Source organism: Paenibacillus doosanensis, assembly GCF_025060755.1.
GTDB lineage: Bacteria > Bacillota > Bacilli > Paenibacillales > NBRC-103111 > Paenibacillus_S > Paenibacillus_S doosanensis.
On record NZ_JANYUY010000060.1, the window covers coordinates 1 to 46,521 of the forward strand.

At 57.5% G+C, this 46,521-nt stretch carries 28 protein-coding genes and 1 pseudogene; 26 read left to right on the plus strand and 3 right to left on the minus strand.

Annotation, left to right across the window (positions count from 1 at the left end; genetic code table 11):
• Positions 1–219 precede the first annotated feature (219 nt).
• From N0M98_RS28845 to N0M98_RS28965, 25 genes and pseudogenes are all read left to right on the plus strand, one after another.
• Positions 220–1,356: a glycoside hydrolase family 88 protein gene (locus N0M98_RS28845; protein WP_259619917.1), complete on the plus strand. Its 1,137-nt coding sequence runs from the start codon at positions 220–222 to the stop codon at positions 1,354–1,356.
• 16 nt (positions 1,357–1,372) lie between these two features.
• Positions 1,373–3,448 carry a heparinase II/III domain-containing protein gene (locus tag N0M98_RS28850; RefSeq protein WP_259619918.1) on the plus strand — a complete coding sequence of 692 codons (2,076 nt, stop codon included), beginning with the start codon at positions 1,373–1,375 and terminating at the stop codon, positions 3,446–3,448.
• Between the two features lie 223 nt (positions 3,449–3,671).
• Positions 3,672–4,982, plus strand: coding sequence for an ABC transporter substrate-binding protein (locus tag N0M98_RS28855; RefSeq protein WP_249865781.1), 1,311 nt, complete (start codon positions 3,672–3,674; stop codon positions 4,980–4,982).
• 48 nt (positions 4,983–5,030) lie between these two features.
• Positions 5,031–7,340, plus strand: a complete 2,310-nt coding sequence (hepB, locus tag N0M98_RS28860; protein ID WP_259619919.1) for a heparin/heparin-sulfate lyase HepB — start codon at positions 5,031–5,033, stop codon at positions 7,338–7,340.
• Positions 7,337–9,232, plus strand: a complete 1,896-nt coding sequence (locus N0M98_RS28865) for a heparinase II/III domain-containing protein (RefSeq protein ID WP_259619920.1) — start codon at positions 7,337–7,339, stop codon at positions 9,230–9,232. The genes hepB and N0M98_RS28865 overlap by 4 nt, the downstream gene beginning before the upstream one ends.
• Positions 9,233–9,321: 89 nt before the next feature.
• Positions 9,322–10,833, plus strand: coding sequence for a DUF3604 domain-containing protein (locus N0M98_RS28870; protein WP_259619921.1), 1,512 nt, complete (start codon positions 9,322–9,324; stop codon positions 10,831–10,833).
• Between the two features lie 39 nt (positions 10,834–10,872).
• Positions 10,873–11,535 carry a sulfatase-like hydrolase/transferase gene (locus N0M98_RS28875; RefSeq protein WP_259619922.1) on the plus strand — a complete coding sequence of 221 codons (663 nt, stop codon included), beginning with the start codon at positions 10,873–10,875 and terminating at the stop codon, positions 11,533–11,535.
• On the plus strand, positions 11,514–12,275 hold the full coding sequence (locus N0M98_RS28880) for a sulfatase/phosphatase domain-containing protein (protein WP_259619923.1): 762 nt from the start codon (positions 11,514–11,516) through the stop codon (positions 12,273–12,275). Before N0M98_RS28875 ends, N0M98_RS28880 begins: the two co-directional genes overlap by 22 nt.
• Positions 12,276–12,380: 105 nt before the next feature.
• Positions 12,381–13,697, plus strand: a complete 1,317-nt coding sequence (locus N0M98_RS28885) for an ABC transporter substrate-binding protein (RefSeq protein WP_259619924.1) — start codon at positions 12,381–12,383, stop codon at positions 13,695–13,697.
• 96 nt (positions 13,698–13,793) lie between these two features.
• Entirely contained in the window at positions 13,794–15,116 is a 1,323-nt protein-coding gene (locus N0M98_RS28890; RefSeq protein WP_259619925.1) for a Gfo/Idh/MocA family protein, read from the plus strand.
• Positions 15,117–15,137: 21 nt separating this feature from the next.
• The gene (locus N0M98_RS28895; protein WP_249865774.1) at positions 15,138–16,469 is read left to right on the plus strand and encodes an ABC transporter substrate-binding protein; all 1,332 of its coding nucleotides are present in this window, start codon (positions 15,138–15,140) and stop codon (positions 16,467–16,469) included.
• 836 nt (positions 16,470–17,305) lie between these two features.
• Positions 17,306–23,809 carry a chondroitinase-B domain-containing protein gene (locus N0M98_RS28900; RefSeq protein ID WP_259619926.1) on the plus strand — a complete coding sequence of 2,168 codons (6,504 nt, stop codon included), beginning with the start codon at positions 17,306–17,308 and terminating at the stop codon, positions 23,807–23,809.
• A gap of 310 nt (positions 23,810–24,119) precedes the next feature.
• Positions 24,120–25,862, plus strand: coding sequence for an ABC transporter substrate-binding protein (locus N0M98_RS28905; RefSeq protein WP_259619927.1), 1,743 nt, complete (start codon positions 24,120–24,122; stop codon positions 25,860–25,862).
• A gap of 51 nt (positions 25,863–25,913) precedes the next feature.
• On the plus strand, positions 25,914–26,870 hold the full coding sequence (locus tag N0M98_RS28910; RefSeq protein ID WP_249865770.1) for an ABC transporter permease: 957 nt from the start codon (positions 25,914–25,916) through the stop codon (positions 26,868–26,870).
• A 13-nt stretch (positions 26,871–26,883) separates the two neighbouring features.
• Positions 26,884–27,831 (plus strand): oligopeptide ABC transporter permease, encoded by a 948-nt coding sequence (gene opp4C / locus N0M98_RS28915; protein WP_259619928.1) that lies wholly within the window; start codon positions 26,884–26,886, stop codon positions 27,829–27,831.
• 9 nt (positions 27,832–27,840) lie between these two features.
• On the plus strand, positions 27,841–28,848 hold the full coding sequence (locus tag N0M98_RS28920; protein WP_259619939.1) for an ABC transporter ATP-binding protein: 1,008 nt from the start codon (positions 27,841–27,843) through the stop codon (positions 28,846–28,848).
• Entirely contained in the window at positions 28,823–29,794 is a 972-nt protein-coding gene (locus N0M98_RS28925) for an ABC transporter ATP-binding protein (RefSeq protein WP_310944675.1), read from the plus strand. Before N0M98_RS28920 ends, N0M98_RS28925 begins: the two co-directional genes overlap by 26 nt.
• Before the next feature lie 371 nt (positions 29,795–30,165).
• The gene (locus N0M98_RS28930; RefSeq protein ID WP_259619930.1) at positions 30,166–30,666 is read left to right on the plus strand and encodes a hypothetical protein; all 501 of its coding nucleotides are present in this window, start codon (positions 30,166–30,168) and stop codon (positions 30,664–30,666) included.
• 98 nt (positions 30,667–30,764) lie between these two features.
• Positions 30,765–31,319 carry an OsmC family protein gene (locus N0M98_RS28935; RefSeq protein ID WP_259619931.1) on the plus strand — a complete coding sequence of 185 codons (555 nt, stop codon included), beginning with the start codon at positions 30,765–30,767 and terminating at the stop codon, positions 31,317–31,319.
• A 495-nt stretch (positions 31,320–31,814) separates the two neighbouring features.
• A pseudogene (locus tag N0M98_RS28940) lies at positions 31,815–33,362 on the plus strand (DUF4127 family protein).
• A gap of 167 nt (positions 33,363–33,529) precedes the next feature.
• Positions 33,530–35,773 (plus strand): glycosyl hydrolase family 95 catalytic domain-containing protein, encoded by a 2,244-nt coding sequence (locus N0M98_RS28945; RefSeq protein ID WP_259619932.1) that lies wholly within the window; start codon positions 33,530–33,532, stop codon positions 35,771–35,773.
• Between the two features lie 488 nt (positions 35,774–36,261).
• Positions 36,262–38,628 (plus strand): RNA polymerase recycling motor HelD, encoded by a 2,367-nt coding sequence (gene helD, locus N0M98_RS28950; protein ID WP_375295561.1) that lies wholly within the window; start codon positions 36,262–36,264, stop codon positions 38,626–38,628.
• 150 nt (positions 38,629–38,778) lie between these two features.
• Complete coding sequence (locus N0M98_RS28955) at positions 38,779–40,095, plus strand: deoxyguanosinetriphosphate triphosphohydrolase family protein (RefSeq protein ID WP_259619933.1); 1,317 nt, start codon at positions 38,779–38,781, stop codon at positions 40,093–40,095.
• Between the two features lie 133 nt (positions 40,096–40,228).
• The gene (locus N0M98_RS28960) at positions 40,229–40,420 is read left to right on the plus strand and encodes a hypothetical protein (protein WP_259619934.1); all 192 of its coding nucleotides are present in this window, start codon (positions 40,229–40,231) and stop codon (positions 40,418–40,420) included.
• A 107-nt stretch (positions 40,421–40,527) separates the two neighbouring features.
• Positions 40,528–41,265 (plus strand): AAA family ATPase, encoded by a 738-nt coding sequence (locus tag N0M98_RS28965; protein WP_259619935.1) that lies wholly within the window; start codon positions 40,528–40,530, stop codon positions 41,263–41,265.
• Positions 41,266–41,366: 101 nt separating this feature from the next.
• Here N0M98_RS28965 and N0M98_RS28970 read toward each other — a convergent pair whose 3' ends face one another.
• Positions 41,367–42,425: an acyltransferase family protein gene (locus N0M98_RS28970; RefSeq protein ID WP_259619936.1), complete on the minus strand. Its 1,059-nt coding sequence runs from the start codon at positions 42,423–42,425 to the stop codon at positions 41,367–41,369.
• 179 nt (positions 42,426–42,604) lie between these two features.
• Here N0M98_RS28970 and N0M98_RS28975 point away from each other — a divergent pair, with 179 nt between their 5' ends.
• Positions 42,605–42,934, plus strand: coding sequence for a hypothetical protein (locus tag N0M98_RS28975; RefSeq protein ID WP_249865759.1), 330 nt, complete (start codon positions 42,605–42,607; stop codon positions 42,932–42,934).
• An 87-nt stretch (positions 42,935–43,021) separates the two neighbouring features.
• Here the strand turns inward: N0M98_RS28975 and N0M98_RS28980 are convergent, their stop codons facing one another.
• Positions 43,022–43,423 (minus strand): collagen-like protein, encoded by a 402-nt coding sequence (locus tag N0M98_RS28980; RefSeq protein ID WP_259619937.1) that lies wholly within the window; start codon positions 43,421–43,423, stop codon positions 43,022–43,024.
• Positions 43,424–44,141: 718 nt separating this feature from the next.
• A complete protein-coding gene (locus N0M98_RS28985) occupies positions 44,142–45,854 on the minus strand; it encodes a proline--tRNA ligase (protein ID WP_259619938.1) in 1,713 nt (570 codons plus the stop codon).
• Between the last annotated feature and the right edge of the window lie 667 nt (positions 45,855–46,521).

Consider the following 46,521-nt stretch of genomic DNA (forward strand, 5'->3'; position numbering starts at 1 on the left):
TGGGGAACAAGCGCCTCCATCTCGACCATTTGAAATAGTCGAGGTTGGGTGCCTTGGCGTTTGGAAACTAGCATAAGTTTTGGCCTCATTTCTCATCGATCAGTTCCATTTATTTTACCATTTCTATCGTGTCATGACTGTACAATGCCACTTTTTCACCACCCTTTTAAGAATCGCCGGAAAAACATAAGAAATACATAAACAAGGAGAAGAGAGCACATGCCGGAGACGACGAATGAAATGTGGATTGACGATGCGTGGGAGAAGCTGGTTGCCAAGGTAGGGCAAACGAGCCGTACGATCGGCGCGGGCTTTCCCCATGTAGCCAAAGACGGGAAATACGATTGCACCGAGCCGAACGGATGGACCTCGGGCTTCTGGCCGGGACTGCTGTGGCTCATTTACCGGGATACCGGCAATGAGGAGCTGAAGCGGATCGCCGAGGAATGCGAGCGGAAGATGGACGTATGCATTGAAGAATATGCCCGCCTGCATCACGACGTCGGCTTTATGTGGAGCCTGACCTCGGTAGCCAATTACAAGCTGACGGGCAGCGCCGAATCGAAGCTGCGCGCGCTGAAGGTCGCCGCTTGGCTGGCGAGCCGGTTTAATCTGCGGGGCGGCTTCATCCGCGCCTGGAACCAAAGCAACTGGGACAGCAAGGACGGCAATACCGGCTGGGCGATCATCGATTGCACGATGAATCTCAGCCTCTTGTTCTGGGCCTCGGAGCAAATTCAGGACCCACGGTTCAAGCATATTGCGGTGGAGCACGCCAATACGGTGCTCCGCGAATTTATCCGCGAGGACGGCTCCTGCTACCACATCGTGAACTTCGATCCGGAGACCGGCGAACGCGTCGGAGCGCTCGGAGGTCAGGGCTTCGCTCCCGAATCGGCTTGGGCGCGCGGCACCGCATGGGCATTGTACGGCTTGGCTCTCTGCTACAGCTATACGAAGGACGACGCCTACTTGCAGGGGAGCAAAAAGGTCGCCCACTTCTTCCTGGCTAACCTGCCGGAAGACTTGGTGCCGTATTGGGATTTCCGGCTGACGGTCCAGGAGGGAGCTCCGCGAGACTCTTCAGCGGCAGCCATTGCCGCAAGCGGCCTGCTGCTGCTGGCCGACCTGCTGCCTGCGGAGGAAGGACGGCTCTACGGGACGGCGGCCCGGCGCATCCTGAAATCGCTGGCCGATCATTACGCGATCTGGGATTTGAGCGACGAAGCGATTTTGCCGCATGGCACGGGCCATTTCCCGGCGAACAAAAACATCGATGTCGGCTTGATCTACGGCGACTACTACTTCGCCGAGGCGCTGGCCAAGCTGCGCGGACAAACCGAGCTGTTCTGGTAGAAGGGGAGAGCGGGCTATGCGGATTCCCAAGCCATGGAGCCGTCTCATTGCCCTTACGCTGCTTGTGTGCATAGCGGCGGTCGCACCGGCCTGTTCGGACGAGGCCGCTCAGAGCGCCAAGCCGCCTACGGAACAGAGCGCTTCGCCGTCCAAGCCGGATAGCGCGGAGGCGGCGAAGACGCTGAAGGGCTCGGAACCGAGCCCCGCCGATTTCAAGCCGTACGCCGGCGCGCCCCCTAGCGCGATGCAGATTATAGCCGATCTTCGGCAGCACAATCCGCAGCAGCAGCATCCGAGATTGTTCGCGACGGCGGATACGTTCATCCGGCTGCAGGAAGGCGTGAAGAGCGACCCTCTGCTGCGCAAATGGTACGGCGACCTGCGGAAGGCCGCCGACAAAACGCTGACGAAGCCGGTCGGCGCTTACGAAACTCCGGACGGCCGGCGAATGCTGTCCGCCAGAGACGCGAGGCCGGTCATTGAGCAGAACGCGATGATGTTTCGGCTCAGCGGCGACGACAAATATGCGAAGCGGGCTATCGAGGAGATGATGGCGCTGGCCGCTTTTCCCGATTGGAACGATAAGAAGGAGTTTCTTAATACCGCCGAAATAACGGCGGGCATGGGAATCGGCTACGATTGGCTCTACGAGCGATTGACGCAAGAGCAGCGGGACACTATCCGTCAGGCGATGGTCGACAAAGGGCTGCAAAAGGCGCTCGACGCCCATAACAACAAGGCATGGTGGAGCGTCAGAACCGATCCGGTGAACAACTGGAGCGCCGTCTGCAACGGCGGCATCATCGTCGGGGCGCTCGCGATCGGCGATGAAGAGCCGGTGCAAGCGCTCGCCGGGGACATTATCGCCAGATCCCTGCAATCGGTGCAGAACATTATTTTAAGCCATTGGGAGCCCGACGGCGGATGGAGCGAAGGCCCCGGATACTGGCGTTACATGATGGAATATACGGTAAGTTATATGGCGGCGCTGCAAAGCTCGCTCGGTACGACCTACGGTCATGCCGAGACGCCCGGACTGCATAAGACCGCCTATTTTCCGATCTATACGACCGGCCCGCAGGGCACGTTCAACTTCGCCGACAGCGACAGCGGCAAGATGAAGATTCCGGAGCTGTTCTGGCTGGCCAAGGCGACGAACGATCCCATGCTGGCGGAACGAAGAATCGCCATGATGGAGGACGCCAAGCAGAACGGCGGCGTATACGATCTGCTCTGGTACGATCCGCAGTTCCGCGAAGCGGGTGCGACGCTGCCTGCGGATCAATATTACCGCGACGCCGAGGTCGTCACGATGCGCAGCAAGTGGGACGATCCGGCGGCCGCTTTCGTCGGCTTCAAGGCGGGCACGGCAATTGCGAGCCATTCCCATTCGGATACGGGGGAATTCGTGTTCCATGCGGACGGCATCCAGTGGGCGATAGATCCGGGCAAGGAGGATTACAATCTCAAGGGCTACTTCGAATACGACAAAGAGCGGTACACCTATTACCGACTGAAGCCGGAAGGTCATAACACGCTGGTGATCAATCCGGATAAGCAGTTTCAGCAAATCCCGACGGCGATGAGCCGGATCGCCGCCTACGATTCCAAACCGCAGGGAGCTTATGCCATTGCCGACATGCAGCCGGCTTATGCGCGCAATGCCGACACTGCGAAGCGAGGCGTCATGTTTGCGGACCGCAAACGACTGATCGTCGAGGATGAGATCGAGAACAAGGCGCCGTCCACCGTTTGGTGGTTTATGCATACGAAGGCGTCCGTCCAGATCGCGGAAGACGGCCGTTCGGCTCTGCTCAGCCAGAACGGCAAACGGCTCAGCGTCCGCATGGTGTTCCCGCCCGGAGATGAACCGGCCGGCGCGGTCTTCCAGGTGATGGATGCCAAGCCGCTGCCCGAGTCGGACAATCCGAAGGGGCAGACGCCGAACAACGGCATCCGCAAGCTGGCCGTCAAGCTGGACGGCGTAACCGCCATGCGTATGGCCGTTGAGCTGACGCCGCTGGCCGCAGGAGAGTCAGTTCCCGCCGAGCCGGGGCGCTATGTCCCGCTTGCCGAATGGTCGCTGCGTTAACCGGAAGGCTGCACTAGAAGAAGTGTCCCGGTTTGCGGCCCTTAAGCGGCGAAGGACGGAACGGGCGCGGCAATCCGAAGCCCTGCCCTGCTCCCGTTCTGGACGCCTGCCGGGACGATAAGGCGAAATCGATTGTCGCGTGCATTCATTTATTAGGAAACGGGAAGCTTTCTTAACCGACAGCCGTATGCTTCAAAAAAAGCGTAAATAGGGGGTCTTTCTGGTGAAGAAGAATGTATTGATACCGTGCTTGCTCTGTTTGGCGGCGGCTTTATCCGGATGCAGCAGCGATAAGGCGGGCGAAGCGCCCAAGCCGGCCGAGACGAACGAGAAAATCAATCTGGTCGTATACAGCTACAGCTCGGGCATTCAGGATTCGGAATTTCAGAAATTTTTCGTCGAGCCGGTGCAAAAAAAATACCCGAATATTACTATGCAGCTCGTTTCACGCAATGGAGACAAGGATACGCCCGAGCAGATCATTGCGTCCGGCAATTTGCCCGATTTGATACTGACCAGCAACGTTTACATCGGTATGTTCAACAAGCTGGGGCTCGGCATGGATTTGAACGGACTGGCGAAGAAAAACAACCTCGATCTGGGCAAGTTCGATCCGGTCGGCATGGATGCGATCAAACAATTCGGCGACAACGGGGAAATATACGCTCTCCCGTTCTCAATGAACTACGGCTTGATGATTTACAACAAAGATATTTTCGATAAATTCGGGGTGGAATACCCGCAGGACGGCATGACCTGGGATCAGGCGATCGAGCTAGCCAAGAAGCTGACGCGCAAGGAAGACGGAGTACAGTATATCGGTATCGATCCGGACTACCCGGAAAACCTCACCAGACAGTATTCGCTCCCGTATGTGGACGAAAAGGAAGAGAAGCCGCTCATTAATACGGCGGGTTACAAGACCGCTTTTTCCAAGCTGAAAGCGATGTACGAAATTCCCGGCTTTATCGGCGAGAAAAATAAATTTATGTACACCTCGAACGGCTTTTTCAAGGATCGCATTCTAGCCATGTATCCGGTGTGGGGAGACGGCGTCGTCGGCACGATCGAAGATATGGCGCAGCAGGGCAAACCGCTGAACTGGGACATGGTCACGTATCCGAGCTTCGAAGACCGTCCCGGCATAGGCAAGCCCGTCGACCTGCATCTGATGATGCTGTCTCCGCAGAGCAAGCATCAGGAGGAAGCCTTCAAGGTGATGTCCACTCTGGTGTCGGATGACGCGCAGATTGCGATGAACAAGACCGGGCGCATGACTTCCTTGAACAACGATGAGGTGAAGAAGACCTACGCTTCCGAGCTGAAAGGCTTCCAGGGCAAAAATGTGCAGGCCGTGTTCAAGCTGAAGCAGGCCGCTATCGTGAAGCCGACCGACTACGATCTGCCGTTCAAGCAGCTGATCCGCGAAGGGGCGAAGGATATGGCGCAAAACAATAAGGATGTCAATACCGTGCTCAGGGAAGTTCAGGAAAAGGCCGAAAAAGCGATGACGGAGATTAAAAACGCCAAATGACGGCAGATGAAGCCGAAGTTCATGATTGAAAAATAGGAGGCGCTAGCGATGTATCCAAAACCGCCGCATAAGCCGCCGCAGGAACATCCCCGTTTGCTGCTGCGCAGCCGGGATATGCCGGGTCTTAGAGAGAAGCGGACGAAGCCGGAAATGAAGCAGGTATGGGAGCGGCTCATGTATTTCAGCCAAGTTGACATCCGGGAAGCCGCATCGGGCGATACGCCCGAAGACGTTTATTTGATCGAAGCCAACGCCCTTATGTATGTGCTAGACGATGACCGGGAAGCCGGACAGCGGGCAAAGGAGCTCGCGCTCTCTTGCATTACGAAATCATTTAACCCGAATTTCCAGGATATTTCCCGGGCTATCGGCAGGCTGATGCTGGCTGCGGCCGTCGTGTACGACTGGTGCAGAGAGCTGCTGAGCGACGAGGATCGGCAGTTTATGATCGTCCACTTCAAACGGCTGGCGCATATGCTCGAATGCGGGTTTCCGCCGAAGAAGGAAGGCTCGATCGTCGGCCATACGAGCGAATGGATGCTGATGCGCGATCTGATCGGCACCGGCATCGCGATCTATGACGAAGATCCGGAGCTGTACGATGTGGCGGCGGGCCGCTTCTATGCCGAGATGGTGCCGGCGCGCAATTTCTTCTATCCTTCCGGCTGGCATCATCAGGGCGACAATTACGGCGCTTACCGTTATCAGGCCGAGCTGTACGCGACGTGGATTTTGGACCGGATGGGCGCGGGCAATCCGTACGACCCTTCGCAGGAGGAAGTCGGCTATCAATGGATTTACACCCGCAGGCCGGACGGCAAGCTGCTGCGCGACGGGGACAGCGACAATCCGCTGTATGCGGAGCATCAATACATCAAGCTGTTTCCGCTCGTTTATCTGATGGCCGGCAGCTACTACGGCAATCCGTACTTTATCGATCAGCAGTTCCGCGAATTCGAGACGATTCCGGATATGTACGTGTTTCACGCCTTCTTGTTCTACAATCCCGACGTCGGCCCGAAATCGGTGAAGGAGCTTCCGCTGACCCGCTATTTCGGCTCGCCGGCGGGCATTATGATCGCCCGGACCGGCTGGGACGAGGGGATGGACCGCGCTTCGTCCGCCGTCGTGGCCGAAATGCGCATCGGGGAGTACCAGTACAACAACCATCAGCATCTGGACGCGGGGGCGTTCCAGCTGTACTACAAAGGCTACTTAGCCATAGATTCGGGCATTTACAAAGGCTCGTCGGGCAAATATCATTCACCGCATAACAAATATTATTTTAAGCGGTCGATCGCTCATAATACGGTGCTCGTTTACGATCCGGATGAGCTGAAGCAGTATCCTTACGTTAAGGACGGCGGCCTGGTCTGGCCGAATGTTAACGACGGGGGCCAGCGTTGGCCGAACGAAGGGCGTCCGCCGCTTACGCTGGACGATCTGCTGAACAAGGATTTCAAGCGGGGCGAAGCGCTGGCTCATGCCTGCGGACCCGATCCGGTGCAGCCGGATTACTCCTATCTCAAAGGCGACATTACGGCGGCCTATTCCGCCAAGATGAAGCAGTTCCAGCGCTCCTTCCTGTTTCTGAATTTCAAGGATGCGGATCATCCGGCGGCGCTCATCGTCTTCGACCGCGTCGTGTCGGCGAACGCCGAGTTCAAAAAGTATTGGCTGCTGCACAGCGTGGAGGAGCCCCAAGTGAGCGGCTCGCGCACCGTCGTCTCCCGCAGCGAAGACGGCTACAACGGCCAGTTGATCAACGATACGCTGCTGCCGGAGCCGGACAATGTGGACATCGTTCCCGTCGGCGGGCCGGGCAAGGAGTTCTGGGTGTTCGGCACCAACTACGTCAACGATTTCCCGAGCACGAAGGAGCAGGGGGCATGGCGCATTGAAGCGAGCCCGCGCACGCCGTCCGAGCAGGATTTGTTCTTGAACGTGATGCAGGTGAAAGATATCGGCGGGCCGGCTCCTTTGGCGACCGCGAAGGTCGAGACGGAGCAGCTTGTCGGGGCGGCGATCGGGAATTGGACGGTCTATTTCAGCAAAAGCGGTCTTCGGCTAAGCGAAGAGCTGATCATCCCGATGCCGGAGGACCGCTGCGTAGCGGCAAGCTCGGGCGGGGCTGCGGATGATGCCGGAGCAACCGGCGGCCGTGAGTGCCTGATCGCCGATTTGGCGCCCGGGACGTGGACCGTCGAGATAGCGGGCTGTCCCGCCGCCAGGCACGAGGTTGCGGAAGAAGCCGGAGTGCTTCATCTGCCGGGAGCATCAGCAGCCATGCGTCTTATTCCGCCGCCAGCCGGGCGGAGCACGGTTAAGAACAATGGAGAGGATGAAGCTGAGGCATGATCAAGCTTAGCGAGTTGTTCGGCGCAGAGGAGCTTGGAGCGATACTGTTATCCCGCGACAGCTGCCGCCCATATCCCGATGCGGAGCAACGGGACGAATGGGAGAAGCTCCCGCCGGAGCTGCGCCGATCGGTCATTGCCGAGGGAGAGCGCTATCTCGGCTGCGCCTGGCCGGCGCTTACGGCGACGATGTATAGAGAATTTCTGCAAAACGGCAACCGCACGCGTTATGACGGACCGTATCATCTGCGCAGACGCGCGGTGACCAGTCTCGCATTAGCGGAATGCGTGGAGAACGAGGGACGGTTTATGAACGACCTGATCGACGGCATCTGGCTGATCAGCGAAGAGTCGAACTGGGTCATCTCCGCGCACAACCGGATGTTTCAGGGGCGTTATCCCGACTTGCCCGATGCGGCCGCCCAGCCGGGCATCGATCTGTTCGCGGCCGAGACCGGCAACTTGTTCGCCTGGCTGCATTACTTGCTCCGGCCGGCGTTCGACCGGGTCAATCCGCTGATCGGCGAGCGGCTGCTCATGGAGCTGCGCCGCCGCATTCTCGATCCTTACCTGCAGCGGGACGACTGCTGGTGGATGGGGCTTACGGAGCGGGAGAAGCGGCTGAACAACTGGACGCCGTGGTGCACCTCGAACTGCCTGAGCGCCTTCCTGCTTGCCGAGGAGGACGGAGAAAGACGGCTTCAAGCGGTGCGGAAGGCGCTTGCGGGTCTCGATCGGTACCTCTCGATGCATCCGGCCGACGGCGGCTGCGATGAAGGGCCCGGGTACTGGAATAAGGCCGGAGGCTCGCTATTTGACTGTCTGGAGCTGCTGTATATGGCTACTGGAGGGCAATTCAACGTATATGATGAGCCGCTCATTCAAAATATCGGGCGCTACATCTATAAGGTTCATATTCATGACCGCTATTATCTTAATTTTGCCGACGGCCCGCACCGGATCACGGTGGAGGAAGATGTCGTGTACCGCTTCGGGAAGCGGATCGGCGACGACAATATGATGGCGCTGGGGACGGCCGTTCACCAGATGCTGCGCACCGACGGATGGAAGAACATGAAGTTTTTGTCGTTCCTGCGCGTGCTGCCGGCGCTGTTCCACTACGATGTCATCGAGAACGACCGACGTCCGCTGACCTACCGGCGCGATATGTGGATGGACGGAATTCAAGTGATGGCCGCTCGGGAGACGGACTCCCCGGATCGCGGTCTGTATGCCGCCATGAAGGGCGGACACAATCAGGAAAGCCACAATCATAACGATGTCGGGCATTTCGTCGTCTATGCCGACGGCTTGCCGGTATTGATCGATGTCGGGGTCGAGGAGTATACCGCCAAGACGTTCAGCTCCGAACGCTACGACATATGGACGATGCAATCCGGCTACCACAGCTTGCCGACGCTGAACGGATCGATGCAGCGGGACGGCCGCGAATACCGGGCGTCGTCCGCGCATTACGAGGCTTCCGCGGAAGGCTCGCAGCTGACGCTGGACATCGCTTCCGCTTACCCGCCGGAAGCGGGCGTCGTTTCCTGGCGGCGCCGCTGCCGGTTGGAGCGGATGCCGCAGCCGCTGGTCGAGCTTGAGGAGCGTTACGCATTCGCCGATTCCGCTGCCTGCCGGTTCACGCTCCACTTCATGACCTGCTGCTTGCCGGACGCGGATAATGCCGGCGTCATGGCCTTCTACCGCGATGGACGCAAAGCGCTCGTGATGGAATACGACGCCGGCGCGTTTACGGCATCTGCGGAGGCGATCGCGCTGGAGGACAAGAAGCTGCGCAATTCCTGGGGAGAGAAGCTGTACCGGATCGTTCTCACCCCTGTGAGGCAGGAGCGGGAAGGCGGGCATATCATCCGATTCCGTCAGCCTTAGAATTCGGGCGGTCGGCAAGCCGGAGACGTTCTGCGCCGGGCGCCGTCTCCATTTTACTTCCACCATACAAATAGGAGAGGATCATACTTATGCCATTATATTGGGGAGATTTGCACAATCATTGCGGAATCAGCTACGGCTTCGGAGGCTTGGAGAATGCGCTGCGTGCGGCCCGGGGGCAGCTGGATTTCGTCGCTATCATCGGCCACGCATCGTGGTACGACATGCCGGCCCGCACCGAGGGGCTGGAATATTTGGTCGATTTTCACAAGGAAGGCTTCGCCAAGCTGAAGGGCCATTGGGACCAAGTAAGGGAAACGGTGAAGAGCTTTAACGTGCCGGGGGAATTCGTAACGTTCCAAGGCTACGAAGCGCATTCGAGCCAGTACGGGGACCATCATTTCGTGTCGCCTGACGATGATCTGCCTTTGGGCGAGGGAGAGTCGCCGGCCGCCATCGTCCGGAAGCTGGCGCCGCGCCGGGTTATCGCCGTACCGCATCATGTCGGCTATACGCCTGGCTATCGCGGCGGCAACTGGGACAGCTTCGATCCGGCGATCAGTCCGATTGTCGAAGTGTATTCGAAGCATGGCAGCGGCATGTCGGACCAAGGCTTATATCCATATTATCATGACATGGGGCCGCGCGATTCGCGCAGCAGCGTGTACGAGGCTTTGCGGCGCAAGCACCGCTTCGGGTTTGTCGGCTCGACCGACCATCATGCCGGCTATCCGGGTTCCTACGGGGACGGGCGGCTGGCGGTGATGGCCGACGAGAAGACGCGGGAATCGATCTGGGAAGCCATTTTGGCGCGCAGAACGTATGCGGTTACCGGGGATAAAATCGCCTGCCGCTTTACGATGAACGGTCTGCCGATGGGCAGCGAGGCTAAAGCAATCGAGCGGCGGTTCGAGCTTGATGTGACGGCCTGCGACCAGATCGATAAAATCGTCGTCTACAAAAATTTGCGCCCTTGGCAAATCGTAAACGGCGAATCGCTTCTGCTCAGCGGATCGAGCCGGTCCCGCGAAGCCGGAGCCGGAGTCTATAAAGTCAGAGTGGAAATGGGCTGGGGCGACAGCAAAAACGGCTTTTTCTGGAACGGGGCCGCCGATGTCGGCGGGGGCAGACTGCTCTCCGTAGAGACCTGCTTCCGCGGCCGCAGCGTGCTGGCTCCAACGCCGGAGATGAAGGACGATCCTTCGATGAATGCGATCGGCAACGAGCTGATCCGCCAAACGGACACTTCCGTAGAGTGGAGCTGCACGACCTTTAAAAACCCGACGACGATGCATTCCCATACGGCTGCGCTCATTTTGGAGATCGAGGGCAGCGAAGCGTCGCAGGTGCGCGTACAGTTAAACGGCGTCGAGCTTACGGCGACGATAGGCGAACTGCTCGCAGGCAACCGGACGAAGCATTTGAAGCCTTACAATTCCGAAGCGATGGTGCTTCAGCGGGCCGTGCCGCAGCATGCTTATACGGTAAAAGAAGCGTGGACGGATACGGAGGCCGAATCGGAATGCGACGTATATCATGTCGAGATTAGGCAAATGAACGGCCAATGCGCCTTTATCTCGCCGATCTACGCTTTATCTTAATTTGAAATCCATCTGCGAAAAATCAAGGAGGATGCGAACGTGAGCCGACCGAACATCTTATTTATCATGAGCGATGACCATGCCGCTCATGCGATGAGCTGCTACGGCAGCCGAATCAATCAAACGCCGAATTTGGACCGGATCGCCGAAGGGGGGATGCGATTTGACAACTGCTTTTGCACCAACTCGATCTGCGCTCCGAGCCGGGCGACGATTTTGACCGGACTGTACAATCACTTGAACGGAGTTCAGACGCTCGGAGATAAGCTTGACGGACGTCAGCAGACCGTATCCAAGCTGCTGCAGCAAGGCGGCTACCAGACCGCGATTATCGGCAAGTGGCATCTGGGCCACGGCAGCGACAGCGATCCTACGGGGTTCGATTACTGGAACGTGCTGCCCGGCCAAGGGGATTACCATCAGCCGACCTTTATCGAGATGGGGACGGAAAAGCAGTATGAAGGCTATGTAACCGATATTATTACGGACCGGTCCATCGCTTGGATTACGGAGCGCGATAAGGATCGCCCGTTCTTCCTGATGTGCCATCACAAAGCTCCGCATCGCCCGTGGCTGCCGGATGAGAACACGCTCATCTGTACGAGGACATCGACATTCCGGAGCCGCCGACGTTCGACGACGATTACAGCAACCGCGCCGCCGCAGCCGAAGCGGCGATCATGCGGATCGAGCGCGACCTGAAGAAGCGCGACTTGAAGATCGATCCGCCGGAGGGTTTGACCGGGAAGGAGCTCAAGAGCTGGAAGTATCAGCGCTACATCAAAGATTATTTACGCTGCGTGGCCTCGATCGACGATAATGTGGGACGGCTGCTGGATACGCTGGATGCGGAAGGCATCGCCGACGATACGATCGTCATTTATACGTCCGATCAAGGCTTTTTCCTGGGCGACCACGGCTGGTTCGACAAGCGCTTCATGTACGAAGAGTCGCTGCGCATGCCGTTCATCGTCCGCTACCCGCGCGAAATTCAGCCGGGCTCGGTTCAGGATGCGATGGCGCTGAATACCGACTTCGCTCCGACGTTTCTAGATTATGCGGGGCTGCAGGCGCCGGAGCCGATGCAGGGCGTCAGCTTGCGCCCGCTTATGCAAGGGAGTGTGCCGGAGGGCTGGCGCACCTCGATGTACTACCGGTACTGGATGCATCTTGGCGAGCACGGCGTATACGCCCATTACGGTCTGCGCACGCATGAATATAAATTGATCTACTACTATGCCGACGCGCTGGGCGCTACCGACGCCGTCGACGATCCGAAGCCGCCGGAATGGGAATTGTTCGACCTGCGCAGCGACAGCCATGAAATGAACAACGTATACGCCGATCCGGCCTATGCCGATACGGTGAAACAGCTGACGGAGGAGCTGCACCGGCTGCAGCTTGAGGTCAAAGATACGCCTTATACGGCCGGCGTCCGGTAGTATAAGGCGCTGAACGCGGCCGCTCGTCTTGGAATGACTTCGATCAACGTTTTTCTCAACTTGCGTTTTACAGAAATTGGATGATGCCAATGGGGAGGGGAAAGCATGAGAAGAAAAGCAGGGGCGGCCGTACTGTCCGCCGTCATCGCCGCCACGATGATATCGGCATGCAGCAAGCAGGAGGCGGCCAACAACGCGCCGGCCGGCGAAGAGCAGCACGAGCCGGTGACGCTCAAATTTTATACCGGCGACAAGGATTATGAACAGAAGTTCCGCACCGAGGTAGAGGCGAAGGTGAAGGAGAAATACCCTTACATTTCGTTCGAGTTCCAGGGGGCCGATCAGGGCAAGGAGATTCAGGATTTGGTGCTTGCCGGCGACAGCCCGGACATTTATTACCAGGGCATTTCCGCGCTCAATGAGAAGCTGGTCAAGTTTAATCTTCAATATGACTTGACGGATCTGATCAAGCAATCGAATTTCGACCTGGATCGGATCGATCCGGCCTATCTCGATATTATCAAGAACGCTTCGGCCAGCTACGGCGCCGGGCTGTATGGGCTTCCCGTCAATACGTTTACGCCTGTGCTCTATTACAATAAGGACATATTCGATAAATTCGGGATTGCTTATCCGAAGGACGGAATGACCTGGGACGATGCGTACGCGCTCGCCGAGAAGCTGACCCGTTACGAGGACGGCGTGCAGTATCGCGGCATGACGATGAATTTCATTTATTTGCTGGATAATAACCAGCTCGGAGCGCCTTACTTGCATCTGTCCGAGGATCGGTCCGACGTCAATACCGACGCCTGGAAATCGATCTTTACGACGTTAACCCGGTTTTACCGGTTTCCGATGAACGCGCCGATGGACGAGCGCAGCCGGGTGAAGGAGGTAGCCAGCTTCGTCAAAGACCGCGTATCCGCGATGCATGCGGATGTGACGGCGGCGGCCGAGAGCTTCCCGGACGATTTCACCAATTGGGATATGGTATCTCTGCCTACGATGAAGGAAGCTCCGGGCACGAACGCGCAGATTAACCCGCGCTTCTATTACTTGATCAGCGCCAGCAAGCATAAGGAGGAAGCGTTCAAGGTGCTGCAATTCGTGCTGTCCGACGAGATGCAGATGCAGGCCAGCAAATCGGGCAAGGCGACGGTGCTGAAAAATCCGGCGATTCAGCAGGCGTTCGGCCAAGAATTCTCCATGCTGAAGGGCAAGCATACGGAAGCGCTGTACGTCAATAAGCCGGTCAAAGCCCAGCCGGCCCGGGATTCGAAGCTGGTCACCGTTCCGGTAACGACTCCGCTGAACAAAGAATTCAATAACGTGCTTACCGGTAAAAAAGACGTGAACACCGCGCTGCGCGATCTGGAAGAAACGCTGAACAAGGCGATTTTGGCCGAACAGAAAAAATAAGCGCGCTTAAAAGCATGATAAACAAGCGACCGCAGGACACGACGAAATCACGATCCTTTTAAACGCTGCTTACATACGACTGGAGGCGACACCGAATTGAACGATACCGTCAAAGGCAATCCGAACGATCAGACGAAGGCGGGCTCGGAGCGGCCCGTTACCGCCGTCATCGTAGGCGCGGGGCACCGGAGCTTAATCTATGCTTCCTATGCCCGGCGTCATCCCGGCAGCTTCCGTATTACGGGTGTGGTCGATCCCGATCCGGAACGGAGACAGCGGACGGCCGAGGCGTTTCGGCTGCCTCCGGAAGCCTGTTTTGAATCTGTCGGGCAGCTGACGGCCGGTCCCCGGATAGCCGACGCGGCAATCAACGGGACGATGGACCGTCTGCATGTGGAGACGACGCTGCCGCTGCTCGCCGCAGGATATGACGTGCTGCTGGAGAAGCCTATAGCGACGACGGAGGAGCAGCTGCGCGAGCTTTACGTCAAGGCGCAGGAATGCGGGCGAATCGTTATGATCTGCCATGTATTGAGGTATGCGCCGTTTTACAGGGAAATCCGCAAGCGGATAGCGGCGGGCGACATCGGCGAAATCGTCAACATCCAAACCGCCGAACACGTCAGCTATCATCATATGGCCGCCTCTTACATCCGAGGCAAGTGGAATTCCCAAGAGAAATGCCAGTCTTCCATGCTGATGGCCAAATGCTGTCATGATCTTGATATTCTTACATGGATGACCGGCGGACTCAGGCCGCTCAGAGTCGGCAGCTTCGGCAGCCTGATGCAGTTCAAAGCGGAGCGCGCGCCCGAGGGCTCGGGAGAGCGGTGTCTGGCCGATTGCCGGATTGAAGCGGATTGCGCCTATTCCGCCCGCAAGCATTATATCGAGCAGAAGCGGTGGGGGTTTTACGTATGGGAGAACCAGCATCTCGGCGTCAAGTTGACCGAGGAAGAAAAGCTGGAATCGCTTCGCACTACGAATCCGTACGGCCGCTGCGTGTGGCGCTGCGATAACGACGTCGTCGATCATCAATCCGTCATGGTGGAGTTCGAGAACGGCAGCACGGCGACGCATAATATGATCGGCGCGACATCGCGTCCATGCCGGACGATCCATATCATCGGCACGCGCGGGGAAATCCAGGGGGTGCTGGAGGACGGCAGCTTCGTCGTCAGACATCCCGACCCGCGGGCAGGGCATCAGTATTCCGAGGAAAAAGTGACCGTCGACGTGACGGGCGACAGCCATGGAGGCGGGGATTTGCTGCTGGTGGAAGATTTCGTCCGCGTCCTGAGAGGGGAGCGGGCGTCGATATCGTCTACGCGGCTCGAACAGTCCATTTACGGACACGAAATCGGATTTGCGGCCGAGCGCTCCCGCACGGGGCACGCAACTGTGGAACTGGCCTATTAAAACAAATAAAGGGGTATATCAATGAAATCGTGGGTTCAAATGTCAGGAAAAATCATTATTGCTTCCACGCTGGCGGGGAGCTTGCTCGCCGGATGCAGCGGAGGCAAACAGGAAGGAGAAGGAGCAGGAGAATCGGGGAAACAAGAGCCTGTCGAGCTTGTCTTCTATCAGACCGGCAACGCGGACTGGACGGAAGACGATTTTATGAACAATTACGGCAATTACATCAAGCAGAAGTTTCCGAATATTACGCCGAAATTCGTGCCGGTGCCGGCTTCCAAAAACATGGACGGCTTGATTACCGGCGGCCAGCAGTTCGATATCCTTATTTTCTCGATCGGCCACACGCATCTGAATTTGATCCGCAATGAATTTCAGTACGACATCTCGGACTTAATTAAAAAGAAGAACGTCGATCTAAGTCGTTTCGAGCCGTTCACGATCGAGCAGCAGAAGGAAATTGCCGGCGGAGGCATTTACGGTTTGCCGCTGTCCAACACTTCTCCGGTTCTGATGTATAACAAGGACATTTTCGACAAATTCGGAGTGCCGTATCCGAAAGACGGCATGACGTGGGATGAGGTCTACGATCTTGCCAAGCAGCTGACGCGCAGCGATAACGGCACGCAGTATTACGGGTTCCTGGCGTCGCCGGAGCATATTTTGAAAACGAATCAGTTTTCGGCGCCGTTCGTCGATCCGAAAACGTTCAAGCCGATGTTCGACGATCCGAAGATGATGACTTTTCTGGATAACTTGAAGCGGTTCTACGAATTGATTCCGACGACCGACGGCAAGCCGCTGGAAGGGGGCTTCTTCGCTTCCACCGCGCAGTCGAGAATGTTCTCCAAGGATAAGACGCTGGCGATGTGGTCGCATTTCTCGAACTCGGCGGTCAATTTCCCCGACGATCTGAACTGGGATTACGCTTCGCTGCCGTATTTCAAAGAGCTGGGCCAGGTAGGGCCGCAGGCGTATCCGGGCTATATATATATCAGCAAGACGAGCAAGCATAAGGACGAGGCGATGGATGTCATTCAGGCTTTGACTTCGGATGAGTTCCAGACGATCCGTTCCAAGATGGGAATCGAGACGGCGCTCAAAAATCCGGAGATTAAGAAAACGTTCGCTCAGGATTTGCCGAAATACAAAGGCAAAAACATTCAAGCGATCTTCCCGCAGCAGTACGCCGCTCCGGCCCCGCTGACCGAATACAACGATTTGGCCTGGAAACGGCTTAACGAAGCGTTCGGCGATATCGGAAGAGGCAAGAAGGACATCGTGACCGCGGTCAGAGATTCGTCGGAGCTGCTTGCCAAAGATATTCAGGCCGAGCAAACGAAAAAGAAGTAAGGCGGAGCCGGACTAGAAGCACGGTGAATAATTCCGAAACATATGGCCTAGGGGCCGCATAGCAAGGGGAAAGGCGTCTGTCCGCGAGGGACGGACGCCTTTTTGCCGATAGTTGTATCTGGCGTTTGCGCCGGCGATTGCACAATCCCTTCGCATGTACTGATCGGGGGAACCTGTCACTTGACCCGATCGCCAGGGGCGTTGCTATTGCTGCGGGCAGTGTTGCTTGCTTGCCGTTTTGCCGCAGCGGGAAGGATCAAGCAGCGTTATGGCTTCTACAGTTTCCTGGCCGTGATTAAATTCGGGCTAAAACGACGATCTTTTTATGCTTTTTGTGGAAAATGAAGAGGGAAATTTTCGATTTTAATGACGAACTTGCGTTTTTGATGATATTCACACCGCCGATTGCGGCTGTATAATGGCTACGGTGCGTGGCGAGACTGCACGGCGCTCTGCCGCTCAGGCCGGCGGAACAAGCGCGGTCAGCACGCCTTATCCGCAAGCGAGAGCAATCTTGAGGGTATCTGAGATTTATTATGCGGATATCTATTATAACGACAAGAGTTTGGAGGCGAATAAGAGTTGAAGGATCGACATGAGAAAAACTTTCACAACAACGTCAGCAATGTCGGCAGAAATCGCGATTAATGTCGTATTTGGCAGCAGGCGTTCGCACGGAATTTCTTTGCATTGGTGCGGCCTCGGACCTAACGTCAGGACGCCCCGCAAACGTACCGTCTGATACGGCTTGATCTTAACGGCTTCGCGCTTCTTGCGCCGGCCCCGCTTTGAAAGCTTCGATCGAAGCTTAATTCTAATGAATCCGAGGTGACTTTATGCGTAGTAAACGGCCAAACTCTTATGTTAGCATGCTGCTTATCGCGGCTCTGACGGTCTGTTCGTTTCCACATTATGTATCCGCTTCCAACCAGCCGGTGACGCTGTCGACGGGGTTTGAGCCTCCCGATTTTGAAGTCAATAATACGATTACGAGCAGCAACACGATAGGAGGATGGACGGGCAATGCGGCGACCCCGTGGACCGTTGTTGCCGACGGAACCAACGGCAACGCGATTCAGAGCGATCCGGGGGCCAATAGTCTCTACGTTGCCAATAAAACGAAGTCTTTCCTGGCCGACAGCGCTTTCTCCGGGCAAGTGAAAGACTTGGCTGCCGACGGCGGCGCGCATCCCGGCCTGATTCGGTATAAGGACAGCAAAAACTTTTATGCGCTTGGCTTAAGCGGGGGCAGCCTCGAATGGCGAGGCAAAGTGAACAACACGTCGGTCTCGATGCCGGGCTCCGTCTCCCTCGGAGGAGCTTGCGCCGGCGGCAGTTCGGCCACCTACTGTACGCTGAACCTTGTAGTGAGCGGAGCCGCGATGTATGGCTCGGCCAAGGAAGGGCCGGCGCTCATCGCCAAGGTCAGCGACGACATGGCGATGTCGGCCGTTCCGTACATCGGGTTTGTGACGCAGAAGGGTGTCGCGAGCTTCGATAACCCGTACGCCACCGATACGCCGCTCGGCGCGCCGGGGGAACTGACCGGCACTTCCGTTGGAACGACGGTCGATCTGTCTTGGTCGGAGGTCACCGGCGCCGACAGTTATGTGATTCGGCGATCGACGACTGTTTCTGGACCGTATCTGTATGCCGGCAAGTCTGGCGCCGCGGCTTTTACGGACATCGGGGTGACGAATCCCCAGACGTACTATTACATGGTGAGTCCGGTCTCGGTAACGCCGCAGGGTTCGTCGGCGGAAGGGATTCCGGCTTTTGTCTCCGTCGGCGCGACAGGTTTGACAGGGGCGTCCGGCGATAACAAGATCGATCTGAGCTGGAGCGGCTTCGCATCGGCGGCAAGCTACACGATCTGGCGCAGCTTGTCCAGCGACAGCGGGTATACGCAGCTCGGCACCGTCGCGGGCGGCACGACGGCTTACAGCGATGCGACGGCTGTGAACGGCACGACTTATTACTACCGAGTGCAGGCGGTGACCGCAGATACGGGCGCGACGCCGAGCTTGACGATCAACAATGCCGCGCCTTTGACGGCGACGGCGGGCGTCACGGCGCCGAATGCCCCGACCGGACTGACCGCAGCTGTGGTCGGCTCGGAAATTGCGCTGAGCTGGTCTCCGGTAAGCGGCGCGAAAAGCTACAGCATATGGCGCAGCACGACAAGCGGCAGCGGCTATGTGCGCATCGGCACGACGGCGGATGGATCGACGACGAGCTATTCGGACACCGGCATCGCGAACGGCACGTACTACTACGTGGTGCAGGCGGTGAACACGGGAGGCTCCAGCGCTAACTCTGCGGAAGCGAGCGCGACGCTGAACGCGACGCCGCTTGCCGCTCCGACCGGCGTCACAGCGACCGCTACGGGCGACGCGACGATTGCGTTGTCCTGGCAGCCGGTAAGCGGCGCGACCGGCTATGTTGTGCTGCGCAGCATGCGAAGCGGCGGCGGCTTTACGCCAATCGGCACGATTGAAGATGGCGGTGCGAACGGTTATGTGGACAGCGGCGTGGAGAACGGCACCTGGTACTACACGGTGCAAGCCGTGAATCCGGCAGGAACCGGCAGCAGCTCTGCGGAAGCGAGCGCGACGCTGACGGCGCCGGACGCGCCGACCGGCGTTACGGCCAATGCCGACGCAGGCACGCAAGTGGCGCTGCAATGGAATGCCGTGAGCGGCGCAACGGGCTACAAGGTACTGCGCAGCACGAAGAACGGCAGCGAATACACGACGGTCGGCACGACCGACAGCAGCGCGACCAGCTTCGCGGATAAGCATATCGCAAGCGGCACGACCTATTATTACGTCGTTCAGGCGACGAATGACGGAGGCTCCAGCGCGAATTCGCAGCAGGCGAGCGCAACGCCGGTATACACGATAAGCAGCGGCACGATCGTGAACGTCTCGACGGCGGAGCAATTGGATGCCGCGCTGGCGGCCGCTCAGGCGGGGACGACGATTGTACTGGCGGACGGAATTTATACGAAAACCGGTCCGTTTGAATTGAAAGGCAAGGTCGGCACGCTGACGTCGCCCATTACGATCAAGGCGGCTCATACCGGCCGCGCTATCATTAGCGGCGCCGCCTATATGAAGGTATCGACCTCGTCCGCGTACGTCAACGTACAGGGGCTGCGGTTCACGAACACGGATAATGTCTCCTTGCTTCTGGACAGCTCGAACAGCATCCGGGTAACGGAGTGTTCCTTCGAACAAATCGAAAATCCGAACAATGCGAGCGCGAACATTCCGTATATGCAAATTCGCGGCGCGAACAGCGACTATATTCAGGTCGACCACAACGTATTCGCGAACAAGACGCAGCAAGGCCAAGGCATGAGCATCGACGGCAACGGCAGCTCGATCATGTCTCAGTATCTCACGATCGAATACAATTTGTTCCGCAACTTCGGCCCGCGCATCGATAACGGCATGGAGTCGATCCGGCTCGGCCTCTCCGGCGTATCGATGCTGAGCGGCTATGCGGTCGTGCAGTACAACGAGTTTGACAACTGCGACGGCGATCCCGAGAGCATTTCGGTTAAGACCAGCAACAACACGATTCGCTATAATACGTTCCGCAACTCCCAATCGCAGCTGACGCTTCGCCATGGCAACGGGACGGAAGTGTACGGGAACTATTTTATCGGCGACGGGGTGAAGCAAGGGGTTGGCGGCATCCGAGTATACGGCGCCGATCATAAAATATATAACAATTACTTCCAGGGGCTTGCCGTGGAAGGCATCCTGATTGACAACGGCGATGTCGATCACGGGCCGGCGATTTCGACCTATAAGGCGTATTCCGGCGATTTCTCCAAGCATTGGCCGGTGTACCGGGCGCAAATCGTGAACAACACGATTGTGAACAGCGCCTACGGCATTACAGTCGGACACCCGTCGTACAGCGTCAATCCGAAATACTTCAAAGAGCCGGTCGACACGATCGTGGCTAACAATCTGGTGCAAAATACGACAAACGAGGCTTTCCCCGAGACGATTGCGAGCAATACGGTGTATCGGGACAACATCGGATTCACGGCGCAGCCTGGCAGCAATCCGGCCCGGACGAGCGCGGAAATCCGGAATGTCGACCCGCAGCTTGCCTTGCAGGCCGACGGCTTGTACCGGCTGCAAGCCGGCAGCGCGGCGATCGATGCGGCGACCCATGCGTATCCGTATGTGCGCGATGACATGGACGGACAGCCGCGGAGCGCAGCGCCGGATATTGGCGCCGACGAGTATTCGACTGCGGCGGTGCAAAGACAGCCGGTTTCGTACGCAGGTTATCCGATCTCGCTCGACGCAGCCGCGATTACGCTACAGATAGAAGCGGAGAAATATTCGTTCAAGCAAGGCGATCTGTCTACGGTCGCTTGCTCCGCTTGTTCCGGGGGGCTGTCTGTACAGGCGGGCGGCACGGCAGGGACGACGGCTGCGAGCCTGATGTACCGGCTTGATGCGGCGAGCGACGGAACGTTTTACGTTCATCTGCTTGGAAGCGGCGCAGCCGGCCCGTCTACGGTTCTCGTGTCCGTTGACGGCGGCCCGGATGAGGCGGTAAGCATGGCAGCCGGAGCAATGGGCTGGAGCAGCACGTCCGCTTCATTCACGCTGGGTGAGGGGATCCACGATCTGGTGCTGAAGCCGCAGCAGGGCGGCATTCAGCTTGACAAGCTGGCGCTGTCCAAGAGCAGCAAGCCGCCGATTGAGGCATCGCTGCCGAAAGCGTCGGACATTCGGGTCAACGGCATCTCGCTGCCTGATTTTGCTCCGGGAAAATATAGCTACACGGTGCAATTGCCGGTCGGCACGCAGCGGGTGCCGATCGTGACGGCTGCGAGCGCGGGTGCGGTGCAGGTAACGCAGTCGCCGACGCTGTTCGGCACGGCTGTCGTGCATGTGACAGATCTGGACGATCCTTATCTGGCCACCGATTACACGGTGGCGCTGTCGGGGCTGCCGACTTACGGCGCGATTCCCGAACGGCTGCTGCCTTACCCGATTGTCGGGGCGGCTGCCAGCGATTTTAAGTCGCCTTATTCGCCCGCGAACGCCTACGACAACAATATGTCGACCCGTCTTGCCGCAAATGGCGAGCAATGGGCGACATTCGATCTCGGCCAAGCGAAGCCGGTGAAGTACGTACTCATTTCGTTTTATAATGGAGATCAAGATCAATACTCGTTCGATCTCGAAACGTCCGTCGATAACGCCGATTGGACCAAAGTTTATTCCGGTTACAGCAGCCGCGCCACCGCGAATCTGGAGCTGTTCCAGATTCCGTTGACAGAGGCGCGCTACATCAAATTCAACGGACATGGCAACTCGAAGGACGCCTGGAACAATATCGTCGAAATCGTCATTGCAGGCCAGTCCCCGGTTGCCTCGGTGCAGCTGGACGTGCCGGATAGCCTGAGTGTCGGGCAGTCGGCGGCAGGTGTGCTGAGTGCCGTCCATGACGACGGATCGCAAGTTCCGCTCACGCAGGGCGTCGGCTTCGTCAGCAGCAATCCGGGCGTCGCGGCGGTCGACTCCACAGGCATGATCCGCGCGGTCGGCGCCGGCTCGACCGTCATTACGGCGACTTACGGCTTGTTCCAGGATGCCAGGACGCTGGCCGTCGTGCCGCCGGCGCCAAGCCGCCTGGCGGCGCCGACGAACTTGACAGCCGCCGATGTTACGCAAACGACGGTCAGCTTGAGCTGGCAAGGCTCCGCCGGGGCGGCGGGGTATGGCATTTATAAAGACGGAACCAGTGTGACGGGAGCGACTTATAGCGTGACGGGCTCGGTTTACAGCGCCACGATCGGCGGTCTGACGGCGGGCACGCTCTACAGCTTTACCGTCAAGGCGATTGACGCCGACGGCGGGTATTCGCCGGACAGCAATGCGGTTGCAGTAACGACCGCTGCCGCGCAAGGTGGCGGCGACGATGGCAACAACGGAAACAACGGAAATAACGGAAATAACGGTAACAATGGTAGCGACGGTGATAATGGGAATAACGGCAACAATGGAAACAATGGAAACAATGGAAACAATGGCGGCGATGGCAACAACGGAGAGAACGGCAATAACGGCGACAATGGGAGCACTGCCGGCGGCTTGAAACGTCGATCGCATTCCAGTGGGTCTGCAGCGCCGGCCGTGGGAACCGACACGGCGTCCGAACCGTCCGCAGGCACAACGACAACGAAAATCTCGGCTGACGCACTGGATGAGCTGATGAGCAAGGCGACCGCCGATCAGAATGGAGTCAAGACGGCGACCGTGCAAGTGCCTGAAGTGCCCGGGGCCAAAGCTTACGATTTGACGTTCCCGGCAAGCTTCGTTACAAGCACGACCAAGACGGAGAACATTGCGATCGCCACCCCTTTGGCGACGGTCGTGCTCCCGGGCAATATGCTCGCTTCCGCTTCCGTTGCGGCGTCCTCGTCGGTTACACTGACGGTGCAAAGCGCGGATAAGAACACGATTGGCGATGCCGCCCTGCGGACCCAAATCGGCGACAGACCGCTTTTGGACATTCGCTTGCAGGTGGACGGTCAAGCCGTGCAGTTCAACAACCCGCTGGCAGCCGTCACGATTTCGGTGCCGTATACGCCGTCGGAACAAGAGCGGAAAGACCCTGAGCATCTGATTGTCTGGTATATCGACGGCAACGGCCAAGCGGCGAAGGTGCCGAGCGGCAAATACAACCCGGCGACGGGAAGAGTTACATTCACCACGACGCATTTCAGCTTGTACGCCATTTCTGCCGAATACAAGACTTTTGCGGATATTGACGCCTACGGATGGGCGAAGCAGCCGATCGAAGTGCTCGCTTCCAAAGGCATCATCAACGGGATATCGAAAGACATGTTTGCTCCGGCAAACACGATTACGAAGGCGGATTTCCTCTTGCTGCTCGTCAGAACGTTGGGCTTGTCGGCGGAGGTGGACAGTAACTTTGCGGATGTCGGCAAGTCGGATTACTACTACGAGGAAGTCGGCATCGCCAAAAAACTCGGCATTAGCGACGGTGTCGGCAGCAATCGATTTAACCCGAACGAAGCGATCTCGCGCCAGGATATGATGGTGCTGAGCGCAAGGGCGCTGCAATTGGCCTCCAAAACGGCCGCTGCAAAAGGATCGGCAGCCGATTTGCAGCCGTTCGCCGATCGCGCTCAGGTAGCTTCGTACGCTGTGGACAGCGCTATTTTCATGGTGAAGGAAGGACTTATGACCGGTGATGGGAACGGTCTGAATCCGCAAGGGTATGCGACTCGGGCGGAAACGGCGGTGCTGATGTACAAGATTTATAATAAGGAGTAAGCGATAAGCCGAAAAAAATATCCGTTGACAGGCTGAGCGGATGGTGTTACCATACAAATCACATAAGAATACTTTGTTATCTACCGTACGAACGGAGACCGATGCTTGTTATAGGTCTCCGTTTTTGTTTTTTTGGATCAAGGCCGCTTCGACGTTTCGATAAGCAGTCTACCGCTTCAACCGGAGACTTGCTTTTCAGTCCGATCCAGTCCGGCAATGGAAACGGAGCAAGAATGAAGGGAACTTCGCTGGATTAATTCCGAGTTTGCAGGTAAGTATAGTTTAAAATAAAAAGGCGGGGATCACAACAATGAACAACAAATGGACGAAACGAGCATTACCGGCCCTCATTTTGACGATGCTGCTTACGGCGTGCGGAGGCGGACCTTCCGGCTCCGGCGCCGATCAGCCCCAAGCGGGTGCGAAGGAAGGGGCGGAAGCGCAGGAAAGCGCCGGGCTAAGCAATATTCAGGACGGTTTGATCAAAGCGTCGGATCTGTCCAAAATTCCGGAAACCGCCAAAAAACGGACGAATACGTTCATTTCCGGGACGCAAACGCCGGAGGGCATATTTAATCCTTACTTTTATCAAAACGGCTGGGACGGCAATGTGACGAACGTGCTTTTTGCCTCGCTGCTGACCAAGGATGAGACGGGCAAGCCGATCCCGGAGCTGGCCGAATCATGGGAAACGTCGGAGGACCAGCTGACGTACACCTTCCGCTTGCGTCCGAGCCTGAAGTTTAGCGACGGCAGCCCGCTGACCGCCGAAGACGTGGCCTTCACGCTGACACTGCTGCATGATCCCGCATACGACGGCCGGGTCGACATTGCGCAAGCGGGCATTAAGGGAGGCAAGGCTTACAAGGAAGGCAAGGCGGACAGCGTGGAAGGCATTAAGGTGATCGATCCGCAGACCGTGCAGGTTACGACGGAGAAGGTATCGACGCTCGCGCTGCCGCTTATCAGCGGAGAAGTGCTGTCCAAGGCTTATTACGGCAAAGATTACAAGCAGGGCAATCTGGACTATATAAAAACGCTGCATGACAAGCCACTCGGAGCAGGGCCTTATCAATTCGACAAGTTTATTAAGGGGCAGGAAGTCCGGTTTACGGCGAATCCGAATTATTATGCGGGCAAACCGGCCGTGGACAACTTTATTTTCAAAATTACGAACAACGACACCAACTTCCAGTACATAAAAGTCGGGGAGACCGACTTCGACCGGTTCACCGCGAACCGCGACAATTTCGAGCAGCTGAAGGCGCTCGGCTTCGTCAATATCAATACGTTTACGGCTACTTCGTACGTATACCTCGACTTTAACAGCGGAGGCAAGCTTCTGAAGGATAAGCGGGTGCGGCAAGCGCTGTATTACGGGCTGGACCGGCAAAAATTCACCGATATTTTGTACCAGGGCTTTGGCGAAGTGGCGAACGTTCCGGTGTCTCCGGCGTCGTGGGCTTATACGAAGGACGTGACGGCGTACCCGTTCGATCCGGAAAAAGCGAAGCGGCTGCTGGACGAAGCCGGCTGGAAGGTAGGCGCCGACGGCATCCGCGAGAAGGACGGGCAAAAGCTGAAGCTGCAATACTTGGGCCGTAAAGGCTACAACATCGACGACGTGCTGATTCCGCTGGCCAAGGAAAATTTGAACGATATCGGCATCGGGGTGGAAGCGGAAATTCTCGACTTCAACGCGCTGCTCGCCAAACGGAAAAAGGGCGACTTCGATATCGCTTCCTTCACGTCGACGAACTTCTCCGATCCGTATGAGGGCGTCAAAGGGTTCCACAGCAAATACAGCGTCAGCGGCTATTCGAACCCTACGGTCGACCGGCTGATTGAGCAGAGCACGGAGACTCTTGATACGAATAAGCGGATTCCGCTGTATCACGAGCTGTACAAAGAGCTGAAGGACGATCCTCCGGTGCTGCTGCTCTCGTATTTGAAAATATTGTCCGCTCATAATGCGCGGGTTCAAGGGATAAATCCCGATCCGGTATCCATCTTGAACCGTTCGATTCCGAAGCTGAAAATTCAGCAGCAATAACAACGGGCATCGGAGATCGGAGCTTTAGTCGGGAAGGAGGCTATCGGAGCCATGCATGTCTATATGGGAAAAAGGCTGCTGCAGCTCATTCCGACGCTGCTGGGCGCCTCGCTCGTCATCTTCTTCATCTTTGCGCTGGCGCCGGGCGATTTCATCGATTCGGACATAACGCTGACTCCGGAGCGGGCGGCCGAGCTGAAGGCGCTCTACGGGCTGGATAAGCCGCTGATGGAACGCTACTTCATCTGGCTGGGCAATGCGCTTAAGGGAGACCTGGGCTACTCGCTGCAATACCAGCAGCCGGTGATGACGGTGCTGAAGGAATATATGCTCAATTCGTTCCTGATTGCAGGCGTGTCGCTGATCCTGACGTGGATCATCGCCGTGATGATCGGCGTTTTCTCGGCAACGCGGCAGTATTCGTGGTACGACTCGCTTATTACGCTCGGCGTATTCGCCGCCATGTCGTTCCCTTCCTTCTTCATCGGTTTGCTGATGATCAAGTGGTTCGCCGTCGATCTCGGCTGGCTGCCGATCGGGGGCATTCTCGATACGGGCAGCCAATCTGCGGGGGCGGCTTACCTGCTCGAAATCGCCCGGCATATGGTGCTGCCGGCCACGGTGCTGACCATGCTCAGCGTCGGCTCGCTGACAAGGCATTTCCGCGCGAATATGATCGACGTCATCAAGCAGGATTTTGTCCGGACGGCGCGGGCCAAAGGCTTGAAGGAGCGGACGGTCGTCTACAAGCATGCGCTTCGCAACGCGCTGCTTCCGGCGATCACGCTGCTCGGGCTGGAGCTGCCGGGGCTGTTCTCCGGGGCGATTATTACGGAGCGGATTTTTACTTGGCCGGGCGTCGGCTACATTCATATGGAAGCTATATCGAACCGCGATTATACGATATTGATGGGATTTACGATGTTTCTGGCGGTGCTGACGGTGATTGGCAATCTGCTCGCCGATTGGCTGTATGCGGCAGCCGATCCGCGTATCCGCTTAAAGTAAGGAGGTATCCGCCATGGCTATGGATTCCGGTGAATTGCTGCAGCCGGAGGCGCTGCGACGCAGGGGGACGCCGGACGGGGCGCGTCCAGCCGCCGCTTCTTCCCCGTGGCAGGCCGCGTACCGGCGGCTGCGCAAAAATAAGCTGGCCTGCGCCGGACTCTTGTTCCTGCTGGCCATGCTGCTGTTCTGCTTCGTCGGTCCGCTGTTCGCCTCCGATACGGCAGGCAGAGTGAGCGTATCGCTGATCAACAAGCCGCCGAGCGGCTCGCACTGGCTGGGAACCGACAATTTGGGCCGAGACGTGCTGACGCGACTTATGCAAGCAGGACGCATTTCGTTATTGGTCGGGCTCGTCTCGATGGTGCTGTCGATCGTGCTGGGCTCGCTGCTCGGGGCGATTGCGGGCTTTTACCGGGGGTTCGCGGATCATCTGATCATGCGGATCGCCGATATTTTGCTCGCTGTGCCGGAAATCCCGATTCTGATCATCATCGGAGCGATTTTATCCGATCTGAAGGTTCCTTCCGAATATCGCATCTATATGGTCATGCTGATGATCAGCTTCATGGCGTGGCCGTCGCTCGCCCGGCTGGTGCGCAGCCAAATATTGTCCTTCCGGGAGCGCCCGTTCATGCTGGCCGCCGAGGCGCTGGGGCTGCGGGACCGCCGCAAGCTTGTCCATCTCTTGCTCAATGCGGTGCCGGTCATTTTGGTCGTGGCGACGCTGAGCGTGGCGAGGGCGATCTTGAGCGAAACGGTATTAAGCTATCTTGGTCTGGGCGTCGTTCCGCCGACGCCGTCATGGGGAAATATGATGGCTGCGGCCAATTCGCTGATCGATTTTCAGACGCGGCCGTGGCTTTGGATTCCTCCGGGTACGGCGATTTTCTTAACGGTCATAGCGATCAACGTGCTGGGCGACGGCTTGCGCGATGCGCTCGACCCAAGGATGAAAAGGTAGGTGAAACGCATGACGAGGAAGACGCTGGCGGAATTTGTCGATCTGCATACTTATTTTCATACGGAAGAGGGCGTCGTCCAATCGGTCAGCGGCGTGAGCTTTCGGATTCGCGAAGGGGAGACGGTGGCGTTGGTCGGCGAATCGGGCTGCGGCAAGAGCGTGACCGCGCTGTCGATGATGGGGCTGATCGAGCAGCCGCCGGGCCGCATACAGGGCGGCCGCATCTTGTTCGAGGGCGAGGATCTGCTGCAAGCGGGGAAAAAGACGGTGCATCGGCTGCGCGGAAAAGAGATCGCGATGATCTTCCAGGAGCCGATGTCCTCGCTCAACCCGGTTCTGACGATCGGCGAGCAGATCGCCGAGCCGCTGATCGAGCATCTGCAGCTGAGCAGGAAGGCCGCCCGGCTCCGGGCGGTCGAGCTCATCGGGCGGGTCGGCATTCCCCGGCCGGAAGCGATCGCGCGTGCTTACCCTCATGAGCTAAGCGGGGGAATGCTGCAGCGGATTATGATCGCCGTCGCGCTCAGCTGCGATCCGAAGCTATTGATCGCCGACGAGCCGACGACGGCGCTGGACGTGACGATCCAGGCGCAAATTCTCGATCTGCTGCGCGAGATCAAGGCGGAGCGCCAAATGTCGATTCTGCTCATTACGCATGATTTGGGCGTCGTAGCGGAAATGGCCGATCATGTGGTCGTCATGTACTGCGGCAAAGTGATCGAGCAGGCGCCGGTGCTCGAATTGTTCCGGCAGCCCAAGCATCCGTATACGCAAGGGCTGCTGAACTCGCGGCCCGTTATCGGTCGCCGGTCGCAGCGGCTGTACTCGATCCCCGGGCAGGTGCCGAGCCTTATCGGACTCGGAGAAGGCTGCCGGTTTGCGGGCCGCTGCCCCCACGCTGCGGACATCTGCCGCACGAAGCAGCCGCCGCTTCAGTACGGCGGCAACCAACATCAGATTGCGTGCTGGCTGTATGAGGAGGAGAGCGAGCTTGTCGGAACCGCTGGTACAGGTTAAACGGTTAAAAAAATATTTCCCGGTGCATCAAGGCATTCTCGGCCGCAAAACCGGTGACGTCAAAGCGGTGGACGGCGTCGATCTCGCGATCCGGCGCGGCGAGACGTTCGGCCTCGTCGGCGAATCCGGCAGCGGCAAGAGCACGATCGGCCGTACGCTGCTGCGGCTGACGGAGAAGACCGAGGGCGAAGTGAAATTCGCCGGCATCAATCTGTTCTCGCTGCCGGCCAAGGAGCTGCGCGGGCTGCGTCCGCGGATGCAGATAGTGTTCCAGGACCCGTACGGCTCCCTGAACCCGCGCATCCGGATCGGGGACGCCATCGGCGAGGCGCTGCTCGACCATGGCATCGCCTCCAAGGCCGAGGCGCGCGAGCTTGTGCTGGAGACGCTGGCCTTATGCGGCCTCTCGTCTTATCATATCGACCGCTATCCGCATGAATTTTCCGGCGGACAGCGGCAGCGGATCGGGATCGCCAGGGCGATCATTCTGAATCCGGAATTTATCGTCGCCGACGAGCCGGTCTCCGCATTGGACGTGTCCATCCAGGCGCAGATCATCAATCTGCTGCAGGATTTGCAGGAGCGGCGGCAGCTGACGTATTTGTTCATCTCGCATGACTTGAGCGTCGTCGAGCATCTGTGCTCTACGATCGGCGTGCTGTATTTGGGCTCGCTCGTCGAGGTAGCGCCGAGGGACGAATTGTTCGGCAGTCCCCTCCATCCATATACGAAAGCTTTGCTTTCGGCCGTGCCGATTCCCGACCCGGCCGCGAAGCGGGAGCGGATCGTGCTGAAGGGCGACATCCCGAGTCCGGCCAATCCTCCAGCGGGCTGCAAATTTCATACGCGATGCCCGGAAGCGACGGCGGTCTGCCGGGAGCGGCCGCCGGTATTCCGCGATTGGGGAGGGGGGCATTACGCCGCCTGCCACCTGATCGGAGAGTAAGGCCGGATGAGAACTTCGGTGAAAAAGCCAGCGAAGCGTTCGCCATTGTTTCCGGATTTCGCCCGTTTTCACGGGCCATTTGAATCTGGAAAAGTGAGGCGTTCGCCTTTGAAATCGGAGCTCTCCACAGAGAAAAGGGAAAATAATCCAAGCGGTCCGATTTCAACAGCGACTGGAAGATCAAATGGGCACCGCAGCGGACTTTTTCACCACCCTTTTATGAGTCTGTCCGATGAACCGCGTAGAAGGTATATATATATGCAAAATGACAGCAGTAATGCAGCGTTAACGGCAAAATAGGCAGTCATTATTCATTCAATATGCACAAAAGTAACTCCGTCGGACAGACTCTTAGAAAGGAGGAGGCGAACGTGAGCGTTGTCAAATTGCCGCAGCCGGTAGGGCTGCGCATTGAAATAGCCAGAGCCGCAGGGCTATCCGATGAAACGATTATCGATCTGATCCGCCGCAAGGATGCGGAGACGCTGCGACGGACGGGGCCGGAGTCGCTCCCGTGGGACATATTGATCGAGCATGGAGCAGAGCGGGGCGAAGAGCTGGAGCGGGCGATCCGCGAAGGATATGCGTTCACCTTTTTGACCGTTCGCGGACTTATCCATTATTTGCTCTACCGTTTCGGCCTCAAGGAGGGGGCGGACTATACGAGGTCTGAAGGCGCATTGGAGGGCGTTCCGTTAACCGGAGCGCAGTTGTCCGGGCTTCGGTCAGCGATTCCTTCCTTTTGGCGAATCAGTGAGCAGCCGCTGGGCGAGGACGGACAGCCGGAGCGGGCCGCTGCCGGGACGTTCCGGATCGAACGGCTTCATTACGAAGCGATTCGTATTGAAGGAGGTGAGGCTGCCGGCGCTTAACGCAGGCCGGGCACGGCATTAAGGTCGGATGCACAAGCTATCCGATGACGGAAAAACGAGCAGAACATTAACTTAAAATATAAGGAGCGTGCATAGTTATGAGTACTTTGAACGAATATTTGCTGCAAAAGCGGGAAGCTTCCATCGCCAGACGCGAAAAAGCGCAAAACGATCCGAATCTGCAGCCGAACCGGTTCGGCGCCAAGGTGAGAGCCAAAGGCCGCAGCGGCGTGCGGGAAATCCGCATCCGCGATTTTCAAATTATCAGCGACAGTCCGGCCGATTTCGCCGGATACGATCTGGGCCCCAGCTCCCCGGAGCTGCAGCTTGGCGTGCTGGGCAGCTGCCTGACGCATATCACCTTGATTCAAGCGGCCGAACGCGGTGTCAAGCTGGAATCTCTGGAGGTCGAAGTGACCGGCCAGCAGCATCCTTTGGCAGGCAGACCGGGCTATGAGGATATTCCGATTTATCCGCATAACATCGAATATAAGCTGACCATCGTATCTCCGGAGCCGCAAGAGACGATCGACCGGCTCCACGAAGCGGTGGAGAAAGCATGCCCTGTGCTTAACCTGCTGGCGAATCCGCAAATTATTACCGGCGAAGTCATTCTGACCGCACCTGAAGCGAAGCAGGCGCAGGAGGCTTAATAGGGGCCGAGACCCGCAATCCGAAAGGCTTGAACTGCCGGAGAAACGCCGGGTCATCCGATAAATAGGTTGAAATCCGGGATAAAGGCGAACGCTCATGCTTAGGCAGGCCGTTTCCGCTTGCCTTGTCTCCTTGCTTCAACGGGCTTCAAAAAAATTTGGCCCGGCTCATTCACTACAGCACGCCGTTCCCGTTCAAGGGGGATATGGCGTGCTTTTTTGCCGTATCGAAACCATCGACTTTGCTCCCGCAGCGCCAAGGCTTAGGACGGCGGAAGTTCGAATCTGCGGCAGTTGCAGCGGTGTGCGAACCGGCAAGCGGAACCCCCTGTGGGCCGCAGGCTGCGCATACATCGTCATGTATCTGGGCGGTTCTCTCTAAACAGGAGGATCGGATGCGCGCGTGTAGAATTCGTTTAAGGAAGAAATTTCCGTTTGGGCTTGCCGTTTTCACATTTACAAAATGGGGGGTTCACTTTGCCGAAAATCGTATATTTGCCCTTGGATGAAAGGCCGTGCAATTACGGCTACCCGCAGCAGTTGGCGGCGATGACCGATCTGAAGCTAGTCGTTCCCGAGCGGCCGCTGCTAGGCTGGAAAAAGAAGCCGGCGGACACGGCCGCCCTAAGTCGGTGGCTGCTCAAGGAAGCGCAGGATGCGGATTATCTTATCGTTTCCGTCGATCTGCTCGTCTACGGAGGAATCGTTCCGTCCCGCCTGCACGGTATGATTGCGGAAGAATGCTTGCGGCGGCTTGCCGTTCTGGGCGAAATCAAGCGAAGCCGTCCGTCCGTTCGCATTCACGCCTTCAATCTTATTATGAGGGTGCCGGATAACGATACGGACGAAGAGGAGCCGGATTATTACCGATTGTACGGGAAAGCGATCTTCCGGTACGGCTATTTGACCGATAAGCGGGAACGCGAAGGCTTGAGCGATGCCGAAGAGCGGGAGCTGGACCATCTGCAACGGCAAATTCCGGACGGCGTAATGCGGGATTTCATCGGGCGGCGGCGGGTTAATCGACAGGTCAACCAACATGTTATTGAATTGGCGGGACAGGGTGTTATCGATCAGCTGATCATACCGCTCGACGATAATGCGCTGTACGGCTTCTCTTCCCGCGAGCAGCAGTAGCTTGTCTGCAAAGTACAGGAGCTGAAGCTGCTGGACCGCGTGCTGGTGTATCCCGGGGCGGACGAAATCGGCTGTACGATGCTGGCGAATATTTTTTGCCGGTGCAAGGGCTATAAGCCGGAAATTTACGTCAGGTATTCCTCGACCCAAGGCCCGCTGATCAAGCCGAAATACGAGGACCGCAGCTTGAATGAGAGCGTCAAAGCGCATTTGACGGCGGCGGGCGCGGTGATGGCGGATAACTCGGCGGAGACGGAGTTGATCCTGATGATCAATTCCCCGGCGGCGGACCAGGGGCAAATGGCCGAGCAAATCCCATATGCGCAGCGGCACCGCTCGTATTTCTCGGAAATTCATTACCGGGAATTTGCCGAAGCGATGCAGGCTTATTTGCGCAAGGGCAAGCGGGTCGCCCTCGGCGATGTCGCCGTCTGCAACGGCGGCGACGCCGTGCTGATGGAATTGTTGAAGCAGCAAGGGCTGCTGGCTTCATTGACGGCCTATGCCGGATGGAATACGTCGGGCAACACGCTAGGCACTGTCATCGCGCATTTGATCATCGCTTCTTATGGCATGAAGCTCGGGGACGGGGCGGAACGAAGCGCCGTGCTGCGGGCAAGCCGTACTTTTTATTATGGCCGGCTTATTGAGGATTTCATCTATCAATCGATCGTTCGGCAGGACATGCTCGTCCACGATTTGCCCCGCCTGAACGCGGGCTATTTCAACATCGGGCATTGCTTGGAGGAAGCGCAGCGGATTGCGGCCGCCAAAATAAGCCGGTGTATGGAGTACTATTTGCCGGATGCGGAAGAAGGCAGGCTGGTGCTGTCGAATATTCATTTCCCATGGGTTCGCATGTTTGAGATCGGCTTCGATTTGACGATAGAGCCGAAGGCGACTTAACCGATATGAGCATTGGCCGGGAAAAGGTGAATATAGGCCATGTCCCGCAGGAGCGATTTTCTCTATAATGAGAGGATGATTACAGTCAGGCCATCGATAAGAGCTGCGCTGCTATGCTTCGGCGCGGCTGCGGCGGCATAGAGAGACAGCTGAGGAGGAAAAAAGGGATGACGGCACACAACGGACAAGCATGCCGGCTGGAAGCGGAGCTGGATTGGAGCGGTTTTTTGTCCCGGCACGACATGACCTGGACGACGCGCCCGATGTCATGGAATGAAGGCGCTTTTATCGGCAACGGCTTGATGGGCGCAATGATGTTCGGGGAGGAGCACCGGGAGAAGAGGAATGTGCTGCGGTTCGTGCTCGGCCGCACGGATATTACGGCGAAGCGGCCGAGCGGCTACAGCCCGCGGGTTCCGATCGGCGAGATCGACCTGGAATGCGCCGGTTGGATTTATCAGCCGACCGAGATTAAGGTGGACCTATGGAACGCCGAGATCAAGGCGAGGGTGGTGACGACCAAAGGAGAAATCGGGCTGCGCGCATTTGTTCACAGCGAGAAGGCGGTGCTGGTCATTGAGCTCGAGCCTTCCGAGGGAGAGCGCGAGGCCAAGCTGCAATGGTACGCCGAGCCGGAAGTGTCGCCGGTTCTGAAGAACGCCGACGGTTTTAATCTCAATCAATATATTCCGGAAATTAGGGTTACCAAATATACGAAGCAGGAGGTCAACGTCGGCGTTCAAACGTATCCGCTCGGAGACGGCTGCACGACGGCTTGGCAGGAGCGCGAGACGTCCCCCGGGCGCCGTATTTGCTATTTGACGGTGCAGCGCGGAGCGGACGAGGCGGTCGGGGATGCCGCAGCCGCTCTGGTGCGAGAGACGGCGGAGGCCAGTCTGGAGCAAGAGGTGGAAGCGCACCGCAGCTGGTGGCACGCGTATTATCCGCAAAGCTTTGTTTCGCTGCCGGATACCCGCCTGGAAGGATTTTACTGGATACAGATGTACAAGCTGGCTTCGGCAACCCGCCGGGAGCACCTGATCATTGACAATCAAGGGCCGTGGATGACTCCGACGCCTTGGCCCGGCGTATGGTTTAACATGAATGTGCAGATGAGCTATTCTCCGGTCTACACCTCGAATCGGCTGGAGCTGGGGGAATCGCTGATCCGCGGTCTGGACGAAAACTTCGCTAATTTGATCGACAATGTGCCGGAAGAGTACAGAAGCGATTCGGCGGGGCTTGGCCGAAGCTGCAGCTACGATCTTAGCAGCAAGGTAAGCGACGAAACCGGCAATTTGCTCTGGATTTGCCATAACTATTGGCGGCAGTACCGCCATTCGATGGACGAGACGATGCTGCGCGAAGGTCTGCTGCCGCTGCTCAAACGGGCGGTGCAATATTTTGTGCATATTCTGGAGGAAGGCGAGGACGGCAAGCTGCATTTGCGGCCGACGGTTTCGCCGGAGTACGGCTCCTTCCTGAAAATGACCGTGCCCGATTGCCATTACGATCTGGCGCTGATCCGCTGGGGCTGCGAGACGCTGCTGGCCATCGACGAGCGGCTGCAGCTCGTCGATCCGCTCGCCGAACGCTGGAGGTACGTTCTGGAGCATTTGACGCCGTTTCCGATGGATGAGAACGGCTTGATGCTCGGCAAGGACGCGCCTATCGAATTCGGGCATCGCCATTTCAGCCATTTGCTGGCGGTATTCCCGCTGCACTTGATGACCGGAGATGATCCTGAGGAGCGCGATCTGATCCGCCGTTCGCTGCGGTACTGGACCGGTATGGAAGGGGATATGCGCGGCTTTACGTTTACCGGGGCGGCTTCGATTGCCGCGGCGATCGGGGAAGGCAGCGAAGCGCTGCAATATATTCGCGCCTTCATGCACTTGATCAAGCCGAATACGATGTACAGAGAAGCCGGACCGGTGATGGAATCGCCGCTCGCTTGCGCCGAGTCGATTCATGATCTACTGCTGCAAAGCTGGGGCGATACGATTCGCGTCTTTCCGGCCGTGCCGGACGAGTGGCAGGATGTGAGCTTCCACAACCTGCGAGCGGAAGGCGCGTTTCTGCTCAGCGCGAAGCGGGAAGGCGGACGCACCGCCTTCATCCGCGTGAAGAGCCTGGCGGGCGAGCCTTGCCGGCTAAAGACAGGTTGGAGCGAAGCGGAGGAGCGGACGATTCGCGCGATCTCGGCGGGAGAGGGCAAGGACATCCCGCTGCGCGCGGTGGGGGACGGCATCATCGAGCTGCAGCTGCGGCAGGGCGAGGAGGCGCTGTTGTATGCGGGCGAGCCCCCTGCCGAATTCCGCATCGCCCCCGTTGAGGCGGAGCGCAGTTTGTGCAACTACTTCGGCGCCAATAAGCCGTGGCGCTTGTACGGCATTCCGTTTTCATCGTAGATAACTCGCCGGCGAACCGCCATTGACGCGCCCTGATTCAGGTGCGGGATGGCGGTTTTTGGCATAGATGGCGGGCAGCGGGTTAAGTTGAACCGGCTGCTGTCCGTTCGCGGCTGTTGCGGCCCGGTTCGTCACGATGGTTCAGCCAGCGGATTCGGCCAAGCCGGAAACAAAACAAAACCGAAACAAAACAACCCGCGACAAAACAACCCCGTCATGCGGGGACCGTAGTTTTGCAGCGGATTCAGATACGCTATAGGGGAGAGTCGGAATGATAATAGGCTGTAATAACAAAAAAAACGCCTGTCGGCGTCGAAGCTGCTGTTCATTATGTTGATTTCAAAAATGTAAAATGATACAATGAGAAACGGTTGCTATCTTTCAGATGAGCAAAGATAGACCATCATAATAATTCCTTTAAATCAAGTATAGCATCTTGTGACCGCAGTTGTCAACTACCGTTTGTATACCAATCGAAGAGAGGCGATTTGACTTTGAGTATCACGGATCAAGATTGGCGCGAGGAGCAGCAGCGAGCCGACATGGTTATCGGCAAAATAGGCAGACGCATTGAACAGCTGGAGCGGGAAGTCGGGATTGTACGATCGGATGTCGTGGATATCCGCAAAAATTTTTGGGATGACGTTACGGTTAACTTAAGCAATATGGAAGATTTGACGGAGACTTACTTCAGCTTGAAGCAGCAGGTCGAAATCCTTGACGAACGAGAGCGGCGTCACCGGAACGCTTCCGTGGCGCTCGGCAAGCTGACCCGGCTGGTGCGGTCGCCTTATTTCGGACGGATCGATTTCACGGAGGAGGGAGCAAAGAGCGGCGAAAGCATCTATCTTGGCATCGCTTCGTTTAACGATGACGATGAGAATACGTTCCTCGTGTACGACTGGCGGGCTCCGGTATCCAGCCTGTACTATGATTATCCGCCGGGTCCGGCTTCCTATGAGACGCCGGGAGGCGATGTCGCCGGCACGATGTCGCTGAAGCGGCAGTATGTGATTCGCGACGGAAGCATCGCTCTTATGTTCGATACCGGCGTTACGATCGGCGACGAGCTGCTGAAGCAGGTGCTGAGCCGCAGCTCCGACGCGCAGATGAAGAGTATTGTCGCGACGATCCAGAAGGAGCAGAACCGGATCATCCGCAATGATCGCAGCCGGATGCTGATCGTGCAAGGGGCCGCAGGCAGCGGCAAAACGTCGGCCGCGCTGCAGCGGGTCGCCTATTTGCTCTATAAGCACCGGGAGACGCTGTCGGCCGATCAGATGGTGCTGTTTTCGCCGAACCCGATGTTCAACAGCTATGTGTCCACCGTGCTGCCCGAGCTCGGCGAGGAAAATATGCAGCAGACGACGTTCCAGCAGTACCTGGAGCATCGCCTCGGCAAACAATATGAGCTTGAGGACCCGTTCGCGCAGCTGGAATACGTGCTCTCGGCAGCCGATGAGCCCGGATACGAGGCGAGAATCGAAGGCATTCGCTACAAATCGTCGGCAGACTATTTGCATGCGATTACGGCATATAAGGATGTGCTGGAACGGGAGGGCATGATCTTTGGGTCTGTCCGGTTCCAGGGAAGAAGCGTCGTATCGGCGGAGCAGATTCGAGAAAAGTTCTACTCCTTCGACTCGTCCATCCGGCTGCCGAACCGTTTGATCCTGCTGCGGGACTGGCTGCTGCAGCAGCTGCGGCAGTTCGAGAAGGCGGAGCGGGAGCGGGATTGGGTGGAAGAGCGCATTAACTTGCTCGAACCGGAGGATTATCAGCGCGCCTATTCCCAGATGCGCCGCAAGCAGCAGGGGCGGACCGAGACGTTCGACGATTATGAAGTCGAGAAGGATTTGCTCGCCCGCATGGTCGTGGCGGAGGAGATGAAGCCGGTCCGCCGCAAAATCAAGCGGCTGCGCTTCGTTCACGTGCTCGCCATCTATCGTCAGCTGTTCGAGAATGAAGCGCTGTTCTCCCAGACTGCGGGCGCATCCGGCGTGCCGGAGCATTGGCAGGACATCTGCCGTCAAACGGTCGGCAAGCTGAGCGGCAAGGAGATTCCCTATGAAGACGCTACGCCGCTGCTATATTTGAACGAGCTGATGCTGGGCTTCCAGACGAACAATTCGGTTCGCCACGTGATCGTCGACGAGGCGCAGGATTATTCGCCGTTTCAGCTGGAATTTCTGAAGCGGCTGTTTCCCCGCAGCCGGATGACGGCGCTCGGCGATATGAACCAGGCGATCTACGCGCACGCTTCGGCTCTCGGCGAGCTCGATCCGATCGCGGCGCTGTACGGCCCCGAGCAGACGGAGCTGATCCGCTTGACCCGCAGCTATCGCTCGACCCGCGAGATCGTCGAGTTCTCCCGCGGGATGGTGCCGGGAGGCGAAGAGATCGTGCCGTTCAACCGCGGCGGCGACAAGCCGCAGGTGACGACGGCGGCGGACCGCTCGGAGCTGCACGACAACATCGTCGCCGATATGGAGGCGCTGCGCGCGGACGGCTACGAGTCGGTCGCGATCATCTGCAAGACGGCGGGAGCAAGCGCCGCGGCGTACGAAGCGCTGCGGGAGCGGCTGCCGCTGCAGCTGGTGACGAAGAATACGCCGGAATTCGTGAAGGGGATGCTCGTGCTCCCGGCATATTTGGCCAAAGGCGTCGAGTTCGACGCCGTCATCATCTATGACGGCTCGCAGGAGCAGTACCATCGCGAAAGCGAGCGCAAGCTGTTCTATACCGCCTGCACACGGGCGATGCATCTGCTGCATATTTATGCGCTCGGCGAACCGAGCCCGTTCGTTACGTCGCAGCCCGCGGACACGTTCGCGTTGGAGACGGTTCGGGCGTAGGAAGCCGCGTGAAACGAGCCGTTTTATTTTGCTCATAAACATGTTAGAATAAATGACAGAAGAGAAAGCGGCGTTCCCTCGGAACGTCGTTTTTCGATATAGAAACCTGATAGAACGATCGGGTTCGGCGAACTGGAGATGAGAACAACGATGGATTTGCGAAAGCTTAGATTGAACGATACGACCCATACCAAGTCCAGCGAGGAGCGGGATGAATACGAGAAAGATTACGCGCGGCTCATTCAATCGCCCGCCTTCCGCAGGCTGCAGGGGAAATCGCAGGTGTTCGGGGCGGGGTCCGGCGACTATTACCGCACCCGGCTGACGCATTCCCTGGAAGTGTCGCAAATTGCCCGGGAGGTAGCCAGACGGATCGGCAAGCTGTATCCGTTTCTGAGCCGGAAGGAGCATCCGGGACTCGTTCTGGACCCAGCCGTAGTGGAATGCGCTTCGCTCGCCCATGATTTGGGACACCCTCCGTTCGGGCATAAAGGGGAGGATGTGCTGAACCGGCTGCTGTCCGTCGTTCACGGACTGTCTTATGAGGGAAACGCGCAAAATTTCCGCATCTTGATGTTTTTGGAGAAACGGGCCGGCAGCGGCAGCGGACTGGATCTGACGACGGCGGTGCTGCTCGCGATTAACAAATATCCGTTTAATCTGGATGAACCGGACCGTCTTAAAGGCGTCTACGGAATGGAGTGGCAGGACATCGCCGCGCTGCGCTATAAGTGGGGGATGCCGGAAGGCTGCTCGACGCTGGAAGCGCAGCTGATGGATCTATGCGATGACATCGCTTATTCGACCCATGATATCGAGGACGGCATTCGCGCGGGCAAAATTCAAATGAACCGCACGTTTTTCGAGGACGAGAGGCTCGTCGAGAATGTCATTCAGGAAATTGTCGATGATCACGGTAACGGGGATATGGGCTGGGATCAGGTCGATATGAAGGCGATGGTCAAGGAAGTGCTGTTCTCCTTCCTGGAGCAGTGGGAGACGATCTATGCCGAATGCGGCAACGAGGCGTCCCGCACGCGCAGGGAAATTAAGGCGCGCTGGGTCAGCGCGTTCGCTCATCAGGTCGGCATTATCGACGATGCCAAGAAAGGCTGGAAGCGGGTCACCTTTGTCCGAGACGGACAGGAGGACGTGCAGCTGCTGCGCACGATGGAAGTATTGAAGAAGCTCGCTTGGGTGACGCTGATCAAGGATTTTCGGGTGCAGCGGCTGCAGAAGCGCAGCGAGATTATGATCCAGAGGCTGTGGACCAGCTTCATCGAATATGAAACCGGCCGACTGATCATTCCGCCGGACTGGATCGAGAACTACGATCAGCATAAGAGCCGTTGGTCATGGCCGCGGTTTGTCGCCGATTATATATCCGGGATGACCGACGCCTATGCGGAAAAAGTTTATGCGGAAATGTTCGCAAGCAAGTCCGGCTCGATCTATGAGATGGATTAGCGGCGGGCATACTAAGCCTGCAGCATGTTTTTGGGTCAACGGACCCGAAGGCTGCGGGCTTTTTTTGCATTTCAGAATGACAAATTCATGCAAGCGAGACGGCGTAACGGATGCAAAAGGAGGTGTGGCAGCGATGACATCGGAATTTGACAGCCGGCAGGAGCGTGAGCAAGGGCGCGAGCGGCGGCAGGAGCATGAACCCAGCATAGCGCCCGGCATGAACACGCATGATCCGCTGGAAGAAAAGGCCACGGAGGAAGAAATCGGCCGGGGAGAATCGACCGAGGTAACCCGGCTGTTTCTGGACCGGACCCCGGAGGAGTAAGCGCGGCGCGAACAAAACGGACAGAAGCTGCCTGGCTGGAAGCGGGGGCGTCTGTCCGTTTTTATGTTATACTATAGGAAATAAATGGAACATAGGAGGCGGTGAGGATGTATCTTCAAACCGTTACGCTGATGCGGGAGCGCCTGCCCGATACGGAGCGGGAGCAGTACCCGTTCTCGATTCCGAGCATTCGTACGCTGAATCGGCTTTCGTTCGAAAGTCCGGTAACCTTCTTCGTAGGGGAGAACGGCTCGGGCAAGTCGACGCTGCTGGAGGCGATCGCCTATCAAGCGGGCTTCAACACGGCGGGCGGAGGGGTCAACAACCGGCATGAGGCGGAGGCTTCCGGATCGGTGCTCGGACCGTATCTTAGGTTATCGTGGATGCCCAAAGTGTCGAACGGCTTTTTTCTGCGGGCCGAGTCGTTCTATCAGTTCGCCTCGCATTTGGACGAGCTGTCCAAAGACCCGCTGGAGGGCTACAAGGCTTACCGCGCCTACGGGAACCGCTCCTTGCATGAGCAGTCGCACGGCGAATCGTTCTTCGCGCTGTTTCAGCACCGCTTCGGCAAGAGGGGCGTCTACTTGCTCGACGAACCGGAGGCGGCCCTGTCTTCCGCGCGCCAGCTTGCCTTTCTCCGGCGACTTCATGAGCTCGCCCCGTATTCCCAGTTCATCATCGCCACTCATTCGCCGATCCTGATGGGCTACCCGGACGCGCAAATTTACGAATTCGACAGCTCGCCGATCCGTCCGGTGCGGTATGAGGATACGCCGCATTACGAAATTACCAAAGGCTTCTTAAACCATCGCGAGCAGTATTTGCACCGGCTGTTCGAGGACTGACTTATGGCGACAACCGGTCAGAATGCGAGACGGACGGACCGATCGGCAAGGGAAGCCTCCTCCCCGGCAATCCGCTTATCCATCCCCTCGCTGCTGCAAGTTCAGGAAGCCGCCGCCGTCTGCGGCTTGCGATTAAGTTTGGAGCGCATGCGCCGAACAAGCGGTTTTTCGACAAGCAGGTAGATGAGGCAGCATAAGCCGAGCGACAGCGCGAAGCATATCGCCGTCGTGCCGAAGGCTCCGATCTCCGCGGGCAGGTGTGCGGATTTGGCCAGCTTGAGCGTAATCGACAGGCAGGCGAGGCTGGTCAGCAAAATGGAGTAAGAAGCGTCCCCCAGAAATTGCAGCGGCTTCAGCGCGCGCGGCATGCCGATCTTCATGGAGCCTACGCCGGCGAGAACGAGCCCCGATCCTATCGTATACAGCGTATTGACGTACGGCAAAGCTGGGAAGGCCGAGCGGAGCAGCCAAATCGCAGGAAACATCAGCGCCCCTGCAATGAGCCAGCACCCGCTTTGGCGGATCAAGCCGCGGCCGATGCCGTATGCGATGCCTGCTCCCAGCACAAATTCCAAATTCAGCGGATCGAACAGCAGATGGACCCACGGATTTTCCTTCAAATGAATCCACCCGGCGGTGTTCATGCCGATGATTGCCATCCATAAGCCGAAACCGGCAAGGGCCGCTTTTTGTTCCATGACGAACAAGAGAGAGAACGCCGCGTAGAACAGAACGATATAAATCAGCGACCAGGCGACCCCCAGAATCGGCGGGTTATCCCCCGGTATAAGCAGCAGAGAACGGAAAATTTCCGCCGGTTTGGTCTCGAAGCCGAGCCCGAAGGAAGGCATGAGGAAGTAGACCGGAATGACGGCGGCATTGACCAGCCAATATAGCGGATAAATTCTCATCAATCGTTTGGTCATAAAAGGAAGCCACATTTTCGCGTTGCCGAAGTGATTGTGATATAAGGTATACATAAGAAACCCGGTCAGCACGAAAAAATAGGCGTAACCGCCTGAACGCCCCATATCGCTGATGCCGAGGAAATTGATTTGAAAATATTTTTCTCCCATTTGCGCGGTATGAAACAGCATGACCAGCATGACGGCCACGCCTCTCGCCGCCTGAATGAGCGGGATCGTCACTCGCTTCTCCATTGGTTAGGCTCCTTGTTCCTAGACTAAATGTCTTCTCATGATCCCATAGAAACATGTCGTAAGTATGACCTTAATCTGAAAATCAGCTGAGACGAGCCTTAAAATTAGCTTAACGGGCAAGAAAGGCGCATACGCTGGTAAAGGAAGAGAAGCTTAAGAACGCTTGGAGGGAAGCAATCATGACGAAAGAGGAAGTGCTGCAGCAGCTTCAGCAGCTGCCGGAGCAGCTCAAGGAAGCGGAGGCGGATTATTATGCCGCCTTAAGCCGCCTGGAGGACGCCAAGCTGGCTCTGCGCGCCAAAGAATGCGAGCTGTTCAGCCAAGGGCTCATCTCGGGCAGAAACGAGCAGGCCCGCGATGCGGAAATATGGCAGCATACCCATGAGCTGCAAAGGACGCTGACGAGAGCTAAAGTGGCGGTGGATCAATATCGGGTAGATTACGACTATTTGAAAAACAAGCTGGATAATGCTCAGCTTATGGCGCAGCTGCTGCTCCAGCTCGATTGACAGGAAGAAGACCCGAAGGCCGGGAGGAAGCGGGCTGTATGAGCGCCGCTTTCTTGTGCCTGAGGGTCTTCTGTCATGTAGTTTGCATTAGAAGCAGGTGAATTGGCTGATTCGGTTCAGGTCGAGTCCGAAATACAGCCAGAAGCCTGCGGAGCCGACGCCGAACCAGCGAAAGCCCGCAATCGAGCGGCGCCCGACATGAGTCAAGAACATCCAGTACTGGTCCCCGTTCGTTTGCCAAATATAGACGTTGCGGAACATGCAGCGGCGAATGCTGCCCGGGTCTACTGCAAATGCCGTTGCGGCAGGCATGGGCGGCACGAAGCTGGGCGGCGGCGACTGAGGCGCGCCGATCTGTCCCGGCCCCCCGCCGCCCGGAGGCGGCGGAGGCGGAAATCCGCCCGGGCCTCCGGGGAAGCCTCCTCCCGGTCCGGGAACAAAGCTTCTTGGTTGGTGCTGCTGAGAGCGTTGCGGTTGATATGGGTACATGACGGAACATCTCCTTTTATCGAATGGCTGAGCGTGTGCCTATCTAAGATTCAATATATGTAGCAGCTGCCTAGCAGGTATGGGCTTCAGCCTGGTCGATAAGAAAAACGTCCATCCATGGCCTTGTTGCTCGCTTTAAAGGCGAGTGCTAGCGCTTCTACAGTGCAGTACACTCGCAACGGACACAGCGGCCGTTATATCAACCGTATCGGCCATTTTGGATTTCTAACGGACACGGCTGCAGCTATTTATTGCCAAATACGCTTTAGAAAGCAATTCGGAGCTATGTAACTGCCGTCATGACCGTTACGTTTAAAAAGCGTCTGTTTGCGACGAATTTAGCTCCCTGACGTCCGTTAGCTTTAGAAACGGTTCGATGCCCTTCAGTTCCGGGGGCTACACCTCCTGTACTGTAGCGCTCTTCCAGGCCGTTCGAGCGCTTACCCGTTCTGCTTGGGGGAGCAGTGTTTGAAGGCGCTATTTTCGCGATAAGAAACCCGGCCTGCAGTCAAGCCAACGCCTAAACGGATGCGTTAGAGCATTAACACGACTTTAAAAAGAACCGGCAAAAAACGAGCATCCTGCGGACGATAGAGGTTTCCGCTCGCTGTTGCAGCCGGATTTCTTTCATTTTGAGCCCCTCAAGCAGGGGGAATCCGTATACAAAGATGACCGCTTACTGCTGCTCCAACTCGCAACCCGCCCTCTGGCCACTTTTTCACCACGCTTTTAAAGCGGCCATGACTCGCTCCACCGCTTCGTCGGCCGTCAGCTCTGCTGAGCTGTCTCCATCTCTTTCTTTGTATTCTACAAGTCCAGCCGCCGCTCCCTTGCCGATCACGATTCGAATCGGAATGCCGATCAAATCGGCATCCTTGAATTTGACTCCCGCCCGTTCCTCGCGGTCGTCCAAAAGAACTTCAACGCCGATCAGGCCGAGCCGTTCGTACAAGCTTTCGGCGAGCTTCATCTGCTCGCGGTCCTGCGCGGCAACCGGCACAAGATGGACGTGAAACGGAGCGACGGCGGCCGGCCAGCGAATGCCCCGCTCGTCATGATGCTGCTCGACGATGGCGGCCAACAGTCTGGATACGCCGATGCCGTAACAGCCCATGATGACAGGCGACGGCTTGCCCGACGCGTCGGGGAGCCGGAGTCCGAGCTTGTCGCTGTATTTGGTTCCCAGCTTGAAGACGTGGCCGATTTCAATGCCGCGGGAGAAGGCAAGCTCGCCTCCGCAGCGCGGACAGCGGTCTTGTTCCTGGACGTTGCGGAAATCGCCCGTATGATTGAGCGGGAAGTCTCTTCCCGGCACGACAAAGCGCAGATGCCGCTCGGCCTTGTTCGCTCCGGCGATAGCGGAGGCGATCCGGGCGGCGTCGCGGTCTACGAGCAGCTTGACGGACAAGCCGACCGGCCCGATGGAGCCGGCAGGTCCGCCCCCGGCCCGCGCGATGACGTCGTCGTCGGCCAGGCTGACGGCTTCGGCCTGCAAATACTGCTTCAGCTTCACTTCGTTAACTTCATGATCGCCGCGGACGGCCACGGCGACGGGAACCCCGTCGGCGACATAGACGAGCGTTTTGATCAGCTCTTCCGGCTTCACGTTCAGCGCGCCGACGAGCTGATCTATCGTATGCAAGCCGGGCGTCGGGAAGCTTTCGCAAGCAGGTACGGCAGAGGAAGCGGCCGTCTCCGCACCCGCAATCGGCTGAGCTTCGGCCTTCTCCAGATTGGCGGCATAGCTGCAGCTTAGGCAGCTGACGACGGTATCTTCGCCGATGGCCGCCAGCGCCATAAATTCGTGGGTCTCTCCCTCGCCGCCGATAGCTCCGGCGTCCGCTTCCACCGCTTTGAACCGCAGGCCGCAGCGGGCGAATATGCGATGATACGCTTCATACATCGCCCGGTAAGAACGGTCCAGGCTCCCCAAGTCCATGTCGAAGGAATAGGCGTCCTTCATTAGAAATTCCCGCCCTCGCATCAGACCGAAGCGGGGGCGGCGTTCGTCGCGGAATTTGGTTTGCAGCTGATAGAGCGTCATCGGCAGATCGCGGTAGGAGCTTATCGAATCGCGCATGAGCGCAGTGACGACCTCCTCATGAGTAGGACCCAGGACGAATTCGCGGTCGTGCCGGTCGCGCAGCCGGACCAGCTCGGGACCGTAGAGCGAGTGACGGCCCGACTGCTGCCACAGCTCGGCGGGCTGCAGGGCCGGCAGCAGCAGTTCCTGCGCGCCGCAGCGGTCCATCTCTTCGCGGATGATCGTCTCCAGTTTGCGGAGCGCTTTTCTCCCCAGCGGCAAATAAGAATATACCCCGGCGGCAAGAGGCCGAATGAATCCGCCCCGAATCATCAGCTTGTGGCTTGCGGCCTCCGCCTCCGACGGAATTTCCCGTAAGGTCGGGATTAAAGCATGGCGCTGTCTCATGGAATCAGCCTCCTTAGAATGGTTAGTTATAAACAAAAAGACGCATTCGTTAGGGACGAATGCGTCGCGGTACCACCCTTATGTTCGCAGCGAATAAGACGCGGCGCTCTCAAGAAGATAACGGCTTCACCGGCAGGCGGATACTGAACAGTTCACCGCTGCAGCTGCAAGGCGGGAAGGCGTCCGCGGTCGGGGAGGCTCGCAGCCGGTGACTCCCTCTCTGCAGCAACCGGAATGGACGTCTTATATCCTTGGTCATCGCTTGTTTTGAAGTTATACACTAAAGTTAGTATTAATTTACATGAATTCGAACGTCAAAGCAAGCGGGAACATGGCCGTGAACGCTATTTTCGGCTGTTTTTTTAGAAGCCCGGTCAAAAAAGAGCGGAGGGGCCGTTTGAAGCTGGAACAGCGTAAGCGTTCGCCTTTGTAGACGGATTTTCACCGCTGTAGCGGTTCAAAATGAAAAAGATCCGGCTATAAGAGCGAGTGGAAGCTTCTATCGACCGAAGGCTGCTTGTTTTTTTACCGCGCTCTTAGGAGTCTGTCCGACGGAGTTACTTTTGTAGGTCCCTTCGGAGTAAGACTCGGTTTTCAAATGATTTTTCATCACGATTTGAGTATAATCACTGTGTCTTTCTTTGCCTTTGTGGGAGTTACGCCGCTT

Coding starts and splice junctions, on each gene's coding strand:
- N0M98_RS28900 (WP_259619926.1), top strand. CDS start 17,306: ATGCGTAGTAAACGGCCAAACTCTTATGTTAGCATGCTGCTTATCGCG.
- N0M98_RS28920 (WP_259619939.1), top strand. CDS start 27,841: ATGACGAGGAAGACGCTGGCGGAATTTGTCGATCTGCATACTTATTTT.
- N0M98_RS28845 (WP_259619917.1), top strand. CDS start 220: ATGCCGGAGACGACGAATGAAATGTGGATTGACGATGCGTGGGAGAAG.
- N0M98_RS28955 (WP_259619933.1), top strand. CDS start 38,779: ATGGATTTGCGAAAGCTTAGATTGAACGATACGACCCATACCAAGTCC.
- N0M98_RS28960 (WP_259619934.1), top strand. CDS start 40,229: ATGACATCGGAATTTGACAGCCGGCAGGAGCGTGAGCAAGGGCGCGAG.
- N0M98_RS28945 (WP_259619932.1), top strand. CDS start 33,530: ATGACGGCACACAACGGACAAGCATGCCGGCTGGAAGCGGAGCTGGAT.
- N0M98_RS28910 (WP_249865770.1), top strand. CDS start 25,914: ATGCATGTCTATATGGGAAAAAGGCTGCTGCAGCTCATTCCGACGCTG.
- hepB (WP_259619919.1), top strand. CDS start 5,031: ATGTATCCAAAACCGCCGCATAAGCCGCCGCAGGAACATCCCCGTTTG.
- N0M98_RS28965 (WP_259619935.1), top strand. CDS start 40,528: ATGTATCTTCAAACCGTTACGCTGATGCGGGAGCGCCTGCCCGATACG.
- N0M98_RS28880 (WP_259619923.1), top strand. CDS start 11,514: ATGCGGATCGAGCGCGACCTGAAGAAGCGCGACTTGAAGATCGATCCG.
- N0M98_RS28850 (WP_259619918.1), top strand. CDS start 1,373: ATGCGGATTCCCAAGCCATGGAGCCGTCTCATTGCCCTTACGCTGCTT.
- N0M98_RS28970 (WP_259619936.1), bottom strand. CDS start 42,425: ATGGAGAAGCGAGTGACGATCCCGCTCATTCAGGCGGCGAGAGGCGTG.
- N0M98_RS28895 (WP_249865774.1), top strand. CDS start 15,138: ATGAAATCGTGGGTTCAAATGTCAGGAAAAATCATTATTGCTTCCACG.
- N0M98_RS28865 (WP_259619920.1), top strand. CDS start 7,337: ATGATCAAGCTTAGCGAGTTGTTCGGCGCAGAGGAGCTTGGAGCGATA.
- opp4C (WP_259619928.1), top strand. CDS start 26,884: ATGGCTATGGATTCCGGTGAATTGCTGCAGCCGGAGGCGCTGCGACGC.
- N0M98_RS28905 (WP_259619927.1), top strand. CDS start 24,120: ATGAACAACAAATGGACGAAACGAGCATTACCGGCCCTCATTTTGACG.
- N0M98_RS28980 (WP_259619937.1), bottom strand. CDS start 43,423: ATGTACCCATATCAACCGCAACGCTCTCAGCAGCACCAACCAAGAAGC.
- N0M98_RS28975 (WP_249865759.1), top strand. CDS start 42,605: ATGACGAAAGAGGAAGTGCTGCAGCAGCTTCAGCAGCTGCCGGAGCAG.
- N0M98_RS28985 (WP_259619938.1), bottom strand. CDS start 45,854: ATGAGACAGCGCCATGCTTTAATCCCGACCTTACGGGAAATTCCGTCG.
- N0M98_RS28885 (WP_259619924.1), top strand. CDS start 12,381: ATGAGAAGAAAAGCAGGGGCGGCCGTACTGTCCGCCGTCATCGCCGCC.
- N0M98_RS28870 (WP_259619921.1), top strand. CDS start 9,322: ATGCCATTATATTGGGGAGATTTGCACAATCATTGCGGAATCAGCTAC.
- N0M98_RS28935 (WP_259619931.1), top strand. CDS start 30,765: ATGAGTACTTTGAACGAATATTTGCTGCAAAAGCGGGAAGCTTCCATC.